The organism is Glycomyces arizonensis DSM 44726, from assembly GCF_000482705.1.
GTDB classification, from domain to species: domain Bacteria; phylum Actinomycetota; class Actinomycetes; order Mycobacteriales; family Micromonosporaceae; genus Glycomyces; species Glycomyces arizonensis.
The window spans coordinates 57,098-113,113 of sequence record NZ_AXWO01000015.1 but is presented as its reverse complement, the minus strand read 5'-3'; the positions used below and the strand labels follow the sequence as shown (position 1 = coordinate 113,113).

The 56,016-nt window shown below is 70.6% G+C and carries 51 protein-coding genes (2 of these 51 only partly in view); 28 read left to right on the top strand and 23 right to left on the bottom strand.

Annotated elements, in window-relative coordinates; translation table 11 throughout:
- A protein-coding gene (locus H613_RS26230) for a hypothetical protein (RefSeq protein WP_035737895.1) crosses the window boundary here: on the bottom strand, nucleotides 1-82 show its beginning. Its footprint begins 137 nt before the window's first position; 82 of the gene's 219 nt are visible here — the first part of the coding sequence; the start codon lies at nucleotides 80-82; its stop codon lies off the left edge, out of view.
- Between the two features lie 71 nt (nucleotides 83-153).
- Here H613_RS26230 and H613_RS0112295 point away from each other — a divergent pair, with 71 nt between their 5' ends.
- Nucleotides 154-1,062 carry a LysR family transcriptional regulator gene (locus H613_RS0112295; protein ID WP_026924029.1) on the top strand — a complete coding sequence of 303 codons (909 nt, stop codon included), beginning with the start codon at nucleotides 154-156 and terminating at the stop codon, nucleotides 1,060-1,062.
- Between the two features lie 43 nt (nucleotides 1,063-1,105).
- Here the strand turns inward: H613_RS0112295 and H613_RS0112290 are convergent, their stop codons facing one another.
- A complete protein-coding gene (locus H613_RS0112290) occupies nucleotides 1,106-1,492 on the bottom strand; it encodes a hypothetical protein (RefSeq protein WP_156925987.1) in 387 nt (128 codons plus the stop codon).
- Nucleotides 1,493-2,293: 801 nt separating this feature from the next.
- Between H613_RS0112290 and H613_RS26225 the strand changes: the two genes are divergently transcribed.
- From H613_RS26225 to H613_RS0112275, 3 genes are all read left to right on the top strand, one after another.
- Nucleotides 2,294-4,006 (top strand): FAD-dependent monooxygenase, encoded by a 1,713-nt coding sequence (locus tag H613_RS26225; RefSeq protein WP_026924027.1) that lies wholly within the window; start codon nucleotides 2,294-2,296, stop codon nucleotides 4,004-4,006.
- 51 nt (nucleotides 4,007-4,057) lie between these two features.
- Entirely contained in the window at nucleotides 4,058-5,008 is a 951-nt protein-coding gene (locus H613_RS0112280; RefSeq protein WP_026924026.1) for an SDR family NAD(P)-dependent oxidoreductase, read from the top strand.
- Nucleotides 5,009-5,100: 92 nt separating this feature from the next.
- The gene (locus H613_RS0112275; protein WP_026924025.1) at nucleotides 5,101-5,736 is read left to right on the top strand and encodes a 4a-hydroxytetrahydrobiopterin dehydratase; all 636 of its coding nucleotides are present in this window, start codon (nucleotides 5,101-5,103) and stop codon (nucleotides 5,734-5,736) included.
- Nucleotides 5,737-5,799: 63 nt separating this feature from the next.
- Here H613_RS0112275 and H613_RS26220 read toward each other — a convergent pair whose 3' ends face one another.
- Nucleotides 5,800-6,978: a serine hydrolase domain-containing protein gene (locus H613_RS26220; RefSeq protein WP_051393294.1), complete on the bottom strand. Its 1,179-nt coding sequence runs from the start codon at nucleotides 6,976-6,978 to the stop codon at nucleotides 5,800-5,802.
- Between the two features lie 132 nt (nucleotides 6,979-7,110).
- On the opposite strand from H613_RS26220, the gene H613_RS0112265 reads away from it, so the two are divergent.
- The 3 genes from H613_RS0112265 to H613_RS0112255 all read left to right on the top strand — a co-directional run bounded on the left by H613_RS0112265 (nucleotide 7,111) and on the right by H613_RS0112255 (nucleotide 10,083).
- Entirely contained in the window at nucleotides 7,111-7,809 is a 699-nt protein-coding gene (locus H613_RS0112265; RefSeq protein ID WP_156925986.1) for a GAP family protein, read from the top strand.
- Between the two features lie 458 nt (nucleotides 7,810-8,267).
- Nucleotides 8,268-9,341: a hypothetical protein gene (locus H613_RS0112260; RefSeq protein ID WP_156925985.1), complete on the top strand. Its 1,074-nt coding sequence runs from the start codon at nucleotides 8,268-8,270 to the stop codon at nucleotides 9,339-9,341.
- Nucleotides 9,342-9,843: 502 nt separating this feature from the next.
- Complete coding sequence (locus H613_RS0112255) at nucleotides 9,844-10,083, top strand: hypothetical protein (protein ID WP_026924022.1); 240 nt, start codon at nucleotides 9,844-9,846, stop codon at nucleotides 10,081-10,083.
- Between the two features lie 46 nt (nucleotides 10,084-10,129).
- Here H613_RS0112255 and H613_RS0112250 read toward each other — a convergent pair whose 3' ends face one another.
- Nucleotides 10,130-11,026 carry an alpha/beta fold hydrolase gene (locus H613_RS0112250; RefSeq protein WP_026924021.1) on the bottom strand — a complete coding sequence of 299 codons (897 nt, stop codon included), beginning with the start codon at nucleotides 11,024-11,026 and terminating at the stop codon, nucleotides 10,130-10,132.
- An 81-nt stretch (nucleotides 11,027-11,107) separates the two neighbouring features.
- Here H613_RS0112250 and H613_RS0112245 point away from each other — a divergent pair, with 81 nt between their 5' ends.
- The 9 genes from H613_RS0112245 (at nucleotide 11,108) to eccCb (ending at nucleotide 22,802) form a co-directional block, all read left to right on the top strand.
- Entirely contained in the window at nucleotides 11,108-11,767 is a 660-nt protein-coding gene (locus H613_RS0112245) for a TetR/AcrR family transcriptional regulator (protein ID WP_026924020.1), read from the top strand.
- Between the two features lie 808 nt (nucleotides 11,768-12,575).
- Entirely contained in the window at nucleotides 12,576-12,995 is a 420-nt protein-coding gene (locus H613_RS0112240) for an SRPBCC family protein (protein WP_026924019.1), read from the top strand.
- Between the two features lie 115 nt (nucleotides 12,996-13,110).
- Nucleotides 13,111-14,496 carry a tryptophanase gene (locus tag H613_RS0112235; protein WP_026924018.1) on the top strand — a complete coding sequence of 462 codons (1,386 nt, stop codon included), beginning with the start codon at nucleotides 13,111-13,113 and terminating at the stop codon, nucleotides 14,494-14,496.
- Nucleotides 14,497-14,603: 107 nt separating this feature from the next.
- Nucleotides 14,604-15,437, top strand: a complete 834-nt coding sequence (locus H613_RS0112230; protein ID WP_026924017.1) for an ABC transporter ATP-binding protein — start codon at nucleotides 14,604-14,606, stop codon at nucleotides 15,435-15,437.
- A complete protein-coding gene (locus H613_RS0112225; protein WP_026924016.1) occupies nucleotides 15,434-16,234 on the top strand; it encodes an ABC transporter permease in 801 nt (266 codons plus the stop codon). The genes H613_RS0112230 and H613_RS0112225 overlap by 4 nt, the downstream gene beginning before the upstream one ends.
- Entirely contained in the window at nucleotides 16,231-17,385 is a 1,155-nt protein-coding gene (locus H613_RS0112220) for a sensor histidine kinase (RefSeq protein ID WP_026924015.1), read from the top strand. The genes H613_RS0112225 and H613_RS0112220 overlap by 4 nt, the downstream gene beginning before the upstream one ends.
- A complete protein-coding gene (locus tag H613_RS0112215) occupies nucleotides 17,382-17,996 on the top strand; it encodes a response regulator (protein ID WP_026924014.1) in 615 nt (204 codons plus the stop codon). The genes H613_RS0112220 and H613_RS0112215 overlap by 4 nt, the downstream gene beginning before the upstream one ends.
- A gap of 64 nt (nucleotides 17,997-18,060) precedes the next feature.
- Nucleotides 18,061-18,438, top strand: coding sequence for a hypothetical protein (locus H613_RS31425; RefSeq protein WP_169731989.1), 378 nt, complete (start codon nucleotides 18,061-18,063; stop codon nucleotides 18,436-18,438).
- Entirely contained in the window at nucleotides 18,435-22,802 is a 4,368-nt protein-coding gene (gene eccCb, locus H613_RS26210; protein WP_035737881.1) for a type VII secretion protein EccCb, read from the top strand. Before H613_RS31425 ends, eccCb begins: the two co-directional genes overlap by 4 nt.
- A 17-nt stretch (nucleotides 22,803-22,819) precedes the next feature.
- On the opposite strand, the gene H613_RS0112200 is transcribed toward eccCb, so the two are convergent.
- A complete protein-coding gene (locus tag H613_RS0112200; RefSeq protein WP_026924013.1) occupies nucleotides 22,820-23,440 on the bottom strand; it encodes a hypothetical protein in 621 nt (206 codons plus the stop codon).
- Between the two features lie 139 nt (nucleotides 23,441-23,579).
- Here H613_RS0112200 and H613_RS0112195 point away from each other — a divergent pair, with 139 nt between their 5' ends.
- Entirely contained in the window at nucleotides 23,580-24,158 is a 579-nt protein-coding gene (locus H613_RS0112195) for a hypothetical protein (protein WP_026924012.1), read from the top strand.
- A 9-nt stretch (nucleotides 24,159-24,167) separates the two neighbouring features.
- Here the strand turns inward: H613_RS0112195 and H613_RS0112190 are convergent, their stop codons facing one another.
- Both H613_RS0112190 and H613_RS0112185 read right to left on the bottom strand, forming a co-directional pair.
- Nucleotides 24,168-25,133 (bottom strand): NAD(P)-dependent alcohol dehydrogenase, encoded by a 966-nt coding sequence (locus H613_RS0112190; RefSeq protein WP_026924011.1) that lies wholly within the window; start codon nucleotides 25,131-25,133, stop codon nucleotides 24,168-24,170.
- Between the two features lie 30 nt (nucleotides 25,134-25,163).
- A complete protein-coding gene (locus H613_RS0112185; RefSeq protein WP_156925984.1) occupies nucleotides 25,164-25,565 on the bottom strand; it encodes a YchJ family protein in 402 nt (133 codons plus the stop codon).
- A 143-nt stretch (nucleotides 25,566-25,708) separates the two neighbouring features.
- Between H613_RS0112185 and H613_RS29250 the strand changes: the two genes are divergently transcribed.
- Complete coding sequence (locus H613_RS29250) at nucleotides 25,709-28,732, top strand: AfsR/SARP family transcriptional regulator (protein ID WP_051393292.1); 3,024 nt, start codon at nucleotides 25,709-25,711, stop codon at nucleotides 28,730-28,732.
- On the opposite strand, the gene H613_RS30860 is transcribed toward H613_RS29250, so the two are convergent.
- Nucleotides 28,729-28,866 (bottom strand): hypothetical protein, encoded by a 138-nt coding sequence (locus H613_RS30860; RefSeq protein ID WP_156925983.1) that lies wholly within the window; start codon nucleotides 28,864-28,866, stop codon nucleotides 28,729-28,731. The genes H613_RS29250 and H613_RS30860 overlap by 4 nt on opposite strands.
- Nucleotides 28,867-28,974: 108 nt before the next feature.
- Nucleotides 28,975-29,376, bottom strand: a complete 402-nt coding sequence (locus H613_RS0112170) for a hypothetical protein (protein ID WP_026924009.1) — start codon at nucleotides 29,374-29,376, stop codon at nucleotides 28,975-28,977.
- A 181-nt stretch (nucleotides 29,377-29,557) separates the two neighbouring features.
- Here H613_RS0112170 and H613_RS0112165 point away from each other — a divergent pair, with 181 nt between their 5' ends.
- Nucleotides 29,558-30,559 carry an HD domain-containing protein gene (locus H613_RS0112165; protein ID WP_211234795.1) on the top strand — a complete coding sequence of 334 codons (1,002 nt, stop codon included), beginning with the start codon at nucleotides 29,558-29,560 and terminating at the stop codon, nucleotides 30,557-30,559.
- Here H613_RS0112165 and H613_RS26200 read toward each other — a convergent pair.
- On the bottom strand, nucleotides 30,520-31,947 hold the full coding sequence (locus H613_RS26200; protein ID WP_051393291.1) for an MFS transporter: 1,428 nt from the start codon (nucleotides 31,945-31,947) through the stop codon (nucleotides 30,520-30,522). The genes H613_RS0112165 and H613_RS26200 overlap by 40 nt on opposite strands.
- Nucleotides 31,948-32,049: 102 nt before the next feature.
- On the opposite strand from H613_RS26200, the gene H613_RS0112155 reads away from it, so the two are divergent.
- Nucleotides 32,050-33,018: an Lrp/AsnC family transcriptional regulator gene (locus H613_RS0112155; RefSeq protein ID WP_026924007.1), complete on the top strand. Its 969-nt coding sequence runs from the start codon at nucleotides 32,050-32,052 to the stop codon at nucleotides 33,016-33,018.
- A 438-nt stretch (nucleotides 33,019-33,456) separates the two neighbouring features.
- Here H613_RS0112155 and H613_RS26195 read toward each other — a convergent pair whose 3' ends face one another.
- A complete protein-coding gene (locus H613_RS26195; protein ID WP_051393290.1) occupies nucleotides 33,457-34,431 on the bottom strand; it encodes an AraC family transcriptional regulator in 975 nt (324 codons plus the stop codon).
- Between the two features lie 73 nt (nucleotides 34,432-34,504).
- On the opposite strand from H613_RS26195, the gene H613_RS0112145 reads away from it, so the two are divergent.
- Entirely contained in the window at nucleotides 34,505-35,527 is a 1,023-nt protein-coding gene (locus H613_RS0112145) for an SDR family NAD(P)-dependent oxidoreductase (protein ID WP_026924006.1), read from the top strand.
- Between the two features lie 56 nt (nucleotides 35,528-35,583).
- Here H613_RS0112145 and H613_RS0112140 read toward each other — a convergent pair whose 3' ends face one another.
- The 3 genes from H613_RS0112140 to H613_RS29245 all read right to left on the bottom strand — a co-directional run bounded on the left by H613_RS0112140 (nucleotide 35,584) and on the right by H613_RS29245 (nucleotide 38,684).
- Entirely contained in the window at nucleotides 35,584-36,711 is a 1,128-nt protein-coding gene (locus H613_RS0112140; protein WP_026924005.1) for a glutathione S-transferase family protein, read from the bottom strand.
- Nucleotides 36,712-36,824: 113 nt separating this feature from the next.
- Nucleotides 36,825-36,977, bottom strand: coding sequence for an AbfB domain-containing protein (locus tag H613_RS31700; RefSeq protein WP_211234794.1), 153 nt, complete (start codon nucleotides 36,975-36,977; stop codon nucleotides 36,825-36,827).
- A gap of 303 nt (nucleotides 36,978-37,280) precedes the next feature.
- Nucleotides 37,281-38,684: a family 43 glycosylhydrolase gene (locus H613_RS29245; protein WP_026924004.1), complete on the bottom strand. Its 1,404-nt coding sequence runs from the start codon at nucleotides 38,682-38,684 to the stop codon at nucleotides 37,281-37,283.
- A 417-nt stretch (nucleotides 38,685-39,101) separates the two neighbouring features.
- Between H613_RS29245 and H613_RS0112125 the strand changes: the two genes are divergently transcribed.
- A complete protein-coding gene (locus tag H613_RS0112125; RefSeq protein ID WP_026924003.1) occupies nucleotides 39,102-39,989 on the top strand; it encodes a glycoside hydrolase family 43 protein in 888 nt (295 codons plus the stop codon).
- A 17-nt stretch (nucleotides 39,990-40,006) separates the two neighbouring features.
- On the opposite strand, the gene H613_RS26185 is transcribed toward H613_RS0112125, so the two are convergent.
- Nucleotides 40,007-41,665: an MGH1-like glycoside hydrolase domain-containing protein gene (locus H613_RS26185; protein ID WP_051393289.1), complete on the bottom strand. Its 1,659-nt coding sequence runs from the start codon at nucleotides 41,663-41,665 to the stop codon at nucleotides 40,007-40,009.
- A gap of 66 nt (nucleotides 41,666-41,731) precedes the next feature.
- Nucleotides 41,732-43,045 (bottom strand): ABC transporter substrate-binding protein, encoded by a 1,314-nt coding sequence (locus H613_RS0112115; protein ID WP_169731988.1) that lies wholly within the window; start codon nucleotides 43,043-43,045, stop codon nucleotides 41,732-41,734.
- A 365-nt stretch (nucleotides 43,046-43,410) separates the two neighbouring features.
- Between H613_RS0112115 and H613_RS0112110 the strand changes: the two genes are divergently transcribed.
- Nucleotides 43,411-44,352: a carbohydrate ABC transporter permease gene (locus H613_RS0112110; RefSeq protein ID WP_026924001.1), complete on the top strand. Its 942-nt coding sequence runs from the start codon at nucleotides 43,411-43,413 to the stop codon at nucleotides 44,350-44,352.
- Nucleotides 44,342-45,244, top strand: a complete 903-nt coding sequence (locus tag H613_RS0112105; protein ID WP_026924000.1) for a carbohydrate ABC transporter permease — start codon at nucleotides 44,342-44,344, stop codon at nucleotides 45,242-45,244. Before H613_RS0112110 ends, H613_RS0112105 begins: the two co-directional genes overlap by 11 nt.
- Before the next feature lie 218 nt (nucleotides 45,245-45,462).
- Here the strand turns inward: H613_RS0112105 and H613_RS0112100 are convergent, their stop codons facing one another.
- Nucleotides 45,463-46,212 (bottom strand): hypothetical protein, encoded by a 750-nt coding sequence (locus H613_RS0112100; protein WP_026923999.1) that lies wholly within the window; start codon nucleotides 46,210-46,212, stop codon nucleotides 45,463-45,465.
- A 293-nt stretch (nucleotides 46,213-46,505) separates the two neighbouring features.
- Nucleotides 46,506-47,129, bottom strand: coding sequence for a class I SAM-dependent methyltransferase (locus tag H613_RS0112095; protein ID WP_035737877.1), 624 nt, complete (start codon nucleotides 47,127-47,129; stop codon nucleotides 46,506-46,508).
- Between the two features lie 512 nt (nucleotides 47,130-47,641).
- Here H613_RS0112095 and H613_RS0112090 point away from each other — a divergent pair.
- Together H613_RS0112090 and H613_RS26180 are read left to right on the top strand one after the other, a co-directional pair.
- The gene (locus tag H613_RS0112090) at nucleotides 47,642-49,342 is read left to right on the top strand and encodes a glucuronyl esterase domain-containing protein (RefSeq protein ID WP_026923997.1); all 1,701 of its coding nucleotides are present in this window, start codon (nucleotides 47,642-47,644) and stop codon (nucleotides 49,340-49,342) included.
- 218 nt (nucleotides 49,343-49,560) lie between these two features.
- Entirely contained in the window at nucleotides 49,561-50,778 is a 1,218-nt protein-coding gene (locus tag H613_RS26180; RefSeq protein WP_035737875.1) for an MFS transporter, read from the top strand.
- Nucleotides 50,779-50,782: 4 nt separating this feature from the next.
- On the opposite strand, the gene H613_RS0112080 is transcribed toward H613_RS26180, so the two are convergent.
- The 4 genes from H613_RS0112080 to H613_RS0112065 form a co-directional block, all read right to left on the bottom strand.
- Nucleotides 50,783-51,469 carry a CE1759 family FMN reductase gene (locus H613_RS0112080; protein WP_026923996.1) on the bottom strand — a complete coding sequence of 229 codons (687 nt, stop codon included), beginning with the start codon at nucleotides 51,467-51,469 and terminating at the stop codon, nucleotides 50,783-50,785.
- Nucleotides 51,466-51,939 (bottom strand): MarR family winged helix-turn-helix transcriptional regulator, encoded by a 474-nt coding sequence (locus H613_RS0112075; RefSeq protein WP_211234793.1) that lies wholly within the window; start codon nucleotides 51,937-51,939, stop codon nucleotides 51,466-51,468. Before H613_RS0112075 ends, H613_RS0112080 begins: the two co-directional genes overlap by 4 nt.
- Nucleotides 51,936-53,099 carry a CE1758 family FMN-dependent luciferase-like monooxygenase gene (locus H613_RS0112070; RefSeq protein WP_026923994.1) on the bottom strand — a complete coding sequence of 388 codons (1,164 nt, stop codon included), beginning with the start codon at nucleotides 53,097-53,099 and terminating at the stop codon, nucleotides 51,936-51,938. Before H613_RS0112070 ends, H613_RS0112075 begins: the two co-directional genes overlap by 4 nt.
- Before the next feature lie 107 nt (nucleotides 53,100-53,206).
- A complete protein-coding gene (locus tag H613_RS0112065; protein WP_156925982.1) occupies nucleotides 53,207-53,971 on the bottom strand; it encodes a hypothetical protein in 765 nt (254 codons plus the stop codon).
- A gap of 165 nt (nucleotides 53,972-54,136) precedes the next feature.
- Between H613_RS0112065 and H613_RS0112060 the strand changes: the two genes are divergently transcribed.
- Nucleotides 54,137-55,201 (top strand): hypothetical protein, encoded by a 1,065-nt coding sequence (locus H613_RS0112060; RefSeq protein WP_035737872.1) that lies wholly within the window; start codon nucleotides 54,137-54,139, stop codon nucleotides 55,199-55,201.
- 2 nt (nucleotides 55,202-55,203) lie between these two features.
- On the opposite strand, the gene H613_RS29240 is transcribed toward H613_RS0112060, so the two are convergent.
- A complete protein-coding gene (locus H613_RS29240; protein ID WP_051393288.1) occupies nucleotides 55,204-55,797 on the bottom strand; it encodes a class I SAM-dependent methyltransferase in 594 nt (197 codons plus the stop codon).
- Between the two features lie 92 nt (nucleotides 55,798-55,889).
- On the opposite strand from H613_RS29240, the gene H613_RS26170 reads away from it, so the two are divergent.
- A protein-coding gene (locus H613_RS26170) for a MarR family winged helix-turn-helix transcriptional regulator (protein ID WP_051393287.1) crosses the window boundary here: on the top strand, nucleotides 55,890-56,016 show its 5' portion. It continues 317 nt past the right edge of the window; only the first 127 of its 444 coding nucleotides appear in the window; it begins with the start codon at nucleotides 55,890-55,892; its stop codon lies off the right edge, out of view.

Sequence of the window (56,016 nt, the reverse complement as noted above, 5' to 3'; positions counted from 1 at the left end):
GCGACACCACGCTCAGGGCCTCGCTCATGCGCAGCTCGCACAGCGGGCAACGGTCTTCGAACGACTTCGCGGTAGTGGTCATACGCCAAGTCTCGGATTAGAATCATCCGAGAACAACGAATGTTTTCTCATCGTATCTGGTGATGTTTTCGAATGATCGATTCCAAGCTGCAAACGCTCCGCGTCCTGCGGACACACGGCACGGTCACCGCCGCCGCGCTGGCACTGCACCTCACGCCCTCGACGGTCTCGCACCAGCTCAAACAGCTCGCTCATGAGACCGGCCTCCGGCTGCTGGAGCCGAACGGCCGCCGGGTCCGGCTCACTGCGGCGGCGGAGCTCCTGCTCGAGCACGCCGACGTCATGTACGCGCAGTGGGAACGCGCCAAAGTGGATCTGGCCGCGCTCGACGCGGGGCAGCTGGGCAGTCTCCGCATGTGCGGTCTGGCGAGCACGCTCTCGGCCTTCATCGCCCCGGCCGCCAAGCGCCTCCGCGAGGCGAACCCGGGGGTGCGGCTGCACCTGGCCGCGGTCGAGTCGGACGAGGCCTTCCGAATGCTGGAGTCCGGCGACGCCGACATCGCCGTCATCAACCCGATCGACACCACGCCCCCGCCCAGCGACACGCGGTTCGAGCAGCACTTCCTGGTGGAGGATGTCGAGGACCTGCTCGTGCCCGCAGACCACCCCTTCGCCGAACGCGAGAGCGTGGCACTGGCCGAGGCCGCCGACGAGGAATGGATCAGCACACCCAACTGCGTCGACCAGGAGCAGCTGTTCCTCAGCGCCACCGCCGCCGCGGGATTCAGCCCGGACATCGCGCACCGGGCGGACGCCTCGTTCAGCGCCTCCGGCTTGGTGTGCACCGGTTTCGGGATCACCTTGTACTCCCGACTGGTCTCGATCCCGACCGGACACGCCGTGGTGCGCGTGCCGATCCACGGAAGCCCGGTGCCGACACGGCGCCTGTTCACCGCGGTGCGCCGCGGCAGCACCGAGCAGCCCGCCATCGCCCGCGGCCTTGCCGCGATCCGCGAGGAGGTCGCGCGCATCTACCCGTGATCCGCCCCCTGGCGGCGGTGTCGCGGCAGACCGAGAGACGGGCTCATGACCGCCGCCATAGGGCGGTCAGCAGCCTCCAGACCCGCATCGTCCACTTGTGACGCCAGCCGGTCGTCTCGACCAGGATCGAGACGGCGACGGTCGCGGCCGCGGGGATTGACCAGACGCCCGCCAGGCTGCTGATCCAGACGACCGGAACCGCGGCGAGCACGGCTGGAATCAGCCGAAGGTACCACCTCCGCCGACGCGCGCAGAGCGACAGTGGCAACCCCACGACCAGCGCATACGCGAGAGCAGACCCGATCCAGGCGAGAGGCCAGAAGAGGGGGCCGCCCGGATCGTTGAAGTAGATCGCAACGCCCAGGAAAGTGGCGAGGACGACCGTTGCGAAGACCGCGGGCCACACCAGCAGGCAGGCGGCCAGGAGCAACCAGGTGGCCGCCCTCGGTCCGCCGCGCCGGGCCGCGGGTCGCGGGGGGCTGTAGGAGAGGGGAGGGAGGTGCATGGGGGGTTCGCTGGGATGGGGAATTCCTGCTGCCACGGTTCTCGATTCCTCGGTCGCGCTGGGGTGGTCGCCGTTCCACGGGCCCGGAATGTGCGGCCTGTGCGCGAGCGAACCTTGATGGTGGTGGTGTAGCTGTGGGTGGATGCGGTTGCGTCTGCCGCCCGCTCCATGGAGCGGAAAATCCTGAAACTGAACATGTTCAACTCATGTTGCCGAGCCTATCACTTTGTTGACCAAGGCCAGTTGAACAAGTTCAATCATCGCTCCCGCCGATGAGGTCGTCGGAGAGGAGCGTGTCATCTCACCGCCTCGCCAGGGAGTGTGCGCACCGAATGGCCGCCGCGTTCGCCGCCATTGCGCCTTGTACCGCAAGGCGATCGATGATTCCGGTCGGTTTCGCATGATTCGCCCGCGTTCGTGTTGGCGGGCGGTCGGCACGGGCGGCGGGAAGCGGGTCCGCCTCGGGGAGGCCGGGCTCGGATCGTCGAGCGGGACCGGCCAGGCCGGACTCGCCTTGCCAGGAGCCGTGACCACATGGCCGGGAAATGATTGGACGGGGCGATGCTCGGGCTTGTAGCCTGCGGTGGACCGTGACACCGCCCGAGGAGGTGAGACCCATGAACGCTGTATCGACGTGGGTACTCCCCCACCCGTCGCGGTCGGGCGATTGACGTAGGTGTCGCCGGGAGTGCCTCGACAACAAGGCACTCCCGAAAGGCAACGCCTATGGACTCTTCGCAGTTCACCACCGAACCGTCGTCGAACGACACGGTCGAGCGCGACATTCCCGGCCTCCACGCCGAGCGCGCGCCGGACGTGTTCGACGTGATCATCGCCGGGTGCGGGCCGACCGGCGCGATGCTGGCCGCCGAGCTGCGGCTGCACGAGGTGCGGGTACTCGTCCTGGAACAGGAGACCGAGCCCGCCTCGTTCACCCGCATCGTCGGTCTGCACGTTCGCAGTCTCGAGCTGATGGCCATGCGCGGACTGCTGGATCGCATGCTCGAACACGGCAGGCGGCGTCCGGCGGGCGGGTTCTTCGCCGCCATCCCCAAACCCGCGCCCGAGCTGGATTCCGCGCACGCCTATCTGCTGGGCATCCCGCAGCCGATCGTCGTTCGACTGCTCGAAGCACATGCGATCGAGCTGGGTGCGCAGGTCCGGCACGGCCTGGCGCTAGCCGGTTTCGAGCGGGACGAGGAGGGTGTGACCGTCGAGCTGGCCGACGGCGAGCGGCTGCGCTCGCGCTATCTCGTCGGCTGCGACGGCGGGCGCAGCACGGTGCGCAAACTGCTCGGCGTCGGCTTTCACGGCGAGCCCTCGCGGACCGAGACGCTCATGGGCGAGATGGAAGCGGGTGCGCCGCCCGGGGAGATCGCCGCCAAGGTGGGCGAAATCGGAAAGACCCAGCGGCGGTTCCGGTTCCAGCCCTTCGGTGAAGGGGGCTACGGTGTCGTCGTCCCCGCCGCGGGAGTCGGCGATCGCGCCCGACCGCCCGCGCTCGAGGACTTCAAACGGCAGCTGCGCGCCGTCGCCGGAACCGATTTCGGCGTGCACTCCCCGCGCTGGTTGTCCCGCTTCGGGGATGCCACCCGGCTGGCCGAGCGCTACCGGGTCGGGCGGGTGCTGCTGGCCGGCGATGCGGCGCACGTCCATCCGCCCATCGGCGGACAGGGCCTCAATCTGGGTGTCCAGGACGCGTTCAACCTCGGCTGGAAACTGGCCGCGCAGGCCCGCGGCTGGGCGCCGGCGACGCTGCTGGACACCTACGAGGCCGAACGTCGCCCGGTCGCCGAGGACGTGCTGGACAACACCCGCGCCCAGATGGAGCTGTCGTCCGCCGAACCGGGCCCGCGGGCCGTGCGGAGGCTGCTCACCGAGCTGATGGACTTCGACGAGGTGAACCGCCATCTGATCGAGAAGATCACCGCGATCGACATCCGGTATGACCTCGGCGAAGCTTGCGAGCCGAGCAATGAGCACGGTGGCGAAGCTGGCGAGCCGAGCAATGAGCACGGTGGCGAAGCTGGCGAGCCGCGCAAGCAGCACGGTGGCGAAGCTGGCGAGCCGCGCAAGCAGCACGGTGGCGAAGCTGGCGAGCCGCGCAAGCAGCACGGTGGCGAAGCTGGCGAGCCGAGCAACCAACGCTGCGGCGCAGGCACCGACCTGCTCGGCCGCCGCCTGCGCGACATCGAGGTGCGACAGGGCCGCCTCTATGATCTGCTGCATCGCGGCCGCGGCCTGCTGCTGGACCGCACCGAACGCCTGAGCGTCGGCGGATGGTCGGACCGGGTTGATCGCCTTGCGGACCCCACTGCGGCGCTGGAGGTTCCGTGCGTCCTGCTGCGCCCCGACGGCCACGTCGCCTGGATCGGCGAGGATCAGCGGGACCTGGAGGACCACCTCTGCCGCTGGTTCGGCAGGCCCGCCGACTACTAGCCTGTACTGCGGGTTTGCCTTGGAGCGCACTCCAAGCCCTAGGTTCGGGGCATGACCACACCACAACGGAAGCTCAACTCCGGATTCGGACACGACACCACCGCCGCCGAAGTCCTCCAAGGCATCGACCTCACCGGGAAATTCGCCGTCGTCACCGGCGGCTACTCCGGCATCGGCCTGGAGACCACCAGTGCCCTCGCCGCGGCGGGAGCGGACGTCCTGGTCCCCGCACGCCGACCCGAGGTCGCCGAGGCCGCGCTCGACGGCGTCAAAGGCGTCGAGACCGCCGAACTCGACCTCGCCGACCTCGGCAGCGCGCGCGCCTTCGCCGACCGGTGCCTCACGGAGGGCAGGAGCATCGACGTCCTCATCAACAACGCCGGCGTCATGGCCTGCCCCGAGACCCGCACGGCCAACGGGTGGGAACTCCAGTTCGCCACCAACCACCTGGGGCACTACGCCCTGACCAACCGGCTGTGGCCGCTGCTGTCCGGCGGCGCCCGGGTGGTCACCGTGTCCTCGGGAGGCCACCGCGGCTCGCCGATCCGCTGGGACGACGTGCACTTCGAGCACGGCTACGACCGCTGGGACGCCTACAGCCAGTCCAAGACCGCCAACGTCCTCTTCACCGTCCAGCTCGACCGGCTCGGCCGGGCCGCGGGCGTGCGGGCCTTCACGCTCGACCCCGGCGCCATCCTCACTCCGCTCCAGCGCCACATGACCAAGGAGGAGCAGCGGGAACTGGGCTGGATCGACGAGGACGGCAACGCCGTCCCCGACTGGTTCAAGAGCCCGGCGCAGGGAGCGGCCACGCAGACCTGGGCCGCCACTTCGCCCCGGCTCGACGGCATGGGCGGGGTCTACCTGCAGGACTGCGATATCGCCGAGGTCGTCGACGAGGTCGACGCTCCCGGCGTTCGCCCCTACGCGATAGCCCCGTCCGAGGCCGAGCGCCTCTGGGGCTACTCGGCCGATCTCACCGGCGTCGACGCCTTCGGCTAGAGAGGCGAGAGGGCCGTGGTTCGTCGCCCGCGGCTGGCGTGGCGGAAGGCCGCGCCGCTGACGGGCTGTCGGCCGCGGCCTATCGTCGAGGCATGGAGCAGATCACTCATCTCGGGGTCGAGCAGATCGATCTGGCGGATTGGCGGTTGCTGCTGGGGGCGTTGCGCACTCGGTTCGCGACCGGTTCGTTCGGGGCGGGGGCGGCGTTCGTCGCGGCGGTGGGGCGGCTCGCCGATACGGCCGGTCATCATCCCGACGTCGACCTGCGTTCGGGGCATGTGCAGCTGGTGTTGCGCGGCCGCGGCGGTGTCACCGCACGAGAAATTCGGCTCGCCGAGCGGATCAGCGCGCTCGCCGCCGATCAGGGCCTGGATTCGTGCCCTGAGCGGCTGCAGGTGCTGGAGTTGGCCTTGGACACCCCCGAGTCGGGGGCCGTGCTGCCGTTCTGGAGCGCCGTCCTCGGCGGCGGCGCGGCAGACGGCGATGTCGTCGATCCGGCGGGGGTGCTCCCGCCGTTGTGGTTTCAGCGGACTGATTCGACCGCACCCGATCGGCAGCGCTTCCACCTCGACGTCACCGTCCCGCCGGAAGCCGCCGACCGGCGGGTCGCCGCGGCGCTCGCCGCGGGCGGACGCGTCGTCGACCAAGGGCGGGCCCCCGCCTTCATCGTCCTGGCCGATCCCGATGGCAACCGGGCCTGCATCTGCACCGAACTCGGCCGGGACTGAACTCCGCCGCTTCGACGGCCTCGGGGCCGAGCCGCATCGGCTCGGCCCCGTCCTTCCGTCGGCTCACTCGGTGGCGGTGCCGCACAAGGCGGCGGCGAGGAACTCGTGCAGCGCTTCGTCGAAGGCGTCGGAGTCGGTGTACCCGTGCTTGTCGCCGATGTTCCAGGCCACCGTGACCTGGCGTTCGCCGTCGATGGAGTGGAACGACGTCACTTCGTGTCCGAGGGCGTCGCCTTCGTGCCCGATGAAGACCTCGTCGGGGTCGCCGGGGCAGCCGAACCGCTGTCCGAACAGGCCGAGTCCGTACTGGAAGTCCGAGCCGGTGTCGACGAAGTCGGTGGCCTCGGCCAGTTGCCCTTCGGTCAGCAGGGTGCCGTCGGTGAGCGCGTCGTAGAAGTCGTTCATGTCGCCCATGGTGGAGACGATGCCGCCGGCGGCCCACATCTGCGTGCTGGACAGGGCCGTGGTGTCGAAGTACGGCTCGTCGCTCTCGCCGGTCGTGATGTACGGGACCAGGTGCGGACCGTGGATGCCGTTGCCGTGCTCGCCCGGGAAGTAGGTGCGGTCGAGGTCGGCGGGCTCGAAGATCCGCTCCTCGAGCTCGTGGCCGAGCGTGTTGCCGGTCAGCTCCTCGATGAGCAGGCCGAGGACCATGTAGTCGGCGTTGGAGTACGAATAGTCGGTGCCCGGCTCGAACAGGAGCGGGCCCTCTGTGGCGATGTCGATGAGTTCCTCGGGTTCGTAGTCGGTCCGGTAGCCCTCGCGGATGTCGGCGATGTCGCCCCGGGCCAGCGACGGGTAGAGGCTGGGCAGGAAGTCGGGCAGGCCGCTGGTGTGCGTGAGGAGCTGGCGGACCGTCGGGTCCTCCTCATAGGGCAGTAGTCCGGGAAGGTAGTCGCCGATCGGGTCGTCGAGGTCGACCGCGCCTTCGCCCTCGAGTTGGATGACGACGGCGGCGGTGAACGACTTGGTGGCGCTGCCGATGCGGACCCGGTCGTTCGCTCGGGCGTCGTCGGCTCCCGGGTCGAGGCTCCTGGGCCCGATCGCCTCGGACCAGGTCTCGTCGCCGTCGCGGACCTCGGCGAGCACGGAGTGGTCGGCCAGTCCCGCGAACTCGTCGAGCCTGGCTTCGAGGAGATCGGTGTCGAGGCCTTCGGAGGGACACGCCGCCGCGGCCGCGGTGCCGGTGGCGGCGACGAGGCCGAGCGTCAGGATGGTGGTGGTGAGTGCTGTTTTCCTCATGGCCCCAACACTATGAGTCGTGTCCGGGAATTGCGGTGCCTCTGTCTGTACAAAAGGGGGTGGGGTTGGCCTGACCATCGCACCGCGTCCGGGCCACTGGGACCGGGGAGGCGGCTTCGCGGGCGAATAGTCTTGCCGGACCCGGTGGATTGGAGCGGCGGTATGGATTTCGGATTGCTGGCGAGTCTGGCGGGCCTGGCGGTCCTGGATTCGCTGAACACGTCGACCATGCTGGCGGTGGTCGTGGTCGTGTTGACCGCCCGCCGCCCGGCGGCCACCGGTTGGGCTTATCTGGCGGGGGCGGTGCTGGCCTTCTACCTGGTGGCTGCGGGTCTGCTGCTCGGCGCCTCGGCGGCCGAGGACGCGCTGGCCGATTTCTCGATGTGGGCGCGCCGGGCGATCTTCGCGGTGCTGGCCCTGTTCCTCGTCCGGCTCGGTTGGCGGCGCCTGCGGACGCGCCCGAAGCGGCCCGCGGTGCGGCTGCCCTCATGGGTGAACCCGTGGAGTGCCGTCGGGCTCGGCGCCTTGACGACGGCGTTGGACCTGCCGAGCGCCTTCCCGTTGTTCTTCGCGGTGAGCCGGCTCGTCGACGTCCCGATCGGCACCGCGCAGGGCTTGGCGCTTCTCGCGGGCTATGCCGTCGTCTATGCGCTGCCCACGCTCGGCGTATTCGTGGTCGGGCTCAGGCTCAAGGACCGGATGCGGGACCGGCTGGAGCAGTTCGCGAGCGGCTACGGCAAGGGCGAGGTGGCGGCGAGCCGACCGATCGCCGCCTTGTACCTCGCCGCGGCGGCGGCCAGCGCCGCGATCGCCGTATTCGTCATCGGCTGACCGCCGCGGAGCGACGAGCGGCACCGGCACGAACACCCCGCGCGCTCGCGGTGGATTCCGGTCGGCCGAAGTGCGACGCCGCCGGATCCGCTGAGCACTTGCCCGTGCACCTGCCACCGACCGGGCCGCAATTGCGGAGAATCGAACCGGGAATCGGCTTGCGTCGCAATGCGCAACGCCGGCAACTTCCGAGCGGTGTTATCGATTCCGCTCTATTCCGTGCACTTCCGCAGCGGATCCGCCATACCACAGAATACATTAGACGTAGGTGAATGACATATCACTGCAAAACAGGATAGGACCGAGCAGGATATGACAACGATGCCGCATTACTGTCGGGTTGTCGTCAGGTCGCTATGCCCCGAGTGACCTCCTTGGTACTTTGTGGTCGATCATCCGACGGCTCCGCTGATCGCCGTCGATGCATCGATCAACCACTTGCCCAAAGGAGGTCAGCAATGACGAACAAACCGAGGAAATGGAAATGGGTGAGACGTGTGCTCACCCTCGCCACCGCGATGGCGGTGGCGCTGTCGGCCGGACTGGTCGCGCTCGGAGCCGCCCCCGCGGCGGCGGGCGGCCCCACCCTGGTGCCGCTCATCTCTTTCTACAGCGCGGCCAGGGGTGACTACTTCACCACGACCCAGTCGGTGTGGACCTGCCAGTACTACCACACCTGCTCGCAGGATCCCGACTACGACGTCGTCGGCATGCAGGGATTCGTCTACAACCCGGCGAACCCGCAGCCCGCCAGGACCGTGCCGCTCTACCACTGGTGGAACCCGACCCGCGGCGACAACTGGCTCACCACCGACCCGCGCTGGGCCGGGGAGGTCGGCGACCGCCAGTACTCGGGAGGCTGGTACGAGCTCTTCCGGATCGAAGGGTACGTGTCGACCCAGTACTCGTCCGTCTTCGGCGAGCTCCACAGCTACTGGAACCCGACGGTCGGGGACAACGCCGCGATCGGCACCTGGGAACGCGACCAGTCGGAGCCGTCCGGCTGGACGAGGTACCGCTTCGAGGGCTACCTGTTCCCCCCGTCGAGCAGGCCGAACCTCGAGTGCCTCACCGACGACACCCCCAGCTACCAGGACGATCCGAAATGGAATGCCCTCGGCAATTACGTGAACGACTGGGACGCACCGGCGAGCTTCCTCGACGGCGACGCGCTGAAGGTCGACGCGGATCCGAACAGCACGATCAGGATCGATTACTGGGGGACGCAGAAACCGGTGTTCGGCCACTCGGGCGACACCGCGCCCGGGATGCCGGCGCCGGGGCTTCCACCGTATTCCCTCATCGGCAGGGTCACCTCCGGCGCGATGTACGTCGAAGGGTGGGGCTGGGCCGAGGCCTACGAATGGTTCCCGGTGGTCGGCACGGTGGACACCGGTTCACCGTCGCCATCGCCGTGCCTGCTGTACGAGTCCCGAGGGGGCACGGGTCAGAAGTTCCAATTGAGCTTCAACGACTCGAACCTCGGCGACAACGGCGGGTACGCACCGGTGACGGTCACCCAGTGGTGGTGAGGTCGCATGGGCCGGGCCGGGATCCCGAATTCGGGGGTCTCGGCCCGGCCCGACTCCTCGTTCGCGGCGCGGCGAGCTCGATGCTCGACCGAGCGGGTGAATCTCCACCTCGGCGTCGAGGACGAAGCCGCGTTCGCATGACCCCTCCCGCGTGCGGCTGCCAGGATGGGGCGTGCCGCCGCGCGGCGCCGACAGCCCGGTCGGCCGATGTCATCCACGCATCACTCACGGAGCCCACCGATGGACTACTGCGTCAATTTCGACAGTGCCACCTCACCGGCGACCGTCAAGGACGCCATGGTCGAGCAGTGGGGCCTGCATTCGGCGGCCGTGTTCGCCGGCGCGGGCGCCGAGCTCGAACGCTACGACGGCCCCGAACTCGAGGTCGTCGTCCAGTCGGGACTCGCCTCGGGGTCCGGGTTCGGCACCGAGATGCAGGCCGGGATCGAGTTCGCGCTGCGATTTCGCCGACGAGCTGTCCGTCGCGGTCGAGCTGTGCCTGGTGCTCGGCACGCGGGCCGTCATCGGCGCCGGAGCGGCGGCGGCGCATTGCCTGCTCATCACCGAGGACGGGTGGCACGGACCGGCCGTGCTCGACGCCGACGCGCTGGCCCGCGGCGCGATCGTGCTCGACGCCGCGCTCGGGCCGGTTCGGACTCCGCGGCTTCATCTCGGGGAATGGGAGCGGCTCGACCTGCCGCCGCTGGGGTTCGCGCCGCTCCGGCGCGGACGGGACTGCTGAACCGCCCGGTGAGGAGCGGTTCGTCCGCGTCCGCCGACGCGAGGCCCTAACGGGGCTGCGGGCGCGCGGCGTCGGCGACGGCCCGGATCTCGTCGGCGTAGCGCGGCCACACGTCCCGCGGCAGGTCGTGGCCGACGCCCGGGACGATGACGAGCCGGGCCCCCGCGATGGCCCCGGCGAGGTCGCGCGCCGCGGAGATGCGAAGCAGCTGGTCGGCGTCGCCGTGCAGGACCACGGCCGGGATCCGCAGCCGCGCGAGGCCGCCGCCGTTCCAGTGCGCGCCGAGCTGGCGGCCCATGGCGCCCTGGTCCCGGACGGCGCACACGTCGTCCTTTTCGATGCGGGAGAGGGCCTCCGCCTCGTCGAACGGGAACCCCGGCGAGGCCAGCGCCCGGGAGACCGCCAGCGCCATGGCGATATCGCCTTCGCGGGTCTCGGGGAAGCGCAGGCGCGCCATCCGCGCGACGAAGCCGAAGTGTATGTACCGCAGCATTTTCGCCCGCCCCGCGTCGCTGGAGACCGCGGCGGAGGTGGCGAGGCTGCGCACTCGGCCGGGGTGGCGCAGGGCGATGCGCTGCGCGTTGAGGCCGCCGTTGGAGTGGCCGAACAGGTGGGCCGAGTCCCAGCCCATCGCGTCCATGACGGCCGCGGCGTCGTCGGCCACGTCCTCGCCGGTGTAGGCGGGGATGCTGCGGCGGAACAGCGCCGTCACCGGGCGGGCGGCGGCCGGGAAGTGCGTGGACTGGCCGGCGTCGCGGTTGTCGTAGGAGACGACGTGGAAGCCGCGTGCGATGAGTTCCTCGACCAGGCCCGTCGGCCACCAGAACCTGGTCACGGCGGACCCCATGACCAGCAGCAGCGGCTCGCCGCCGGTGCCGCCGAGGTCGTCGTAGGCGATGCGGACGTCGCCGTTGCGGGCGTAGCCGCTGGGAGACGGGCTCATGATTCCTCCTCTGAGTTTGCGAACGATGTTCCCGAAGTCTAGCCTTCGGGTACGGTGTTCGCAAATACTCGAGGAGGCGACATGACCGACGACACCGAACCGATCTGGCTGCGCGCCGAGCGCGCGGCCACCGGGCGCCCCGCCGAACGCAGCCGCGCCGAGATCACCGCCGCGGCCATCGCCGTCGCCGACCGGGGCGGCCTGGAGGCGGTGTCCATGCGCAACGTCGCGGACGAACTCGGCACCGGCGCGGCGTCCCTGTACCGCTACGTGAACGGCCGTGACGACCTGCTCGACCTCATGGTCGACGCGACCGCCGCCGAGCCCCGCCTCGAACCGCCCACCGGCGACCAGGTAGCGGACCTCACCGCGTTCGCCGAGGAGCTGCGCGCGACCATGGTGCGGCATCCATGGCTCCCCGAGCTGGTGCTGACCCGTCCCTCGCTCGGCCCCAACGCGGTGGCCGCCCTCGACCACGTCCTCGACGTCCTCGCCGACCACCCGGGAGACGGGCGCGCGAAGCTCGAGATCTTCGCGCTGCTCAACGCGGTCGTGGCGACCTTCGCGCTCAACGAACGCGCGGCCGCCGACCGCCCCGAGCAAGCCGTCGCCTACCTGCGCCACGTCGCCGCCACCGGTCGGCGGCCGCGCATCACCGCGCTGCTGGAGGATCTCGCCGCACCGGACGACCGCCACCGCGGCGACGCCTTGACCGCGATCCTGTCCGGGCTGCTCCGGTAAGCGGATCGATCGCCGGCTCAGTGATCGGCGCGGTCCAGGACGGTCAGTGATCTGAGGGTTCGCGCGGTGGCTCGCAGCCGGAGAGCGATCGGGGCAGGCCGAACCACGGCAGTACGCCGCTGTCGAACTTGACGACGGCGCTGATCCGGTCCCCCGCGAGAGTCAGGACGGCGAGGCCGGTAGACCGCCGGGGCCGCCCGGGGGTGTTCAGCCTGCATCGCCAAGGAACCCGTGGACTTCAGTCCATGGAGGAATTGGCGGTGATTGCCTGCTCACAGTCTCGCGAAGCGAGACTGTGAGTATCTGGCACACTGGTGACATTGCAGTACCCGCGAGTCATGAAGGCACGAAACCGACTTCGGTCGGCTGGCACGGTTTCCCTCGGCGTGAGCGGGCGTTGGAGAACGACGGCATTGCAATACGCAATGAGGGCAGCTGTCAACCGGCCCAACGGGGACTCATCACTCCCCAGTGTCGCCGATACGCCACAACCGGTGGCGGGCACGAGCGACAAGCCATCCCGCTTCAGCGGGTGGTAGTTGACGTACGTCGCGAAGGCCGGCTGGGCGTTGGCGCGCGTCGGAACGGCGGCGAGCGACCAGTCGAATGAGCATGGTCGAAGTGAGCGCGGCCGAGTGAGCACGCGGGCGGTACCCGGTGCGGGGCCGTGCCGCCCGCTGGATTCGGTCATGGCGGGCGGGGCTTCACCGGCGGCCCTCACGTCACTCGCGCATCGTTTCGCCGCGGGCGGGTACCCCCGCCCCCACGAGGCGCGCCTCCGGGGCGCCGCAGGAACGAGGAGCAGCCGATGGCCACGTACACGCACACCGAGGACGCCGAGGTCGCCGCCGACGACCTGTTCGGGTTCCTCGCCGAGCCGCGGAACCTGCCGCGGTACTTTCCGCGGATGACGGCCGCCGAGCCCGAGGGCGGCGAGGCGGTCCACGTCGAGGCGGAGGTCCACGGGGACCACGTCGAGGGCGACGCCTGGCTCCGCCCGGACGCCGCCGAGCGCCGCCTGGAGTGGGGCGCCGAGGGCCCCGACGACTACCACGGCGAGCTCCAGGTGGACGAGCTCGCGCCGGGCCGCAGCCGCATCACCGTCAGCCTCCACAGCGTGCGCGAGGCCGAGGGCGGCGAGGTGCAGGACGGCCTGGAACGGGCGATGACCGCGCTGGCCCAGGCGGCGGTCGAGGAGGAGCGGACGCGGGCCGAAGGGTACGGCTAGACCGGCTTGGGACGTCTCCGTGCTTCTGGGCCAACGGTTCCTGATGAGGCCGTTGATTCACAATCGACATTCCCGTACGCTTGGTGACGTTACCATCACTACCTGAGGGAGCCGCATGGCCAACTACATCGCTGAGCCGTTCAAGATCAAAGCGATGGAGCCGCTCCGCGTCACCACACCGGAGTACCGGCGAGAGCGCATCGAGGCGGCGGGTTACAACCCGTTCTCGCTTCGCGCGGAAGACGTCTACATCGACCTGCAGACCGACTCGGGCACCGGCGCCCTGAGCGACCGGCAGTGGGCGAGCCTGCTGATCGGCGACGAGTCGTACTCGGGCGGGCGCAGCTACTACAAACTCCTCGACACCGCCCGCGCCCTGTTCGGCGAGGACTACTACATCCAGCCGGTCCACCAGGGCCGCGCGGCCGAGAAGGTCCTCTTCCCGGCCCTCATCGAACCGGGGCAGCACGTCGTGTCGAACACGCTGTTCGACACCACCCGCGGCCACGTCGGGCTCGCGGGGGGCGTCCCGGTCGACCTGGTCACCGAGGCGGGGCGCCATCCGGCGGTCCCGGCCGACTTCAAGGGCGACATCGACATCCCCGCGCTGAAGGAGTTCATCGCCGCCAAGGGCGCCGACTCGATCGCGGCCGTCATGATCACCATCACGAACAACTCCCTCGGGGGACAACCGGTCGCGATCGCGAACATGCGCGAGGCGCGGCGCGTCGCCGACCGGCACGGCCTGCCGCTCCTGCTCGACGCCGCCCGGTTCGCCGAGAACGCCTACTTCGTCAAGCGGCGCGAACCCGAATTCGCCGACGCCTCCATCAGCGAGATCGTCCAGGAGACCTTCGCGCTCGCCGACGCGTTCACCATCAGCGCCAAGAAGGACGGCCTGGTCAACATCGGCGGGCTCCTCGGCGTGCGCGACCACCCCGCCCTCACCGCCGCCGTCAAGTCCTCGGTCGTGGCGATGGAGGGCTTTCTCACCTACGGCGGCCTGGCCGGACGCGACCTGGAGGCCCTCGCCGTCGGCCTCACCGAAGCCGTGGACGAGGACCTCCTGCGCTACCGGATCGGCCAGGTCCAATACCTCGGCGCGCGGCTGGAGGAGGCCGGGATCGTCCACCAGACCCCCGTCGGCGGGCACGGCGTCTTCGTCGACGCCGCCGCGTTCCTCCCCCACCTCGCGTGGCACGAGTTCCCCGGCCACGCACTCGCGATCGAGCTGTACGTCGAGGCGGGCATCCGCGCCGCCGACATCGGCTCCCTGCTGCTCGACCCCGACCCCGTGACCGGCGAGGCCCAGCGGGCGGTCGCGGAGTTCACCCGCCTGGCGATCCCGCGCCGGGTCTACACGCAGGCGCACCTCGACGTCGTGGCCGACGCGCTCATCGCGATCAAGGACCGGGCCGCCGACGTCCCCGGGTACGAGATCGTCGAGCAGGCCAAGGTGCTGCGCCACTTCACCGCGCGGCTGCGACCCATCACCCGATGAGGGCATCCGCCGCCCGAACCGGCGGCGGATGTCAACCGGTCGGTGGACACTCCGATTCGGCCGCGCGGTCGTCGCGGCCGCGTCCGAAGAGGACCAGGCTTGATCGCATGAACGATTCGGCCATCCGCGTCCGCGGCCTGCGCAAGACCTACGGGAGCACCACCGCGGTCGCCGGGCTCGACCTCGACGTCCGCAGAGGCGAGACCCTCGCCGTCCTCGGCCCCAACGGCGCCGGCAAGTCCACCACCGTGCAGATCCTCTCCGCCCAACTCCCCCGGGACGGCGGCGCCGTCACCGTGCTCGGCACCGATCCGGCAGGGGCCGACCGGCGCTTCCGCTCCCGGTTGGGCATCGTCTCCCAGACGGCGAACGACCTGCTCGAACTCACCGTGGCGGAGGTCGTCCGGCACTTCGCCGCCTACTACCCGCGCCCCCGCGACCCCGGGCGGGTGCTCGACGAGGTCGGCCTCGCCGGGCAGGCGAAGCAGAAGCTCCGCCAGCTCTCCGGCGGCCAGCGCCGCCGCGTCGACGTCGCCCTCGGCGTCGTCGGCAACCCCGAGCTGCTGTTCCTCGACGAGCCCACCACCGGCTTCGACCCCGAGGCGCGCAGGCGGTTCTGGGACCTCATCCGCTCCCTGGCCGCCGACGGCACCACCATCCTGCTCACCACCCACTACCTCGACGAGGCCGAGGCGCTGGCCGACCGCATCGCCGTCATCGCCGCGGGCCGCATCCGCGCCTCCGGCACCGTCGCCGACCTCGTCGACGACCGCGAGGTCACCGTCGCCTGGCGGGACGGCGCCAAGACCACCGACACGCCGACCGCCCTCATCGCCGAGCTGAGCGCGGCCCACGGCGGCGAGATCCCCGGGCTCACCGTCACCCGTCCGTCCCTCGAAGACGCCTATCTCCGCCTCACCGGACAGGAGACCGCGGCATGACCACCCCGAACGCACTGACCATCGGAGGCGCCCGCGGCGTCGTGGAGCTCAAGCAGTTCTTCCGCGAACGCGACTCCGTGGTCTTCACCTTCACCTTCCCCGCCGTGCTGCTGATGATGCTCGGCTCGGTCTTCGACGACGCCGGGGCCGCGGGCGTCAGCGGCGGCCAGGTCCTGACCGCCAGCTTCGCCGCCGCCGGGATCGTCTCCACCTCGTTCGTCAACCTCGGCAGCGCCCTGGCCGTGGAGCGCGACGACGGCACCCTGAAGCGCCTGCGCTCCCTGCCGATGCCGCCGGTCTCGTTCTTCCTCGGCAAGATCGTGCTCGTCGTCGTGGCCAGTTTCGCCGAGCTGGTGCTGCTGCTGGCCATCGGCGTGCTGATGTTCGACGTCGCCCTGCCGAGCGACCCGGCCGCCTGGCTGACGATGGCGTGGCTGTTCGCCCTCGGGATCACCTCCTGCTCGCTGCTGGGCATCGCCGCCTCCAGCCTGTCGCGCAGCGCCCGCAGCGCCGGAGCGGTGACGACGCTGCCCTACACCGTGCTGCTGTTCATCTCCGGCGTCTACGTCCCGCTCCAGACCGTGCCGGACTGGATGGCCGACGTCGGCGCGGTCTTCCCCGTCCGGTGGCTCGCGCAGGGATTCCGCGCCGCGCTCCTGCCCGAGCGCATGGCCGCCTACGAGCCGGCCGGCCACTGGGAGCTGGGCAAGGCGGCCGTGATCCTGGCACTGTGGTGTATTGGAGGATTGGTGCTGTGCCTGACGACCTTTCGCTGGCGGAGCCGCCTCACCCGATGAGGCAGCACGCCTGGTACGACAGCTTCCCGTACTGGGAGTGGTTCTTCGCGGTGTCCACCGCGATCGTCGCCGCGCTGGTCTGGGCCGGCTCGGCGTCGGTCGGCACGGCGATCGCGTCCTCGGCGTGGATGGCCGCCCTCGTGGTCTGGTACCTCGTGCTGGGTCGGCGGCTCATCCTCATCGACCTGAGCGTCACCGAGGTGGACGGCCGCCTCGCGCACCTCTACCGCCTCGGGGTGCTGGTGCTGTTCGTCGCGCTGGCGCTCACCGACCGCAACGGCTCCCTGACGTTGCTGGTCCCCATCGTCGCCCACCTGTTCTGGATCGTCCCGCTGTGGCCGTCCGTGCCGGTGCTGGTGGCGCTGAACCTCGTTCCGGCCCTGGTGGACGTGGTCGACGGCGAGCCGGTCGGGACGGTGCTGGAGACGCTGGCGGTCTGCGCCGCCACCGCGGCCCTCTCGGTCGCCCTCGGCGTGTTCATCGTCCGCGTCATCGACCAGAGCGTCGACCGCTTCGAGCTGATCGAGGAGCTCAAGGACAGCCGGGCCGAGGTCGAGCGCCTGTCCCACGAGGCCGGGGTCGCCGCCGAGCGGCGGCGCCTGGGCACCGAACTGCACGACACCGTCACCCAGGGGCTGAGCAGCATCATCATGCTGGTCCAGGCCGCACGCACGGCCGACGACGAGCGGCGGGAGGAGCACCTGGACCTGATCGAGCGGACCGCCCGCGCGAACCTGGCCGAGGCCCGCGCGATGGTGGAGGCGCTGGCGGTCGACGATGCCGGGGCGGTCCAGGCCGAGACCGCCCTCGCCGAGCTGGCCGAGGCGGCGGGCGCTTCGTTCGAGGTCGAAGGCGAGCCGCGGCACCTCGCTCCGGCGAAGGCGGTGGCGCTGGTGCGCGCCGTGCAGGAGGCGCTGCGCAATGTCGACAAGCACGCCGCGGGCGCCGATGTGCGGGTGCGGCTCGCCTACCGGGAGTCCGACGTGGCCGTGTCGGTCGCCGACGACGGCCCCGGCTTCGATCCCGGGGCGCCCTCCTCCGGCTTCGGGCTGCTCGGCGCCCGCAACCGGATGATCGGCCTCGGCGGAGCATTCGAAGTGGACACTTCCCCCGGCGCGGGGACGACGGTGCGGCTGGAGGTGCCCGCGTGATCCGGGTGATGCTGGTGGACGACCACCCGGTGGTGCGGTCGGGCCTGCGCGGCATGCTCGCGGGCGAGGCGGACATCGAGGTGGTCGGCGAGGCCGGTTCCGGCGACGAGGCGCGGACGACGGCGGCCGCGCTGGCGCCCGACGTCGTCCTCATGGACCTGCGCATGCCCGGCGGCGACGGCGTCACCGCCACCAGGCACTTGGCGCCCACCGCGAACGTGGTGGTGCTGACCACCTACGAGACCGACGCCGACATCGTCCGCGCCGTGGCGGCCGGGGCGGTCGGCTACCTGCTCAAGGACACGCCGGTCGCGGAGCTGGTGCGGGCGATCCGGGCCGCCGCACGCGGCGAGACGGTCCTGGCCCCGTCGGTGGCGGCGCGGCTGGTCGGCACGGTCCGCTCCCCGCGCGGCCACGGCCTGTCCGAGCGCGAACTCGAGGTGCTGCGCCTGGTGGCCGACGGCGCGTCGAACGCCGAGATCGGCAGGCGGCTGCACATCAGCGAGGCCACGGTGAAGACGCATCTGCTGCGCACCTACCAGAAGCTGGGCGTCAGCGACCGCACGGCGGCGGTGACCTCCGCGATCAGACGCGGCCTGCTCGACCTGTGACCGACGACCTGCCGCGCTTGCCGGATCGGTGATAATGGCATGCAGTCTCCCGGGAGGTGCCTTCATGCCAAGCGAAGTGACCATCACGATGACCGCGGCCGACGGGCAGTCGATGTCGCGCCTGGACCGCTGGTGCCAGGAGATCGAGACCGATCTGCGGTCGGTGCGCGGCGTGTCGGTGGAACCGGCCGCGGCCGAGGCCGCTCCGGGTACGAAATCCGGTGCCGCCCAGCAGATCGGGACGCTGATCGTCTCGGGGCTGCTGTCCGCGGCGGCGCTGAAGTCGATCGCCGACGTCGTGATCGCCGCTTTGCAGCGGTCGTCCGCCGGTTCGGTGACCGTGAAGCGGGGCGATCGCGAGGTCGTCATGGAGGGCCTGCCGCCGAAGGACGTCAAGCGGGCGGCCGCCGAGATCCTCAAGGTCCTCGAAGAGGACGCATGAGCAGGCGAGCGCTGCTGGTGGCGAACGACAGCTACCGCGACCCCGCGCTCAACGGGCTGATCTCCCCCGAGACGGACGCGGTGGAGCTCGCCGAGGTGCTCGGGGACCCGCAGATCGGCGGCTTCGCGATCGATGACGACGACGTCCTGGTCAACGAGTCCAAGACGACGGTCGAACGGGCCGTCGAGCGGCTCTTCGCCGAGGCCCGCCCGGACGACCTGGTGCTGCTGTACTTCTCGGGGCACGGCGTGCGGAGCCGCCGCCGCCGACTGCACTTCGCGGTCCCGAAGACGGAGGTCGGCTCGGCTCTGGCGTCGAGTTCGATCTCGGCCTCGTTCGTCAAGGAGTGCATGGCCGACAGCGACGCCGAGTCGATCGTGGTGCTCCTGGACTGCTGCTACTCGGGCCTGTTCGCGGAGGACGGCCTCAAGGCGGCTCCGGATCCGCACATCGGCAGGGAGCTCGAAGACCTGGCCTCGGGGCGCGGGGTCTTCATCCTCACCGCGACCGACGCGGTGCAGGAGGCGCTGGACGGCGACGTCGACCCCTCCGGTTCCCCGAGCCAGTCGGCGTTCACCTCCACGGTGGTGCAGGGCCTGCGCACCGGCAGGGCCGACGTCGGCGGCGACGGCCTGATCAGCACGGCGGACCTGTGGGAGTACGTCAGCCAGGAGATGCCGACCGACCGCCAGACGCCCACGCAGTTCGGGCGGCTCGAGGAGTCGATCCCCTTGGCGCGGGTGCGTTCGGGGGCTCCCCGCCTGCATCTGGAGACCGGCTCGCGGCTGTGCCTGGGCAGCCTCACCGGCGCGCTCGAGACGACCGCCGACCACGGGCTCCGGGCGACCTCTTGGAAGGGGTCGGGGCACCTCATCGTGCCGCTCGGCCAGGTCGTGGCGCGCGGCGAGCGCGGGGAGACCATGCCGGTGAGCCTGAGCAGCATGGGCGGCCACCTGCTGGCGGTGGGGAGGATGGGCAGCGGCAAGAGCACCCTGCTGCGCACCCTCGCGTGCTCGCTCGCACTGACGCACAGCCCGCACGAGCTCGAACTCGAGTTCCTCGAATCGGGCGCCAACAAGCTCGGTTCCCTGCGGAGACTACCGCACGTGCGGGGCGTGGTCGGCGACGACGAACCCGACGCGGCGATGGCCGTGCTGGAGCGGACCCAGGAGATCATCAAGCGGCGCAAGCGGCTGTTCCGCGAGTACGGCCTGGTCTCCCCCGAGCACTTCCGCAGCCGCCGGACGGCGCTTCCCGGCGGGCCCCATCCGGACCTGGTCGTCTTCATCGACCAGTGGTCCGACTTCACCGGCGCCATCCCGAAGTTCGCGGCCAAGGTGGAGGCCCTGGCGAACGTCGGCCGCGAGTTCGGCGTGCACCTGGCGGTGGCCACCCGCAGGCCCGACGACCTCGCGCAGCGGCTCCGCGAGCTGTTCGCCTCCTATGTCGAGCTGCGCCTCACCGACCCGGAGCACTCGCTGATCGACCCGGACCTGGCGCGGCGCCTGCCGGAGTCGGAACCGGGCTGGGCGCTGGCGGACCGCACGCGGTTCCGCGTGTCGCAGCCGTTCCTCAGCGACGACTCGGCCGGTGACCGGCCTTTCACGGACGGCGCTTCGGAGATCGTCGAGCTGGTCTCGCGGGGTTGGGCACAGGCCGAGCCGCAGACGTTCACGCCCGAGCCGGGCGCCGAGCGGACGGCCGCCGACGAGGACGATCCCGAACCGGAGCAGACCGATCCGCTCGATGCGACCGTCGGTCTCGGCGAGATCCTGGGCTTCGAGGTGGCGGCGTTCAACCCGGCCGTCGTTTGGCACGAGAAGCCGATCGAGGAGTACCTGAAGGTTCCGATCGGCATCGGCGAGAACGGTTCGGCCGTCCACATCGACTTCAAGGAGTCCGCCGTCGGCGGCATGGGCCCGCACGGCCTGCTCATCGGCGCCACCGGTTCGGGCAAGTCCGAGGTGCTGCGCACCATGGTCGCCTCCCTCGCCGCCACCCATTCGTCGGAGGAGCTCAACTTCGCCCTCGTCGACTTCAAGGGCGGCGCGACGTTCACGGCCTTGGACGACCTGCCGCACGTCTCGGCGGTCATCACGAACCTCGCCGACGAGATCGAGCTGGTCGACCGCATGCAGGACGCCCTGGAGGGCGAGCTGGTGCGCCGTCAGAAGGAGCTACGGCGCGCCGGGAACTTCACCAACCGGTGGGAGTACGAGCGGGCCCGGGCGGCGGGCCAGCCGCTCGACCCGATGCCGACGCTGATGATCATCGTCGACGAGTTCTCCGAGATGCTCGTGGCCAAGCCCGAGTTCATCGACCTGTTCCTCCAGATCGGCAGGCTCGGGCGCTCGCTGGGGGTGCACATGCTGCTGGCCTCGCAGCGCCTGGAGGAGGGCAGGCTCAGGGGCATGGACACGTTCCTGTCCTACCGGGTGGCGCTGCGCACCTTCTCCGCGCAGGAGTCGCGCACGGTCATCGGCTCCGGGGCGGCCTACGAGCTGCCGCGGCGGCCGGGCCACGGCTACCTCCAGGTGGGGATGGAGGACCCGGTGCGATTCCGCGGCGCCTACAGCAGCGGTGCGGTCGCCGATCGGGACGAATCACCGTCGTCGACGGGAAGCGAGCTGGACGTCCTGGTCTCGAATTCGGCCGGGATGGGACGCCCGGCCCGCCAGGTGTGGCTGCCGCCGCTGGCCGAGCCGCCGACGCTCGACCAGCTGCTCCCGCCGCTCAGGGCCGACCCGTACCGGGGTCTGACGCCGACTTTGAACTTCCCGCTCAACGGGAAGCTCAACGCCGTGTTCGGCGAGGAGGACCGCCCGTTCGAGCAGCGGCGCAGCCCGTTCGTCTTCGACCTCTCCGGCGCGCAGGGGAATGTCGCGATCGCCGGTGGGGCGCAGTCCGGCAAGTCGACGATGCTGCGGACGCTGATCGGCTCGCTCGCGCTGACACGCACCCCGAGGGAAGTGCAGTTCTACTGCCTGGACTTCGGCGGCGGCACGCTGCGAGGCATCAAAGACCTCCCGCATGTCGCGGGCGTCTTCGGCCGCCAAGAGCCCGAGGGAGTGCGGCGCACCGTCCAGGAGGTCACCGCCGTCCTGAACGAGCGCGAATCCTTCTTCGCCGCGCATCAGATCGACTCCATGGCGACCTACCGCCGCATGAAGGCCGACGGCCGCTTCGCCGAGGACCCCTACGGGGACGTCTTCCTGGTCGTCGACAACTGGATGACGCTGCGGGAGGACTACGAGCCGTTCGCCGAGCAACTTCGTGCGATCGGCAACCGGGGCCTGGCCTTCGGCGTCCACGTGATCGTCACGGCCACCCGCTGGGGCGATATCCGCATGAACATGCGCGACATGTTCGGGCTCAAGCTGGAGCTGAGGCTCTCTGACAGCGCGGAGTCCGAGATCGACCGGAGGGCGGCGGCGAACGTGCCGAAGAACCGCCCCGGCCGCGGCCTGTCGCCTAGCAAGCTGCACTTCCTCGCGGGCGTGCCGCGCATCGACGGCATCCGGGACGGCGACGACCTCGCCCCCGGCGTGGAGGACTTCGTCAAGAAGGTCAAGCAGGCGTGGCGCGGCGCGCCGTGCCCGCCGGTGCGGCTGCTGCCGCGCGAACTCAAGGCAGTGGACTTCCTCCAGGCGGTCGACCGCTCGAAGCCGGGCATCCCCATCGGCCTCGACGAGGCCGACCTCAAACCCGTCCATCTCGACTTCAACCGGGAGCCGCACATGCTGATCCTGGGCGACGCGGGATGTGGGAAGACGAACCTGCTGCGGCACATCGCGCGCCACATCCAAGCGACGTACACCTCGGAGGAGGCGAGGGTCATCATGGCCGACTACCGGCGCGGGATGCTCGAGGAGATCTCGAAGCCGACGCTGTTGGACTACGCGATGTCGGGCAAGCAGTTCGAGAGCTCGTGCAAGAACCTCAAGGGCCCGATCGAGAAGCGCCTGCCCGGCGACGACGTCTCACCCGCGCGGTTGCGGGACCGCTCGTGGTGGACCGGGCCGGACCTGTACCTCATCGTCGACGACTACGAGATGGTGGCCCAGCGGAACAACCCGATGACCATGCTGTCCGACCTCATTCCGCACGGCGTCGACATCGGCTTCCACATCATCATCGCCCGCCGCTGCTCCGGCGCGGCCCGCTCGATGATGGACCCGGTCATGGGCCAGATCAAGCAGTTCGAGAACCCCGGCCTGCTCATGAGCGGCGCCAGAGAAGAAGGGCCCATCTTCGGGAAGCTCCGCCCGAGCCCGCAGCCGCCGGGCCGCGGCACGCTGGTGCGCCGCGGGGACGGCGAGCAGCTGGTCCAGACCGCGCTGCTCCCGTCCAACGGCTCGGCCTGAGCGTCCGCGGCCCCGCCTCAGCCCAGTTGGTATTCGATGTCGTTGAGGGAGGCCACGATCTCGGTGAACTCCTCCCGGGAGAGCGCTCCTTTGTCGCTGCGCAGGACCACGGTCGGGAAGTCGGCGTCCACCGGGTCGTCGAGGGTGACGATCGCGACCGGCTCGTCCCATGAGTCGCTGACGTTGGTGTGCTCGGCGTAGTGCTGGACGAAGACCTGGGCCGGTCCCGCCCAGGTCGAGACCTCCTCGACGTCGACGGGTTCCGGGACGTCCTCGATCGTCCGGTAGACGCCGTGGTCGCCGTTGTTGATCTGCTGCGAGGCCTCCTCGACCACGCAGTCGGCCGCGAACGCCTCGATGGTCAGGTCGGCGCCGAACTCGTACCGGACGCCGCGGCAGTCGGGGTCGAAGCCGGTGGCGGGGTGCGCCGCGACCTCGTCGATGGCGAGGTCGCTGGGGACCGTCACCTCCACGGACACGTGCTCGCCGTCGATGGGGACGGCGTGGTCGGAGGAGGCGTGCCCGCTGAGCACGCCGAGGACCAGCAGGGCCACGAGCGCCAGGACGAGTGTGCCGCCGACGCCGATCGCGAGGCCGATGAGGAGGCCCCGCCGCGTCGAGGGCCGTCTCGCGCTCATGTCCGCTCCTCCTCGCCGGTGGGTCCTGTCAGGCATCGTAGGACGCCGCCGCCATGCGCCTGTGCCGCCACGTGCCTGTGCCGCCGCGCGCTGGTCCGGCGGTGCCATCATCGGAGGGAACGCCGACGAAGGGAGGGCCATGATCCGACGCCGCTTCCTCGCGTGCGCGCTCGGGGCGGTCCTGCCGATCGCGACCGGATGCGAGATCACCGTGTCGAGCGATGATGACGAGCTGGACCTGCCGAGCGGGGCCGAGGAGGTCGACGGCGTCGAGGTGTGGGACCTCAGGGACCGGCCGACCGCGGCCGAGGTCGGCATCACGGACGGCGACACCTCGGTCTTCGAGACCCGGCCCCCGCGCCCGGTGGAGCTGCGGCTGCACGGCGGCGCGGCGCTGCGGTTGCGGACCCGCTACATCGCCTTCAGCTCGATCCTCAGCGAGGACGGGGCGCCGGTCGGCGTCGATCTGAAGACGGGCACCATGCCGCTCGATGACACTGCGGACACCTATCGGTCGGCGCTCGAGCAGCTCGGTCTCCCCACGGACGGCGTGGACGGGTTCCGCCGCACCGCCGCCGAGGCGACGGGGTCGGAGCGGGTGCGGGCCGAACGCCTCGCGGACCGGTTCGGCGAGCTCGAACTCGGCGTCGTGGCGCGGTACAGCCCGCACTCGGCGACCGGCGTCGTGGCCGTCGGCGGCGGGTGGCTCGGCGAGTGAGCCCGGGCGCTATGGCGATAACGGCATCTCGACGGCGATCTTGCCCCGGTTGTCGCCGGAGGCGAGCCGCGCGAACGCCGCGGCCGCCTCCCCCAGGGGATAGACGCGGTCGATCACCGGGGCGGCGGCGCCGTCGACGATGAGGGCGGTGACCGCCTCCAGGTCGTCGCGCGACTGCGGCACCACCAGCACCTTGACGTGTTTCCCGGTGCGCCACCGGATCGGCGGTCCGGCGGCGAGCGTCGCGAGCAGCACGCGGGTGTGCCCGCCGACGACGAAGTAGGTGCCGCCGGGGCGCAGTGCCTGGTGCACGCGGTGCGGCGGGCGCTGCGCGACGAGGTCCACGACGCGGTCGTAGCGGTCGCGGTGGTCGGCCCAGTCCTGTTCCTCGAAGGCGATCGCGTCGTCGGCGCCGAGGTCGCGCAGGTAGTCCTTCTTGTCCGCGCGGTCGACGGCGGTCACGGTGGCGCCGAAGTGCTTGGCGAGGCCGACCACGAGCGCGCCGCCCGCTCCCCCGGCGCCGTTGACCAGCACGCGGTCGCCCGGCCGCAGGCCGCGCGTGGCGCGAAACGCGATGCAGCCGGCCTGCGGGATCACGGCGGCGTTCAGGAAGGACATCTCGGGCGGCTTGCGGGCCAGCAGGCGCGGCGGGGTCGCGACGTATTCGGCGAGGGCGCCGCGGTATCCGGCGAGTTCGCCGAACACCTCGTCGCCCGGCGCGTACTCAGTCACCGAGCGGCCCACCGCCGCCACGGTTCCGGCGACGTCCGATCCCGGCACGGGGTCGCGCGGGCGCCGCAGCCCGGCCAGGCGCGCGTAGAAGGGCTGTCCGACCAGGTGCTCGCGGTCGGATCCGTTGAGGGAGGCGGCGCGGACCTTGATCAGGACCTCGTCGTCCGCGGGGACCGGCTCGGGGAGTTCACCGACGGTGACGACGTCGGCCGTCCCGTATCGGTCTTGGATGACGGCTTTCATGAGGGGTGCTCCTGTCTGGCGGGGGTGGTTTCAGCGGTAGTGCCAGGCTCCTTCGATGCGGAGGAACTCGCTGGTCTCCTCCTGCACGCCGGGGCCTTCGGGGTCGCGGTAGTGCGCGCGGAAGGCCACGGTGCCGCTGGAGTGGAAGGCGGTGCCGCCACTCGTCTCGACGATCTCCAGTCCCGTCCAGCGTCGTTCGCCGGCGAGGTCGAGCCGGGCCGGTCGGGTGTCGGGGTGCCAGGTGCGCAGCAGGTAGGCCGTATCGCCGAGCGCGAACGCGCTGTAGCGCGAACGCATCAGGGCCTCGGCGGTCTCGGCCCCGGCCGTCCCGGCGTGCAGCCGCCCGCAGCAGGCGCCGTAGGTTCGTCCGCTGCCGCACGGGCAGTCGTGCACGGGAGCGCGCCGCGGGCGCCGGGAAGAACGTCGAGCCATAGCAGTGATTGTCCCCCGGGCACCGCGAAGAGCGCAGCCCGGCCGCGCGCTCCTCCCGATTCGGCGTCCCCCGCGGCACGCGCGGCTTCGATACGCTGATGGTTCTTGCCACCGGGGGAAACTCATCAGTGATACGAGGTCGCATGCAGTTTCGGATCCTCGGGCCGCTCGAGGTCCGCCACGAGGGCGCGCCGGTCCGCATCGCGGGCGCGAAGCAGACGGCGGCACTGGCGCTGCTGCTGCTCGAGGCGGGGAAGACGGTCCCGCTGCACCGGTTCGTCGACGCCCTGTGGGACGACGAGCCTCCCGGCAGCGCGCGGCGGCAGGTCCAGAACACCCTCGCCGCGCTGCGGCGGCGCCTGGCCGCGCTCGGCCGCGACCCGATCGAGCGGTCGGGCGAGTCCTACCGGATCGCCGCCGACGACCTCGACTGGCACCACTTCACCCGCGAGGTGGCCGAGGCCGGCGCCCACTGGGACGCGGGGAGGGCCGAACCGGCCCGCGAGCTCCTGGCCGGGGCGCTCGACCGCTGGCACGGCCCGGCCCTGGCCGGCTTGGACGGCGTCCTCATCGCCTCGGCCACGACGCGCCTGGACGAGGCGCGCCTGGCCGCGACCGAGCGGTTGATCGAGGTCGAACTCGCGCTCGGCCTGCGCGACACGGCGATCGAACGCGCTCGGGCGCTGCTGGCCGAGGAACCGTACCGGCAGCGCGCCGCCGGGCGGCTCATGCTCGCCCTGCACCAGAGCGGGCGCACCGCCGAGGCGCTGGAGACCTATGTCGGGCTGCGCGCCCGCCTGGACGAGGAGCTCGGGCTCGAACCCGAGACGGCGCTGCGGGAGCTGCACCTGCAGATCCTGCGCGGCGAGACGCCGCCGCCCCCTTCGCGCTCCCCGCGGCCGCCCGCGCCTCCCGTCCCGGCGCAGCTGCCCGCCGACGCCGTCCCGTTCACGGGGCGCGACGCGGAGCTGGCCGCGCTCGACGCGCTGCTCGACGAGACGGGCGCGGCGCTGGTGACCGGGGCGGGCGGGGTCGGCAAGACCGCTCTGGTGGTCCACTGGGGACATTTGCGGCGCGAGCGGTTCGGCGACGGCCAGCTGTACGTCAACCTGCGCGGCTACGACCTCGACCGACCGGTGCCGCCGATCGAGGCGCTGCACTCGATGCTCCGCGCGCTCGGCCTTCCCCGCGAAGGCATCCCGACGGACCTCGCCGACGCGGCGGCCCTGTACCGGTCGCTGCTGGCCGACCGGGACCTCCTGGTGATCCTGGACAACGCCCGCACCGCCGCGCAGCTCCGTCCCCTGCTGCCGGGCGGGAGGCGGACGGTGGCGATCGCGACCGGCCGCCACCTCCTGCCGGGACTGACCGCCTCGCACGGGGTGCGGACGGTCGACCTCGACGTGCTGCCGCTCGGCCGGGCGGTCGACCTCCTGGCGTCCATCGTCGACGACGAGCGGCTGGCCCGGGATCGGGCCTCGGGGCGGCGGATCGCCGAACTGTGCGGGCGGCACCCGCTGGCGCTGCGCGTGGCCGCCGCGAACCTGGCGGCGCGGCCGCACGACACGGCGGCCGCGTACGCCTCCGCGCTCGCCGAGGACGACCGGCGGCTCGCGCTGCTGTCGGTCGAGGACGACCCCGAGGCGGCGGTGGCGGCCGCGTTCGACCGCTCCTTCGCGGCGCTCAGCGACCGGGCGCGGACATTCGCGTGCCGGCTCGGCGTCCTCCCCGGCGAGGATTTCGCGGCCGACCTGCTGACCGAGGTCGGCGGCGCCGAGGAGCCGATCGAACGAGCGCTCGCGGAACTGGTGAACGGCCATCTGCTCGAACACCACCGGCCCGGCCGCTACCGGTTCCACGACCTGATGCGGCTGTATGTGGACCAGCGCCAGAAGGCGCTGCTGCGCGAGCAGGACCGCGCGCAGGTGGTCGACCGGTGCATCGAGTGGCATCACCTGCACCGCCGGACCGAGGAGTTCGCCAACGTCGTCGACGCCTGCCGCCGCTGGGCGGGGCACCCGAGGATCTGGCGGCTCACCGACGCGCTCCGCCCGCATGTCAACGGGAGTGAGAGCCTGGCGGTGCTGGACGAGCTGGGCCGAGCGGCACTGGCGGTCGTCGAGGAGCACCGCGATGTCGAGGGCATGGTGCGGATGCACGGCTTCCTCGGCGTCGTCGCGGGCGCCCGCACTGATTTCAAGACGAGCGAATCGCACACCCGCGCCGCGGTCGGGCTCATCGGCCGCCTGGAGAGCGGCGACGAGAGCGGGACCGTCCGGAGCATGCTGGCGGTCTCCCTCATGTCGCAGGGTCGCGAATACGAAGCGGAACCACTGCTGCGCGAGGCCCTCGCGGCCGCCGAGCGCACCGGGCACGCCCATCACCGGTACAACCGCGCCGGGAATCTCGGCGCCGTCCACCGCGTCCTGGGCCGGTACGCGGAGGCCGAGCGGGACTTCGCGTTCGCCAGAAGTGCCGATGAGGAGACCTCGCACAACTACCCCGTGCATCTGGGGCTGGCGCGGGTCTTCCACGACACCGGCCGCCTCGCCGAGGCGGAGGAGACGTTCGTCGTCGCGCTGCGCAAGGCCGTGGCGACCGGTTCGCGCCGCAAGCAGGCGATGGCCCACCTCGAACTCGGCAAGCTCTGCCTCGACCTGGGCGAACTCCGGCGCGCACGGCGGCATCTCCGCTCGGCACTCGATCTGGCCGAGAGCATCGAGGACCAGTGGGCGGTCCGCAACGCGCGCTGCGATCTCGGCTGGGCGAGGAGTCTGGAGGGCGATCCCCGCGGCGGGCTCGGCGAGGTGCTGGCGATGATCGACGAGGCCGAGTCCGTCGGCGGCATGCGCACCTTCACCGGGGCGCTGGTCGTCGCCGCCGAGGTCTGCATCGCGGCGGGTGACGCGCCCGCCGCCATCGCGCACGCCGACCGCGCCTGCGGGATCTTCGCCGAGCGCCGGGTGCCCCTGTGGCACGGCCGCGGTCTGGAGGCGGCGGCGCGCGGCCACCTGATGATCGGCGAGGTCGACGCCGCCAGGGCGAAGGCGAAGGAGGCGCTGGGCCTCTTCACCCACATCGGCGTGCCCGACGCGCCGCGAGTCGAGGAGCTGCTGGCGGGCCTTGACGGGGGAACGCGAGGCGTTCCCCCGCCAAGCCTGACCTAGAGCAGGTCGCACCATTCGGGCGGGCAGTACCCGTCGGGCTCGAAGCCGTCCGCCGCCGAGGCGGCCGAGGCCCCCGAGACCGCGAGGATCAGCCCGACGAACACCGCCGCCGTCAGTTTGCGCGCCTTATCCATCTTGCACACTCCATCACTCGATTCCGCCGGGACGGTGAGCCCCGGCTCCGCACCAGGATCCGCCCGTGAGGCATGCGTCCGGCACGATTCGTGCACGGACCGAATCCGCTAGCAGGCGTCGATCCAGTGGATGTCCCTGGCGCTGCCCTTGATCGGGACCGAGCCGCTCGTCGGCGTGTCGTCGCCGGGGTAGTGCAGGCAGACGTCGTACGTGGAGCCGTCTCTGCGGACCACGGTGTACTCGATGTGGTCGGCTCCGGGATAGTAGGTCCCGTTGTTGCGGATGGTGCCTCCGGCCAGCATCGGCCCGTAGGTGCCCCAGAGGTCGCCGTAGCTGCTGGCGATCAGCCCCTTCTGGTCGTCGTACACGCAGACTTCGCCGCGCGAGCAGGTGTCCTGGGTCGACAGCCCGCCGGCTCCGGCCGGGGAGGCGGCGACCGCCAGGGTGATCACCGCCGCGGGCACCGCCGCCGCGACACGCAGCGTCCGCCGCCATTTCGAGATGCTCATGAGCACTCCAATCCGAGTGGTTCGGTTGTTCTGCCCATGAATCTGAACCACGCGTGCACGGTAACGGCACGGTTACTGCACAGATGGCGGGGACGCCTCGCGTTCCCGGCTTCCCGGCGCCGGTGGTGTGCCATAGGGTGGATCGGTGAGTCGTCGTGTTGATCAGGGTCCGGTGCGGGGCTTGCCGGACGGCGTCGCGGGGCCCGTTCCCACCAATGTGGTGGGTCTGGGCGAGGTGTTCACCGATCCGCTGTGGCGGGTGCCGGTCCGCCTGTCTCCTGTGGAAGTGGACCTCTTGCGGACTGAGCCGGTGCGGCGACTGCATTTCGTGGCGCACGGCGGCGCTTCGGCCGTCAGCACGTTGCAGTCGTACTCCAGGCTCGAGCACACGCTCGGGGTGCTCTCGCTGGTGGCGCATTTCCGGGCCGAGGACGAGCTCCTCCGCGTCGCGGCGCTGCTGCACGACATCGGCCACCTGCCCCTGAGCCACACGCTGGAGGGCATCGCCGGGCTCGACCACCACCGGATCGGCGTGCGGCTGCTGCACGCCGATCCGCTCCGCGAGGTGCTGCGGCGGCACGGGATCAGGGCCGATGACGTCGCCGCGGTGCTGGACGGGCGGTCGCCGTTGACCGGTCGGGCCGGGCTGCTCAATCTCGACCATCTCGACTCCTTCGTGCGCAGTGGGCGCTCCGCCGGGCGGCTCGATGCCGATCCGGTCGCCCTGCTGGGCCGGCTCGGCATCGAGGGCGACGCGGTGACGGCCGACCGCGCGGCCGCCGAGGTCCTCGTCGGCCTCGTCCGCGCCGAGGCGCGGCTGCACACCTCGTGGGACAACGTGGGGCCGATCTCGGTGGTCCGGCGTCTGGGTCGCCGTCTGCTCGACGAGGAGGCCCTCGCCCCCGACCGGCTCGCGCGGATGACCGACCCGCAACTGTGGGCCGCGTTCGAGTCCTGTTCCGCCACAAGGGAGGAGAGCGCGATGGTCCGCTACGAGCCGCACCGGCTGCACGTCGCCGTCGCTGCGGATCGGTCTTCGGGGTGGGACTTCGCGCTGCGCAAGATCTACAGCTCCGCTCCGCTGGTGGACGGCGAGCCGATCGGGGCGGCCGCGCCCCATCTGGCCGCCGAGCTGCGCTCGCTTCAGCTGCTGCCCACCGAGTTCCGCGTCTGGTGGGACTGATTCCCGGCTTGGGAGGCGGGGGTCTTGGGCCGCCGGGAGATGAGGACGGCGGTGAGGACCGCTCCGGCCAGGCCGACCGCTCCGGCCGTGACCATGGTGCGGTTCAGGGCCGTCGCCACGGTGCCAGGCTCGGCGAAGGAGCCGCCCGCGAGGCCGTCGGTGAAGACGGTGCCCAAGGCGGCGATGCCGAGGGCCATGCCGATCTGGCGGGCGGTGTTGAGCGCCCCTGAGGCCATGCCGCCGCGCTCGGGCGGCACGGCCGACATGGCCGCGGCGTTGAGCACCGGCAGGCACAGGCCGACGCCGAGGCCGGTCACGGTGAGGCCGAGCGTGAGCGAGGTCCACGAGGAGTCGGCGTCCAGACCCGATTGCAGGAGGCCGCCCGCGCCTATGAGCGCCAGCCCCGCGCCGATGCTCGTCCACGGCGGGACCTTGTGGAGCGGGCGCGCGAGCGCCGCCGAGGTGACCAGCGCGGCCCCGCTCATCGGCAGCATCGCCAGGCCCGCGTCGACCGGGTCGAGCCCGAGGCTCCCTTGCAGCCAGAGGGAGGTGTAGATGGTGTACGCGAAGGCGGCGATCGACACCAGCAGCGCGGCCACCATGGCGCCGGTGAAGGCCGGGCGGGCGAACAGCCGCAGGTCGAGCATCGGGGCCCGGCGGCGGCGCTCGACGAGGACGAAGGCGATCAGGGCCACCGATCCGGCCAGTGCGGGCACCAGCGTGCCGCCGTCGGTCCAGCCGTGCTCCCCGGCGTGGATCAGCGCGTACGTGGTCAGCACCGCCCATGCGGTGAAGAGCGCCGCCCCGGCGGTGTCGAAGCGGCCCGCCCCGGCGTGCCGCGATTCACGCAGCACTTTGGCGCTCAAGGCGATCGCGATGACGCCGATCGGGATGTTGACCAGGAAGATCGCCTGCCAGCCGAAGTGGTCGGTGAGCAGGCCGCCCAGCACCGGGCCCGCCGCGGCGGCGGCGCCGTTGACCGCGCCCCACACCCCGAACGCCACCGCCCGGTCCTTGCCTCGGTAGGCGATGTTGAGCAGCGCCATGGCCGAGGCGAACATCGCCGCCGCGGCCGCGCCCTGGGCGGCGCGGGCGGCCACCAGGGCTCCCGCACTGGTCGCCAGCCCGCAGGAGAGCGAGGCCGCGGTGAACGCGGCGAGGCCCACCAGGTAGGTCCGCTTGAGCCCCCACCGGTCGGCGAGGCTGCCGATGGTGAGCAGCAGCGCCGCCAGGGCGAGGGCGTAGCCGTCGATCACCCATTGCAGGCCGGTGAAGTCGGCCTCCAGGTCCTCGCCCATGTCGGGCAGGGCGACGACCACGATGGTGACGTCGACCAGGAGCATGAACGCTCCGAGACAGACCGCCGTGAGCGGCCACCATTTGCGCATTCCGAATCTCCTTCCACGCCCTGCGAGCGTCCTCCAGCGGCGGCGGATGGCGCTACTGGAAGAAGATATTCGGAGGATATCGACATCTATTACGATCTGGTGATGGATTCCATCGATGAGGTCGACCGCAGCCTGATCGCGGCGCTCGAGATCGACGGCCGCGCCCCGTTCAACCGCATCGGCGAGGCCATCGGCGTCTCCGACCAGACCGCGGCCCGCCGCTACCGCAGGCTCCGCGCGGCCGGGGTCGTCAAGGTCGTCGGGCAGGTCGACCCGTGGCGGATCGGCGAGACCCGCTGGTACATCCGCATCCAGGCCACGCCCGACGCCGCCGCGCAGGTCGCCCGGGCCCTCGCCGACCGGCCGGACACGTTCTGGGTCCAGCTCGTCTCGGGCGGCGGCGAGATCAACTGCGTCGTCCAGGCGCGCAGCGACAGCCACCGCGATCAGTTGCTGCTGCACAAGCTGCCGCGCACCTCGCGCGTCATCGGGTTCAGCGCTCATGCCCTGCTGCACATGTACTTCGGCGGCGAGACGCAGTTCCCCGCGCTGGTCGAGGCGCTCGACGAGGAGCGGGCGGCGGCGCTGCGGGTGGAGGTCGACGGGGCGGCGGAGCCGGTGCCGTTCGACCCGGCCGACCGGCCGCTGGTCGCCGCGCTCAACCGGGACGGCCGCGCCGGGTACGGCGAGCTCGCCCGCGCCACGGGCTGGTCGGAGTCGACCTGCCGCCGCAGGCTCACCGAGCTGCGCCGCTCGGGCGCGCTCTACTTCGATGTCGACATCGATCCCGCGCCGCTGGGCTTCCTGACCCGCGCGGTGCTGTGGCTCCAGGTGCCGCCCTCGGAGCTGGCCGCGGTCGGGCAGTCCATAGCCGACCATCCGGAGGTCGCCTTCGTCGCCGCCACCACGGGGGCGACGAACCTGCTGGCCATGGTGATATGCCGCGACACCCACGCGCTGTACGACTACATCGACGGGCGCCTCGGTTCGATCCCGGCGATCCGGCATATCGAGACGAATCCCGTCATCCAGAGCCTCAAGGGCGCCGGTCAGGCGAGTCAGCGGGCATGAGAAAAGGCCCCGGTGAGACGAACCGGAACACCGATGGCCCTAAGAAATGCCGGTGACCTTCTTATGCCACTGCTTACCAACGGAAGGACCATTGCCCACGCCGTGCAACAAATTGGAGTATCGTCGAAAACAGTCCATTGTAGTACATGGTACGAACGCTCTCAAGCCTTCCTCCAGGGTCTGTTCGGGAACTCCCGGCGAGGCGGTATCCGAGTCCGTTTGTTCGCTCGCGGCGCCGATTTACGGCTCGCAAGCCCCTCGGCGAAGCTTGCGAGCCGTAAATCGGCGCCCCCGAGAATGCGGAGGGGCTCCCAGATACCGGTGTTGCATCTGGGAGCCCCGCAACGCAGCCTTCATACTGAGCGATCTCGGGTGGCGACGGGCGACGGGCGGGCCGAACGGGCCGGACAACGCCCGTTCTGATCCACGGGACAGACCCTAGGCGTCCGCATCGATCAGCGGGCGGTCCGCGTCCGCGGAGGCCGGGCGAGTCGACTCCCCCCGCATCCGCAGCCGGTAGCGCAGCGGCGACTCCCCCACCTCGCGTTTGAACGCGGTGCTGAAGGCGCTCTCCGAGCCGTAGCCGAGCTCGGACGCCAGCGACCCGACGCGGACGTCGGCGTCGCGCAGCGCCTGCTGCGCCAGCAGCATCCGCCACCGGTTGAGGTAGGTCAGCGGCGGCACCCCCGCCACGGTCCGGAAGCGCTCGGCGAACGAGGTCCGCGACATCGCCGCGGCCCGCGCCAGCGCCTCCAGGCCCCACGCCCTTCCCGGCTCGGCGTGCATGAGGCCGAGCGCCGGGCGCAGCCGCTCGTCGGTCAGCACCCGCAGCCAGCCGGGCGGCAGTTCGGCCTGGCCCGCATAGGCGCGCAGCACCTCGAGCAGCAGCAGCTGCCCGTACTGGCGGATCGCGAACGCCGAGCCCATCCGGCTCCCGGCCGCCTCCTCGAACAGCCGGTCGAGGAGGCCCTGGAGATGGTTCGCCTCCGCGGCCGAGGCCCGCACGTGCGCCACCGGCGGCAGCGCCCGCGACAGCAGGGCCCGACCGGCCGGGTTGAGCTCGGCGTGACCGCCGATGAGCACGGCGTCGGTGCGGCGGTCGGCGCCCTCGAACAGCTCGGCCGCGAACGCCTCATGCGGAACGACCTCGCGCCGCGGTCCGTCGCCCTCGCCGCCTTCGAGCTCCACTCGCGACCGGTTGTTCAGGATCGCGACGTCGCCCGGCCCGAGCTCCATCGGGGCGTCGAGGCCGTCGGCGGTCAGGCGGGCCCGGCCCGACACCAGCGCGAGGAACTTCATCGGGTCGTCGATGACGGCGCGCGACACCCACGGGCCCCGCACCGCGAACCCACCCGACACCACGCCGCGGACCTCGACCAGCTCCAGCACTTTCGACAGATGATCACCGACCATGCCCGTACTCTAGAGCAAGAAATACGGACTGGCAATTATTCTAAGTACGGCGATCCGGGCGCAGACTGGTGCCATGACACAGCAACAGCACCCAATCGGATCCGGATTCACCGCCGCCTCGACCACCGCGGAGGTCATCGCGGGCATCGACCTGACCGGCAAGAACGTCGTCGTCACCGGCGGCCACCGCGGGCTCGGCCTGGAGACCGCCCGCGCCCTGGCCGGGGCGGGCGCCTCGGTCACCGTGGCCGCCCGCAATCCCGACAGCGCCGCGGCCGAGCTGGCCGGGATCGAGCGCGTCGAGACGGGACAGTTGGACCTGCTCGACCCGGCCTCGATCGACGCCTTCGCCGCCCGGTACGTCGCCTCCGGGCGCCCGCTCCACATCCTCGTCAACAACGCCGGCATCATGGGCGGCGCCCTGGTCCGGGACGCCCGCGGCTACGAGTCGCAGTTCGCGATCAACCACCTGGGCCACTTTCAGCTGACGCTGGGCCTGCTGCCCGCGCTGCGCGCCGCGCACGGCGCCCGCGTCGTCACCATGACCTCCGGCGGCCACCGCCTGTCCGACATCCGGTGGGACGACCCGCACTTCGCCGAGGGCTACGACGACATGGGCATGCTCGGCTACGGCCAGTCCAAGACCGCCAACGTCCTGTTCGCCGTCGAGCTGGACCGGCGGTGGGCCGACGAGGGCATCCGCGGCTACGCCGTGCACCCGGGCATCGTCTCGTCCACGAGCCTGGGCCCGTGGCAGGCCGAGGGCGAGGAGCGGGCGCCCTGGCTGACCGACGAGCAGCTGCTGGCGATGGGGCTGATCGACGAGTCCGGCAACCCGGTCCTCGATCCCGAGCGCGAGTTGAAGACCCCGCAGCAGGGGGCGAGCACCAGCGTGTTCGCCGCGACGAGCCCGCTGCTGGTCGGCATCGGCGGCGTCTACCTCAAGGACAACGACGTCTCGCCGCTGGACGAGGCCGCGGGGAACCTCGACTTCGGCTCCGAGCACATCATGTCGTCCAATGTGGTGCCCCACGCCGTCGACCCGGAGTCGGCGCGGCGGCTGTGGGAGCTGAGCGAGCGGCTGATCGAGGCGTAGCAGCACCGCGGCGTTCGCGGGCCGGGGCGGCAGATGACGTCCCCGGCCCACGGGTGTCAGTGGAGCGGGTTCGCTCCCGGCGGGCGTTCGTCGGGGGCGATCGGGCCCGGGGCGGTGCCGTCGCCGAACGGGGTGCCGCCGAGCCGCTCGCGGCCGTGCTCGGTGAGCCAGTTCTCCAGAGCCGGTCCGGCGGGCACGATCTGCGTCGGGTTGAGGTCCTCGTGCACCACGTAGTAGTGGCGCTTGATCTGGTCGAAGTCCACAGTGTCGCCGAAGCCGGGCGTCTGGAACAGGTCCCGCGCGTAGCCCCACAGGTTCGGCATCTCGGTGAGCTTGTTCCGGTTGCACTTGAAGTGCCCGTGGTAGACCGGGTCGAACCGCACCAGCGTGGTGAACAGCCGGACGTCGGCCTCGGTGATCGTCTCGCCCATGAGATAGCGGCGGTCGGCCAGGCGCTCCTCCAGCCAGTCGAGCGCGGCGAACAGCCGCTCGTAGGCCCGTTCGTAGGCCCGCTGGGAACCGGCGAAGCCCGCCCGGTACACGCCGTTGTTGACCTCGGTGTAGACCCGCTCGATCACCGGGAGCATGTCGTCGGTCAGCCCGCCGGGGATCAGGTCCGGCGCCCCGTCCCGGTGGTAGGCGGCCCACTGGGTGGAGAGGTCGAAGGTCAGCTGCGGGTAGTCGTTGGTGACCACCGCTCCGGAGGGGACGTCCACCAGCGCGGGCACGGTGATGCCCCGCGGGTAGTCCGGGAAGCGCTCGAAGTAGTGCTCCTGCAGCCGCTCGGTGCCGAGCACCGGGTCGCGCCCGTCCTCACTGAGGTCGAACGTCCAGGACCGGACGTCGTGCACCGGCCCCGGCGTGGCCAGCGAGATGACGCCTTCGAGGCCGAGCAGGCGGCGGATGATGATCGAGCGGTGCGCCCACGGGCAGGCGCGGGCGGCCACGAGCCGGTACCGGTCGGGCTCGACCGGCCACGCCCGCGCGCCCTCGGTGAGGCCGGCCATCCGCGGGTCGCCGATCTTGGAGGGCGGTTCGGCCGGTGCGGACCGGACGGCCTCCACATCGGCCACGACGCGGTCCTCGATGTAGTTGGTGTCCCTGGTGAACTCCTCGCCGGAGACGTAGGCGCCCTTGGTGGAATGCTCGGTCCCGGCGGTCTGCTGCGCTCGCTGCTGTGCCATGGGCCCAGACTACGCAGTTTCGGGCGCCCCGGTGCCGCACCGAGACCGGTTCCAGGAGTGCCGGCGCCCGCCCGGTGGGAGTCCGGGCGGGCGCCGGCGGGAACCGAGGAAGGTCAGTTGGTGACGCGGAACGTGGCGTCGGCGCGTTCGGTGTCGGTGCCGATCGGGTCGATGCGCAGCTCGAAGGCGTAGTGGCGGAGGTGGCGGTCGGGGTGGTCGTGGGACTGGATGCGGTTGGTCTCGGTGCTCTGGCGGCGGTCGAGCACGCGGGACTCCGCGGCGGCGGTCAGGTCGAGGATCGAGCCGTGCCGCTTGCGTGCCGATCGTGGAGCGCAGGACCAGGCCGCCGTCGTTCCAATCGTTCCAGCGCAGGCCGTCGCCCGGGCCGGACAGGTAGATCCGCTCGCCGTCGGTGCCTTCGCCGATGAAGTGGGCCATCAGGTAGCCGGAGCGGCTCCGGGCGTAGGCGGCCCCGGCGGGAGGGCGGCGACGGCCGAGGTGCGGGCGGTCGCCGGGACGGTTCGCCGTGAGGGCATCGCGGTGCCTTTCTTCGAGTCGGGAGGCGGTCGTCAGAGGGGGTCGACGCCGTCGAGGGTCGGCACGACCGGCCTGATGGAGCCGTCGGCGTTGAAGTACAGGCGGTCGATCATGGTCTCGCGGTGGGTGCCGTCGCCGTCGGGGATCGCGAAGCGGTGGTAGGCGATGTACCACTCGTCGGTGCCGGGGACCTGGACGACCGAGTGGTGCCCGGTGCCCTTGATGCCCTGCGACAGGTCTTTTTGGAGGATCACGCCGGCGCGGCCGCTCCACGGCCCGGTGGGCGAGGAGCCGGTGGCGTAGGCGACCCGGTAGTCCTCGCTCCGCGTGTCGTTCTCCGACCACATGAAGTAGTAGGTGCCGCCGCGTTCGATCACGAAGCTGCCCTCGTTGTAGCCGCTCGGGTCGTAGGTGCGCACCTGTGAGGCGTCGAAGGAGGTCATGTCGTCGTTCAGCGGCACCTGGTGCGAGGCGCCCTGACCCCAGTACAGATAGGACCGCCCGTCGTCGTCGGTGAACACGGCCGGGTCGATCGCCTGGCCGCCGTAGGCGCCCGCGGAGACGAGCGGGTGGCCGAGGGCGTCGTGGAACGGGCCGGTGGGCGAGTCGGCGACGGCCACGCCCAGATGCTTGCTCGTGTCACCGCTGGCGCGCCCGGCCGAGAAGTAGAAGTAGTACCTGCCGTCCTTCTCGGCGATCGTGGGCGCCCAAGCGCTGTTGTCGGCCCAGGAGATGTCGGCGTCCACGTCGAGAACCACGCCGTGGTCGGTCCAGTGGACCAGGTCGGTGGAGGAGAACGCGTGGAACTGGGTGCCGGACCATCCGGCGAAGCCGTCCGTGGTCGGGTAGAGGTAATACGTGCCGTCGAAGACCGTGATGTTCGGGTCGGCGAACAAGCCGGGCAGGGCCGGATTGGACACGAGGCTCAGCTCCCACTGCTGGCTCTGGGCGCTGCCGCACGTCCGCTGCTCCAGCCGCGCGCCGTTGGCGGTCGAGCCGTCCCGCACGTCGAGGCACTTGCCGGAGTGGCGGGCGACGAGCTGGACGTAGCCGTCGCCGGTGTCCTGGAAGCGCCACTGCTGGTTCTCGCCGCTCGAACACGGCCACTGGATGATCTGGGCGCCGTCGTCGCCGGAGGCGCCGGTGACGTCGAGGCACTTGCCGGAGTGGCGGGCGGCGAGCTGGACGTAGCCGTTGCCGAGGTCGCGCAGGCGCCACAGCTGGTTCAGGCCGCCGTTGCAGTCGTATTGGCCGACTTCGGCCTCGTCGGCGGTGGACTGGCTGATCACGTCGGCGCATCTGCCCGAGTGCCGGTCGATCAGGTTGACCGACGCGCCGTCGGTCAGGTGGTGGTCGGCAGCGGCCGGTGCCGCGCCGACCAGTGCCAGCGTCAGGCCGAGGACGGCCGCGAGCGCCGCCAGGGAACCTCGTCTCATGGCGGTCTCCTTTCGTGGGGTACGGGTCTGGATTCGTGCTGCGGGAGTTGAGCCGAGGGAATGGTGATCGCTAACATCGGTACATTCGCGCGCGGCGGCGTCGGTTCGCCGGGCACCGTCGTCGGTCACCGCGCCGCGCGAGGGACGCGCGGCGATCAGCGCCGAGAACGGGGGCGTCACGGCACCCGTGCGAGGAGCGCGCCGCCGACATGCGTTCGTGTGATCGATAACAAGTCCAAGGGCTCGCGCCGTGCGGATGCATTGCGACACCGATGGGCCGAGGGAGTACACGAAGCATTGCCGCTCCTAGAGGGGATGTGTACGAATATCCGCCATACTATCCACAGATGAACACGAAAGTCAACATTTTCAATATATAAATACGCTTGCTCATGACGCAGCTATGGAGGCCGCCGCATGCCCGCCTTGGACGAGATCCAGATCCGCGACCCGTTCGTGCTCCACGTGCCAGAGGAAGGCCGCTTCCACCTGTTCGGCAGCACCGACCCGAACATCTGGCGCGGCCCCGCCACCGGCTTCGACACGTACTGGAGCACCGACCTCGCCGAGTGGCACGGCCCGATCCCGGCGTTCCGCCCCGAGGCGGACTTCTGGTCGCACACCCAGTACTGGGCCCCCGAGGTGCACCGCCACGGCGGCGCCTTCTACATGTTCGCGACCTTCACGGCCGAAGGGCGCCGCCGAGGGACGCAGGTGCTGCGCGCCGAGCGCGCCGAAGGCCCCTACGTCCCATGGTCGGACGGCCCGCTCACCCCGCCGGACTGGGAGTGCCTCGACGGCACGCTCTATGTTGGAGACGGCAATGGCGAGGACGGCACGCCCTACATGGTGTTCTGCCACGAGTGGAAGGACGTCGGCGACGGCGAGATCCGCGCGGTGCGGCTGACCCCGGACCTGCGCGGCACGGTCGGCGAGCCGCTGCTGCTCTTCACCGCCTCGGAGGCGCCGTGGTCGCGCCCGCTCGACCGGCCCGGCCCCACCGCGTACGTGACGGACGGGCCGTTCCTGCACCGCACCGCGGACGGCCGCCTGCTGATGCTCTGGTCGAGCATGGGCGAGGACGGCTACGCGCTCGGCGTCGCGACCTCCGAGAGCGGCGGCGTCCGCGGCCCGTGGCGGCAGGCGGACGCGGCGCTGTGGCCGAGGGACGGCGGGCACGGCATGCTCTTCACCGGCCCGGACGGACACCTGCTGCTCACGCTGCACCATCCGAACGAGACCCCCGAGGAGCGGGCCCAATTCATCGAGGTCGAGGAGGTCCCCGGCGGCCTCGCGCTGCGCTGAGCCGAGCCAGAGCGGAGTCAGGCGGCCGGCGGCACGAACACCGCCGCCGACCGGCCGGCGACCCGGCCACCGGCGTCGAGTTCGACCCGCTCGTCGGCGGCCACCGACAGCGCGAGCAGTGCGGGTTCGAGTCCCACCCGGTGAATCTCGAGCTCGCCGCTCACGGTCACCGGGCTCATGCCGACGACCGCCCGCGGCTCCCCCGCCCCGTCCGCCTCGATACGCCACCCGCGCGGGAAGGCGTACCGCAGCTCGCCGTCGCGGTGGACCTCGACGCGCTCGTCGTCGGCGGCGAGCTCGTAATCGGCGCCGCCGACGCGCCGCGCGTAGGCGGTCGCCGCCGCGGCGGCGCCGCGGTCGAGCCGCGTCGGCGGCAGCCCGGTGAACCACACCCCGCCGCCCGGCCGCGGCAGGACGCCGAAGCCGCGCTCCACCGCGTCGAGGAACCACAGGATCGACGGCGAGTACACCGAGGTGAACCCGGCGGCGCCGGACCACGGATCGAGGCACTGCGGGAAGCGGTCGGCGATCGTCATCGCGGCCAGGACCGGCGCGGTGGCCACGGCGAGCTCGGCCACGTGTCCGTGGTGTTCGAACGCCTGCGGCGCGCGCAGCAGCGTGAGGAGGTTGACCGGCCCGCCCCAGGAGTTGCGCGAGGCGTCGGCGTCGAACCGCGGATCGTCCAGCGCCAGTGAGGTGAAGCCGTAGTGGGAGAGGAACTTGCGGGTGTTCATGAGGTAGGCGCGCAGCGCCCGCTCGAAGAACGCTCCGTCGCCGATCTCGCACGCCAGGACCCGCAGCAGCACGTCGGACTGGATCCGGACGTGCTCGCCGGAGCGGTCGCGGTCGTAGAAGGTCCCGTCGGCCTCGTCGAAGCACTGGGCGTACAACGCCTCGGTCGAGGCGGCCGCCTTGCGCCGCCACGGTTCGCCGTCCTCGCCGAGCTCCTCGGCGATCCGCGCGAGGTAGGCCCGCTGGCAGGCGACGTTGGCGGTGAGGTCGGGTGCCACGTACGGCAGGATCGGCGAATCGGGGTCGCACCGCCGGGCGTCGCCCCTGAAGGCGCGCTCGGGCGCGAACCAGAACCGCGGCGAGAGGTCGTGGCCGGTGTCGAAGGCGCAGAACGCCTCGACGCCACCGGTGCCGCGCGTGTCGCGGTACCGCGCGAGCCAGTCGTCGTAGCGGGCCATCGCGCGGTACATCGTGTCCAGGAAGGACCTGTCCGGGCCGGTGAGCCGGTAGTGGTGCCACACCGTGCGAGCGAGCGGCGTGACGATCTGGATCTGGCTGAATCCGGGCCCTGAGTCGGTGACCTTGTACGGGATCATGCCGTCGTCCCGTTGGTGCTCGGCGAACAGCAGGTGGGTGTCGCGGGCGATGCCGGGCGCGAAGCGGGCGAGCGCCTCGGCGTTGACGGTGCCGGTGCTCTCGATCCAGGCGCCCGCGTAGACGCCGCCCTCGTTGAGGACCGGGGCGCCGCCGCCGAGCGGGCGCACGCACTGCGCGAGTTCGGCGAGCGCCCGGTGCCAGCGCTCCTCGATCGGCCCGCCGACGGCGGCGAAGCCGACGCCTTGGGCGGCGAGCTCGGTGCCGAGGCCCGTGCCGCCGAGACCCGCTCGCGAGACCGGATCGCCCGCGCGGAGCCGGGACAGGGCCTTCTCGATCGCCTTCGTCATGGTCCTCCTGGTGCGAATGGAGGCGGGCCCGGTGCGCGGCCCGCCTCCACGACTATGCGGGCAGGGTCACTCTTCGAGCGCGGCCCCGAGTTCCTCCATCCATTGGGCCGCGGCGTCGTCGGTCGACATGCGTCCGAACAGGACTTCTGCCTCCATGCGCTGCGACAGCTCGTTCATGATCGAGCCGCCCGCGGGCTGCGGCGGGGCCACTACGCCCTCGTCGAAGACGCGGCCGACGTAATCGGCGGCGGTCTGGGCGGGCCCCTCCAGCAGCGGCGAGACGACCGCGAGCGTGTCGGGGTTGAACGGCACGCCGCGGGTGTCGAGGATGAGCTCGGCCGCGGCCGGTTCGTGCAGGAACCAGTCGACGAGCATGGCCGCCGCCTCGGGGTGCTCGGTGGCGGCGTTGACCGACCAGTACGCCGAGGGCAGCAGCGCGATGCCCGACAGGTCGGTGTCGGTGGGCGGCAGCATCATCTGGACGTTGCCCGCGGCGCTGTAGGCGGTCATGAGGTTGGTGTACCCGAAGGTGATCGCGGCCTGGCCGATGGTGAACGGCTGCTGGTCGGGCGGGAGCTGCCAGTTCGAGGTGACGACCGACGGGTCGGGCAGGCCGCCGTTCTCGTTGAGCCGCTGCTCGATCTCGTACCAGCTGGCGATCTGGTCGGCGTCGACGCCGAGCTTGCCGTCCCAGTCGTACATGCCGACCTCGCTCACCTGGGCGGCGTAGGTCCCCATGATGTCCTGAATGCGCAGGTCGATGCCGTAGATCGGGTTGCCGGCGTCGTTGGTGAGGCCGGCGCCGCCGATCTGTCCGGCGACGTCGACGAGGTCGTCCCACGTCCAGCCCTCTTCGGGGAGGGGGACGCCGGCCTGCTCGAAGATGTCGGCGTTGATGAACGCGGCGGTCGCGTTGCCGCCGGTCGGCAGGCCGTACAGGGTGTCGTCGACGATGGCGCTGGTGAGTGAGAAGTCGGGGTAGGCCGAGGAGTCGAGCTGCTCGCTCACGGTCGAGAGGTCGAGCAGGGCGCCGAGGTCGCCGTACTCCTGCGGCTTGGCGCCGCCGAGCGCGAAGACGTCGGGGGCGGTGCCGCCGCCTCCGGCGAAGTCGGTGGCGAGCCGGTTGAAGAGGTCGTCGGGGGCGCCCACGGGCGTCTCGACGACGGTGATGTTGGGGTACTCCGCTTCGAACAGGTCGATGACCTCGCCGAAGAGGCGGGCGCGGTCGTCGTCGCCCCACCAGGAGATCTCGAGCTCGATCGCTTCATCGGGGTCGTATTCGCCTCCCGCTCCGCCGCCCGAGCCGGAGCATCCGGCGAGGGCGAGCATTGCGGCGGCTACGGATCCGATGGCGGCACGCGAACGTGTACTACGCGTCATTGCGCCTCGTTTCGTGGTCGTCGGTGGCGGGGAGGCCACCGTGTTGCCATTGATCCGGACGCGCGAGGGGTCGTCCGAGGCGGTCGCCGGAGAGACTGGGCCGGGGCAGCCGAAAGTTGCAACCGCTTTCCGAAAAATTATCATCGCAGGCGCCGACTGTCAACGCCTCCCGAAAGCGAAGCGCTCCCATCACCGCAGGTGACAAGGCATGTCGGATCGATGGAACTTTCTGAGAGGTTCCGATAATTTTCGGCCCGACACGATTGACGAGCCGCATGGCGGCGGTCATAATCAACGCAGTCGTGCAACCGCTTTCCCCGTCCCGGCGCCCCGTCCCCCGCGGTCACGAAAGGCTAGGAGTCCTCATGAGCAGTCTCGGTGAGCTGCGCACTATGGCCGCGAAACGACGCAAGGGCGGCCCGCGCGTCAAGGAGCGGTACCCCGACAACAAGGCGGCGTACCTCTTCCTCCTGCCCTGGATCATCGGCCTGCTCGGCCTCACGGTCGGGCCGATGATCGCCTCGCTCTACCTGTCGTTCACCGAGTACAACCTCTTCCAGCCTCCCCAGTGGATCGGCCTGGACAACTTCACCGCCATGTTCGGCGACGAGCGGTTCTGGAACTCCTTCCGCGTCACCGTCGTCTACGTGCTCGTCGGCGTGCCCGTCCAGCTCGTCCTCGCCCTCGGGCTGGCGATGCTGCTCGACAAGGGACTGCGGGGCCTGCCGTTCTACCGCTCGGTGTTCTACCTGCCGAGCCTCATGGGCGGGTCGGTCGCCATCGCGATCCTGTGGCGCCAGGTGTTCGGCAAGGACGGCCTCGTCAACGGCGTGCTCGCCTGGTTCGGCTTCGACGGGCCCGGCTGGATCGGCCACCCCGACTTCGCGCTCGGCACGCTCATCGTCCTGAACGTGTGGACGTTCGGCTCCCCCATGGTCATCTTCCTCGCCGGGCTCCGGCAGATCCCCGAGATGTTCTACGAGGCCGCCTCGATCGACGGCGCCGGGCGCGTCCGGCAGTTCTTCTCGGTCACGCTGCCGCTGTTGACCCCGATCGTCTTCTTCAACCTCGTCCTGCAGATCATCTTCGCCTTCCAGGCGTTCACGCAGGCGTACGTCGTCTCGGGCGGCACCGGCGGGCCCGCCGACTCGACGATGTTCTACACGCTCCTGCTCTACAAGGAGGCGTTCACCGAGCTCGACATGGGTTACGCGTCGGCCATGGCGTGGTTCCTCGTGGTCGTGGTCGCCGCCTTCACCGCGATCAACTTCTGGCTCTCGAAGTACTGGGTGTTCTATGACGACTGAAACCGAAACCCTCGTCCGCCCGGCCCCCGCGCCGCCGGGGAAGCGCCGCCGCCCGGGGACCGCGCTGCGGCGGCTGCGATCGATCGGCAAGCACACCATGCTCGCCGCGCTGTCGCTGGTGATGATCTACCCGCTGATCTGGCTGCTCGTCTCCAGCTTCAAGCCCAACAGCGAGATCTTCCGGGACCTCAGCGTCTTCACGACCGACCTGACGGCCGAGAACTACGCCAACGGCTGGAACGACCTCCAGTTCCCCTTCAGCGTGTTCATCGTCAACTCCTCGATCATCGCCCTCGGCGCGATCGTGGGGAACCTGGTCTCGTGCTCGCTGGCGGCGTACGCCTTCGCCCGCTTGAAGTTCCGCGGCCGCAACCTGATGTTCGCGATCATGCTCGGCTCGATCATGCTCCCGTTCCAGGTGCTGATGGTGCCGCAGTTCCTGATCTTCAAGGAACTCGGCTGGCTGAACACGATCCTGCCGCTCGTCGCGCCGAAGTTCCTGGCCACCGACGCGTTCTTCGTGTTCCTGATGGTGCAGTTCATCCGCAGTCTGCCGAAGGAGATCTTCGAGGCCGCGCGCATCGACGGCGCCGGGCACTTCCGCTCCTACCTCCAGATCACGCTGCCGCTCATCGTCCCGGCGCTCGCGACGACCGCGATCTTCACGTTCATCTGGACGTGGGGCGACTTCTTCGGGCCGCTGGTCTACCTGCGACTGCCCGAGACGTGGCCGGTGTCGGTGGCGCTCAAGGGCTACCTCGACGCGCAGTCGAGTTCGGACTACGGGTCGATGTTCGCCATGAGCGTGGTCTCCCTGCTGCCGATGTTCCTCGTGTTCCTCTTCGGACAGCGGTTCCTCATCAAGGGCGTGGCGACGACCGGCATCAAGTGAGCGGCGGCCGGTTCGTGCGGTGGGGCATCGAAGAACCGGTCGGGGTCGCCGTGCCGGTGTCGCCCGACCACGGGAGACGGCGTGGTGGTCGATCGTCGCGGGGAGTGCGCCGAGAGGGTCTCGATGCCCTGCCGTTTCAGGCTTGAGGCAACGAGACCCTCTCCGCCGGTCACGGCCTGGATGAGGAATCGATCATCCGGGCGTTCGGCGCCGCGGCCCTAAACGGCGACGGGCACCTCCAACGGGACGGGTGTGTTGAGCAGGAGCCCGTCGGGTTCGGACTGGACGAACTGCTGGAGCGAGTCCTCATCGAACGCGCTGAGCAGGCTCGGATCGATTTTCTGGGAGTGGCCGGTGATCCAGCTGTCGGGGCGGCCGTCGTTGCCCGCGTACCCCTCGATCGTGGCCGGCCATACCGCGCCCCGCATCATCAGCGCGGCCATGGTTGGCGTTCTGGGGAAGATGAGGTCGACCTCGGCGGTGCACATCATGCCCCGGCGGGTGAGCCAGCCGTACTCGCCGGGGTCGAGCATGATCTTGAAACTGTCGGAGAAGGTCTTCTCCTTCGACCACTCCATGCCGAAACTGGCGGTGATGGAGGCCGTGAACAGGCCCATGACGCTCGCCGATACCGATGCCGACACCGAGAAGTTCGTCTTGGTGCCGACCTTGTCGGTCCACCCCAGTTCCTTCTCCGCGGGTTTGCTCGTCTGGTTGATGAACCCCGCGCCGACCGGATGCTGCGGCCCGAAGGAGTAGGTGAGCCTGCGAGGCCGGATCAGGATGGAATCGAGGTAGTTTTTCTCCGCCAGCTTCTCTATGATCCGGGTGCCTTCTTCTGTGGACACCCGGCTACAGGTGGCTTCCAGGTTGCGGGGGTCGTTACCGGATTCGCGGAGGATTTTGTCGACTTTGTGGTTGTCCGGTTCCTTGGTGGTGATCTTGTCCAGATCCAGGCTCTGGTCCATGCGTTCGGCTCCCTTGGGATCGTTGCTTGGTATGGCTCACCAGCGTATGAAGCGCTGCCGCGCCTCGCCCCGAGACGAGCGAACACGTGGTGTCCTCAATCGGACACTGCCGATAGGCGCGAATCCCGGCGCGGGGCGTGGGCGTCCATGCCGTCTTGAGAACTCGGCCCGTGCGCGGCGGTGAGCGTGCCGAGCCGCCGACGCGACCGCTGGGCGGTCCCGACCGCCAGATCGGCCCGGCCCGGGGGACGAACCGGTCCCTGCCATCGGTGACGGCAAGTGCCTCAGCAGCGCTAGGGCTTGCGGGCGGCGAGGCGCTCGATCATGCCGCGCTTGAACCGGTCGTGCTCTTCAATGTTGAGTCCGGCGGCCTCGACGTGCCGGATCGGGCGGCGCCGGAAGTGCTCCCCGGCGAACGGCACCGAGCCGATCTCGGCCGCCCGCTGGAGCGCGCGCAGCCACAGCGAGGTCGACTCGACGTGGTCGGCCAGGAGCAGCACCCCGCCGGGGCGCAGCACGCGCGCCATCTCGGCCACGGCCTTCGCCTCGTCGGGCACGCAGCACAGCGAGAAGGTGCACACGACGGTGTCGAAGGAGGAGTCGCCGAAGTCCAGGCGCTGGGCGTCGCCGAGGCGCAGGTCCGCGTCGAGGCCGAGCGAGGCGGCGCGGCTCTTGGCGCGTTCGAGCATGCGCGGGCTCAACTCGATGCCGGTGAGGTCGGCGCCGTCCGGATAGTGCTCCAGGTTGAGGCCGGTGCCGACGGCGACCTCCAGGACGCGCCCGCGCGCCCGTCCGGCGATCCACTCCCGGGTGCCGTCGAAGAGCCTGCGCTCGGCCCATGTCATCGACCGGTCGTAGTCCTCGGCGTGCCGGTCCCACCAGTGGCGGAGGTCGTCCAGTGTTCTGATTCGCGGCATGGGAGGAGTCCTTTCACAGGCGGCGGTTCCGGTTTCGACAGTAGTACGTCCGGCGCCGCGATAGCGCTTGCTTATCGATAACGGTCTATGTATACTGTGGGGACCCTCACTGAAACTTTCATCGGAAATTTCGGTACGAGTGGTCCGAACATTGACGCCGGCACATGCGGAGACTCCGCGCCAGGCCTCCTTCACCGTCGATGATGGACTGCCCCTGGCCAGACAAGGACCTCGCCATGGCGTCATCGACCATGCCCCGACACCGGCGCGACACCGGAGCGCTCCTCACGACTCCACTCGCCGCGCCGCTCACGTAGCGCCGAGCCCGGCGCCTCCCCCTGCGCCGACGATGCCCCGCCGCGTCCCCTCGCGGCGGCGACCGCAGAGCACCCACGACCCCGGGCGGTGTTGCCGATCCGCTGACCGTCATTCATCCGCACTCACACTCACACCCAGATATTGATAAACGTCGATATATATCGACGGATCATCCCTAACCGAAAGGAACCCGAATGAACATCAGTTTGGGCCGATCCAGAATCCGCATGGCGCTCGTCGTCCTGGCGGCGCTGGCGGTCGCAGCGGTGATGCTGGTACCGCACCTCTCGACCGCCCAGGCCGCCACCGGTGACGAGGCCTCCACCCTCGCGTTCGAGGCGAACTCCGAGTTCGACGGCGCCGACTGCAACGTTTCACTCCCCGGCTCGACGCCCTCCAGCTCCCTGCTCCCCGACCCGTTCACCAGGGCGGACGGCACCCGCATCACCTCCAAGAGCCAGTGGGAGTGCCGCCGGGCGGAGATCAAGGAGCTGGCCGAGCGCAGCGTCTACGGCGACAAGCCCGCCCCGCCCGACAGCGTCACGGGGTCGGTGACCTCCTCCAGCATCACCGTGAACGTGAGCGACAACGGTCGGAGCACCAGCTTCTCGGCCTCGGTCTCGCTCCCCAGCGGCTCGGGGCCCTTCCCGGCCGTCATCGTCTACGGCGGCTTCGGCGCGGACACCAACACCATCAAGTCCGCGGGCGCGGCCGTCATCAACTACGACCCCAACTCGGTCGGCGCCGAGGGCACGTCCCGCAATAACAAGCAGGGCGCGTTCTACGACATCTACGGCTCGTCCAGCAGCACCGGGATCCTCATGGCGCAGGCGTGGGGCGTCAGCCGCATCATCGACGTCATCGAGCAGTCCGGCGGGAACATCCTGACCGACGGCACCGGCGTCACCGGCTGCTCCCGCTACGGCAAGGGCGCCTTCGTGGCCGGCGCGTTCGACCAGCGCATCGACCTGACGATGCCGATCGAGTCCGGCACCGGCGGCGTGCCCGCCCTCCGATCGATCGCGCAGGAGAGCGGCTCCCAGCCGCTGAGCAGTGCCTACAACGAGCAGCCGTGGCTGGGCGACGCGTTCAGCTCCTACACGGGCAATCCGAGCGGGCTGCCGGTCGACACCCACGAGATCGTGGGCATGATCGCGCCGCGCGGGCTGTTCATCATGGAGAACCCGCACGTCGACTGGCTGGGCGCCAGGTCCGGCAGCGTGGCCGCGCTGGGCGGCGCCGAGATCTACAAGGCGCTCGGCGTGGAGGACAACATCTCCTACTGGTCCGACGTCCAGAACGGCACGCACTGCGCCACCAGGTCCGAGTGGAACCAGCCGCTCCGCCAGAGCATCCAGGCGTTCCTGCTCGATTCGGGCCAGGGCCCCGGCGTGTTCCGAGTCGCGAGCAGCAAGTCGGGCAACCTCTCGCAGTGGAGGAACTGGTCGACGCCGACCCTGAGCGGCGACCTGCCGGACGACGGCACCACTCCCCCGGACGACGACACGACCCCGCCCGATGACGACACGACGCCTCCGGACGACGACACCACGCCGCCGGACGATGACGACGACACCACCCCGCCGCCCACCGGCGACGCGGACTGCACGGCCGTCATCGACGTGGTCAACGACTGGGGCTCGGGCTGGCAGGGCAACGTGCTCATCACCGGCGGCAGCGGCGGCGTCAGCGGCTGGACGCTGACATGGACATGGCCCTCGGGCCAGTCGATCAACAGCTCCTGGAACGCCGACGTCAGTTCCAGCGGCTCATCGGTGACGGCAGGCGACGTCGGCTGGAACGCCGACATCGCGGCCGGGCAGACGATCAACGCCTGGGGCTTCGTCGCCTCGGGCTCCAGCACCTCACCGCAGGTCACCTGCACCGCCGCCTGACCCGGCAGTGCACTCCCGGCGGCCGCCCGCCGAAGACCCGGTGCGTCTTCGGCGGGCGGCCTCATGCATCGCATCGACTCGTTCGATTTATAACTTGTATTACATATTACCTATAGGGAAGACTGTTGCCGTCGCGGCGGAGCATTCGGCTTGGCACTCATGTCACATATCACCTTCGCTGGAACGACCGCACCGGTGCGTGCTGCTACGTTCGCCCGGTGACGGCAGAGCGCGGCGAAACGATCCAATGGCGCTCACTGCTCGTCCCCATCTACGGCCCCACCATCCTGATCTCGATCGGCATGGGCGCCGTCCTCCCGCTCATCGCCCTCTCGGCGCTCGACCTCGGCGCCTCCGTCGCGCAGGCCGCCGTGGTGGTCGGCCTCATCGGCGTCGGCCAACTCGCCGGTGACCTGCCCGCCGGGGCGCTGGCCCACCGGTTCGGCGAGAAGCCGGTCCTCCTGGCGGCGTGCGTCGTCGAGGCCGCGGCGATGCTCGTGGCCTCGCAGACCGGCTCGCTGGCGGTCCTGTCGACCGCGATGTTCGTCTCCGGCCTGTCGACGGCGGTGTTCGGCCTGGCGAGGCACGCCTACCTGACCGAGGCGGTCGCCGCGCACTTCCGCGCCCGGGCGCTCTCGACGCTGGGCGGCACGTTCCGGATCGGCTCGTTCATCGGCCCGTTCGTCGGGGCGCTGCTGGTGGACCAGTTCTCGATCGGCGCGACCTACGCGTTCGCCGCGTGCATGAGCCTGTCGGGCGGGCTGCTCAGCCTCACCCTGCCGAGCCTGCCCGGCGTCGCCCCGATATCCCCTGTGGACAACGTCGAGCGCCCGCCCGGCCTGTGGTCGGTGCTCGCGCGCCACCGCAGGGTGCTGCTGACCCTCGGCGTCGGCGTGCTCCTCATCTCGGCCGCGCGCGCCACGCGCCAGAGCATCGTGCCGCTGTGGGCCGAGTCCCAGGGCCTGGACGCCTCGACCGTCAGCGTCATCTTCGGCATCTCGGCGGGCGTCGACATGCTGCTGTTCTACCCCGGCGGCGCGATCATGGACCGCTTCGGGCGCCTGTGGGTGGCGCTCCCGGCCATGGTCGTGATCGGCGCCGGGTTCCTGGTGCTGCCGCTGACGGCCTCGGCGGTCGCGATCGGCCTGGTCGCCTGCCTGATGGGCCTGGGCAACGGCATCTCCTCGGGCATCGTGCTCACGCTCGGCGCCGACGTCGCCCCCGAGGAGGGGCGACGCCAGTTCCTCGGCGGCTGGCGGCTGTGCGCCGACATCGGCAACGTCGCCGGTCCCGGCCTGATCAGCCTGATCACGCTCGCGTTCCCGCTGGCCGCCGCCGCGGTGAGCCTCGGCGCGATCGCCTGGTTCGGCGCCGGGTGGCTCGCCAAGTGGGTGCCCGCCTACGCCCCCACGAGGCGGCGCGTCAAGGCGGGCTGACCCGTCACTGCTCGGTGCGCGGTGCCGAGCCCCCGGCGGCCAGGCGCATGAGGTCGGTGCTCAGGTCGATGTCGAGCTCGGTGCCCCCGGCGCTGCCGTATTCGTGCTGGTAGCTCTTCCACGACTCGTCCTTGACCTTGTCGGCGAAGCGGCTCTCCAACAGCAGCAGCAGCTCGACGGCGGCGCGGTCGACGCGCTGGCCCAAGTCCTTGTCCTGCCAGTCCTCGCTGGCGGCGAACACCGAGGTGGGCGCCGTCAACGTGCGCAGGTAGGCGAACAGCGAGCGCATCTGCTCGTCGACGACGAGCGCGTGCCGCGCGGTGCCCGCGGTGGCGGCGAGCACCACCGGCTTGGCGATCAAGAGGTCGTTGTCCAGCACGTGGAAGAACGAGCTGAACAGGCCGCTCGGGGCGGCCTTGTAGACCGGGGCGCTGGCGACGAGGCCGTCGGCGGCGCCGAGCACCTCGATCGCCCGCGTCATCTTCGGGCCCATGAGCTGGGAGACGATCGCGGTGGTGATCTCGGAGGCGAGTTCGCGCAGGTCGATCACGTCGATCGCCACGCGTTCGCCGCGCTCGCCCGCCAGTGCGGCGACGCGGCCCGCGATCCGGTCGGCCAGCATGCGCGTGGACGACGGGTCGCTGGTGCCGCCGCTGACGACGGCGAGCCGGAACTCCTGCGGATCGGTCATGTCGCTGCCTCCTCGATCTCGCGGTGAACGGTGCTGCCCGCGAGTTTGCTCGTGAGCGCCTCCAGTTGGCGCATCTCGTCTTCGGTGAGCGCGGCGCCGACCTCGCGCGTGACGTCGGCCGCGTGGCGCCTGCCGGTGCGGCGCTGCTGCTCGCGCCCGGCCTCGGTGAGCGCGAGGCGGACGCCGCGGCCGTCGGCCGGGTCGGGGGCGCGCTCGACCAGCCCCCGGTCGGCGAGCCGCTCGACCAGCCGCGACAGTGCGGGCTGGCTGAGCAGGACGCTCCGGTTCAATTCGCCGAGCCGGATCGGCCCCTCGTGCTTGGACAGGGTGTAGAGCACGTCGTACTCGCGCATCGACACCTCGTCCCAGATCGGGGCGGCGGCGAAGCGCTTCATGAGCACCGCGTGGGCGGTCAGGAGCGCTTCCCACGAGTCGTTGGCCAGGTGGCCTCTGGTGCGGGCGGTCATCATTCCTCGCTCGTGTCCTGGTAGGGCGTGGCACCGGCGGTGTTGTCGCCCTGGTTGGCGTTCGGCTTCGGCTGGCGGACGGGCCCGTCGCCGTACTTGGCCTCCACCAGGCCCGCGTGCGTGGGCGCGTCGGCCGAGTCCGGGTCGCGGCGCGAGGCGAGTTCCTTGCGCAGGACCGGGACGACCTCCTCGCCGAGCAGGTCGAGCTGGTTGAGGACGGTCTTGAGCGGCAGGCCCGCGTGGTCCATGAGGAACAGCTGGCGCTGGTAGTCGCCGAACGTGTCGTGGAAGGTGAGGGTCTTCTCGATCACCTCCTGCGGGCTGCCGACGGTCAGCGGCGTCATCGTGCTGAAGTCCTCCAGCGTCGGGCCGTGGCCGTAGACGGGGGCCTCGTCGAAGTACGGGCGGAACTCCCGGTAGGCGTCCTGCGAGCGCTTGGCGATGTAGGCCTGGCCGCCGAGGCCGACGATCGCCTGCTTCTTGGTGCCGTGGCCGTAGTGCGCGAACCGCTGGCGGTAGAACTCGATCAGGCGCAGCGAGTGCGAGGAGGGCCAGAAGATGTGGTTGGCGAAGAAGCCGTTGCCGTAGAACGCGGCCTGCTCGGCGACCTCCGGCGTGCGGATGGAGCCGTGCCAGACGAACGGCGGCACGTCGTCCAGCGGGCGCGGCGTCGAGGTGAAGCCCTGGAGCGGGGTGCGGAACTCGCCCTCCCAGTCCACGACGTCCTCGCGCCACAGCCGGTGGAGCAGGTTGTAGTGCTCCAGCGCGAGCGGCAGGCCCTGGCGGAGGTCCTGGCCGAACCACGGGTAGACCGGCGCGGTGTTGCCGCGGCCGAGCATGAGGTCCATCCGGCCCTTGGACAGGTGCTGGAGCATCGCGTACTCCTCGGCGATGCGCACCGGGTCGTTCGTGGTGATGAGCGTGGTCGCGGTGGTCAAAATCAGCCGCTCGGTGAGGGCGGCGATGTGGGCCAGCAGCGTGGTCGGCGAGGAGGAGAAGAACGGCGGGTTGTGGTGCTCGCCGATGGCGAAGACGTCGAGGCCGACCTCTTCGGTCTTGCGCGCGATCTGGACGATCGCGTCGATCCGCTCCGCCTCGGTCGGCGTCTCGCCCGAGACCGGGTCGCGCGTGATGTCGCTGACCGAGAAGATTCCGAACTGCATCATGTCTCCTGTTCGCTCGCCTCAGGCGAGCCGATGTTCATGCGTTTGCATCTACCTCAACGGCGGCCTTCCCAGAGGTATTCCCGGCATGCGAGACGAGACGCGGATCACCCGCCGGGAATGACGCCACCCGGTCCGATCTCGGTCTGGAGAAGGTCGGCGCCTGCCGGTATCTCCTCCGACCGGAGATTGAAGTGGTGCACCGAGGTGCCGGGCGGTACAGGTATCGAGCTGTTGCCGTCCGCGCCGTCGACCACGTGGTCCTCCCCGCCGACGCCGCCGACGATGGCGCCGTCCGCATCGCGGAAGACGACATCGGGCCTGGTCCCCGTTGCGCCGTCGAACTCGGACTCGATCCGGTAGACGATCCGCTGCCCCTGTGGGAAGAGCAGCGGTTCGACCTCGACGACGGTGAACCGCTCGGGAAGAGTCGGGGGACCGGACGACTCGGATGACGCCTCTTCGACGGTCAGTTCGAGTTCGGCGTCGGCCCAGGCCGTGTCCGCATCGGTGAGTATGCCGCCGATCAGGGCGTCACTGCCCGGAGGGATGTCATGGGACCTGAACGAGTCCACCAAGGTCTCTCCGCTGTCCGCGGTGACCTCGAACAGAAGGTTCGCGAACGCTGTGGGACTCGGATTGCGCACGACCGCACCGACCGTCAGCCGCTCCCAGCCGTTCAGTTCGATGAGTCCGAAGCCGTACTCGAGGATCTCGATATCGGCCCCTTCGACCTCCGTGTGCGGGCCTACGCCGTTGCTTCCGCTATCGCTCGCCGCGAAGATTCCCACCTCCGCCACTCGCCGCTCCGCGCCCGAGACACCGGCCAGCGCGGCCACGAGCAGCGCGGTCGCGGCGACCGCGGCGATCACGAACGGCGGCCTCGGCAGCGCCTCCATCCTCACGGTCAAGCGCTCGGCACGGACCCGCAGCGCGGCCGAGTCGAAGGAGGGGAGGCGGCGCTGAGCCATGGGAGTCCTTTATGCAGGGGTACTAGGGTGGTCCGCAGACCACAGTACGGAATCCGGGAGTGATCGGTGCGCGACCCCCACCAGGCACCACGGCAGGAGATCCATCTCCCGCTCTACGAGCCCGCCCCTCCTCCACCGCTGCGGGCCCGGCGCCGCGTGTCGAATCTCGGCCTGGTTCTCATCGCCGTGTTCGCCTTGGCCGCCGCGGCCCTGACGTGGTTCCCCACCCAGAGCTCCTCCGCCGAGGAGGCGGTCCGCTCCTTCCTGGAAGACGTCCGCGCGGGCGATGTCGACGCGGCGCTCGAACGGCTCGAGAACCCTCCGGGGAGCCCGTTCCTGGTTCCCGAGGCGCTGGACTCGGCCTGGGAGATCGTCGAGGTCGCCCAGGTCGGCTACAAACGCGAGAAGGACGGCGAACGCAGCGCCAGCGTGTACGCCGAGATCCGCGCCGACGACGGCACGCGCCTGGCGTACCGCTACAGAGTGGAGTTCGACTCCGGGGAACCGCTCATCGACAACCGCCTCATCAGCAGGTCCTACACGGAAGCCGCCCTTGAGGTGAACGGCGTGGCAGGACCGGCCGAGAGCCTCTACCTGCTGCCGGGCGTGTACCACTTCTACGAGTCCGTTCCGCCAGAGATCGACATGCACCTCCCGCCGATGCTGGTCCTCGGGAACCACTTCGTCGAACTCGGCGGCGAGCGGACGATCGACTACCTGCCCGAGCCCAGGCTCGAGTTCACCGCAGAGGGCGAGGCGGCCGTCAACGAAGCGCTGCGCGTCTACCTCGACAGGTGCATGATCAGCCCCAGCGAGAGCTGTCCGTTCTATCTGCCGAACAGCGTGCCGTTCGTCGATGCCGATCGCTCCGAGCCGTGGCGGGTCACCGAGTACCCGGAGGTGGCGCCGGTGAGCTGGCTGGGGCAAGGGAGCCTGCGCCTCAGCACACTCGCTGAGGGCTCGGTCGAGTTCGACCTCGTCCCCGCGGACTCGGACGGCGCCGAGCCGATCACCGCGAGCTGCACGTTCGGAGCGGACGGCCTGATCCTGAGCATCGATCCGGATACCGGAGCCTTCACGGTGAAGCGGGAAATCACCATGACCACGCCCTGCGAATGGCTGACCGAATGACGCTATGAGCGTTGGGTCCCTGTCGTCGCGGTGGCCTCGAACCGCTGGCTGCGCATGAGCCGGCCTAGACCGACGTGGAACGGGCCGCGGCTGACGTCGTCGAGCCGCGATTGTCCTGCGATGGCGTCGTACGGCGCGTGCTCGAAGTCGTAGATCAGGAGTCGGCCGCCGGGCCGCAGCACGCGGGCGATCTCGGCGGCGCCCGCGGCCGGGTCCTCCCAGTGGTGGGCGCTGAACGAGGCGACGACCAGGTCGAAGCGCTCCGCTTCGAACGGGAGCTCGGCGACGTCGGCGAGCCGCACCGCCGCCCGTTCGCCCAGGTTGCGCTTCGCGTGCGCGACCATGTCGGCCGAGAGGTCGACGCCGGTGAGTTCGAGGTCGGGGCGGAAGCGGTGGAGCTCGACCAGCATCACGCCGGGGCCCGTGCCGATGTCGAGCACGGCCCCCGATCGGGGGGCGGAGCGGGCGACGTCCTTGGCGATTCGTCGGTAGGCCAGGCGCCTGAAGCTCTTGGAGAGGAAGTTGTACCACCCGCTGGCTCGGCCGTCGATGGTCCCGTGCCCGTGTCCGTGGTGATGGTGGTTGTGGCGTGGCATGCGGATCTCCAATAGTTGTAGCTTGCAACTCTCTGTCTAGTCTAAAATAAATAGTTGCTTTGCACAACTCAGCGGTGGCGAAAGGAGCGTCGTTGGACACGCACCGGCTGCACCACCTGCTCACAGACCTGCTCCGCACGACCGGGCTCGTCCTCATGGACCGCGCGGTGCCCGGGCACCCGGCCTCGCTGTCGCAGCTGTTCGCGCTCCACGAGCTCG

Coding starts and splice junctions, on each gene's coding strand:
- H613_RS0112295 (WP_026924029.1), top strand. CDS start 154: ATGATCGATTCCAAGCTGCAAACGCTCCGCGTCCTGCGGACACACGGC.
- H613_RS26225 (WP_026924027.1), top strand. CDS start 2,294: ATGGACTCTTCGCAGTTCACCACCGAACCGTCGTCGAACGACACGGTC.
- H613_RS0112280 (WP_026924026.1), top strand. CDS start 4,058: ATGACCACACCACAACGGAAGCTCAACTCCGGATTCGGACACGACACC.
- H613_RS0112275 (WP_026924025.1), top strand. CDS start 5,101: ATGGAGCAGATCACTCATCTCGGGGTCGAGCAGATCGATCTGGCGGAT.
- H613_RS26220 (WP_051393294.1), bottom strand. CDS start 6,978: ATGAGGAAAACAGCACTCACCACCACCATCCTGACGCTCGGCCTCGTC.
- H613_RS0112260 (WP_156925985.1), top strand. CDS start 8,268: ATGACGAACAAACCGAGGAAATGGAAATGGGTGAGACGTGTGCTCACC.
- H613_RS0112250 (WP_026924021.1), bottom strand. CDS start 11,026: ATGAGCCCGTCTCCCAGCGGCTACGCCCGCAACGGCGACGTCCGCATC.
- H613_RS0112245 (WP_026924020.1), top strand. CDS start 11,108: ATGACCGACGACACCGAACCGATCTGGCTGCGCGCCGAGCGCGCGGCC.
- H613_RS0112240 (WP_026924019.1), top strand. CDS start 12,576: ATGGCCACGTACACGCACACCGAGGACGCCGAGGTCGCCGCCGACGAC.
- H613_RS0112235 (WP_026924018.1), top strand. CDS start 13,111: ATGGCCAACTACATCGCTGAGCCGTTCAAGATCAAAGCGATGGAGCCG.
- H613_RS0112230 (WP_026924017.1), top strand. CDS start 14,604: ATGAACGATTCGGCCATCCGCGTCCGCGGCCTGCGCAAGACCTACGGG.
- H613_RS0112225 (WP_026924016.1), top strand. CDS start 15,434: ATGACCACCCCGAACGCACTGACCATCGGAGGCGCCCGCGGCGTCGTG.
- H613_RS0112220 (WP_026924015.1), top strand. CDS start 16,231: ATGAGGCAGCACGCCTGGTACGACAGCTTCCCGTACTGGGAGTGGTTC.
- H613_RS31425 (WP_169731989.1), top strand. CDS start 18,061: ATGCCAAGCGAAGTGACCATCACGATGACCGCGGCCGACGGGCAGTCG.
- eccCb (WP_035737881.1), top strand. CDS start 18,435: ATGAGCAGGCGAGCGCTGCTGGTGGCGAACGACAGCTACCGCGACCCC.
- H613_RS0112200 (WP_026924013.1), bottom strand. CDS start 23,440: ATGAGCGCGAGACGGCCCTCGACGCGGCGGGGCCTCCTCATCGGCCTC.
- H613_RS0112195 (WP_026924012.1), top strand. CDS start 23,580: ATGATCCGACGCCGCTTCCTCGCGTGCGCGCTCGGGGCGGTCCTGCCG.
- H613_RS0112190 (WP_026924011.1), bottom strand. CDS start 25,133: ATGAAAGCCGTCATCCAAGACCGATACGGGACGGCCGACGTCGTCACC.
- H613_RS0112185 (WP_156925984.1), bottom strand. CDS start 25,565: ATGGCTCGACGTTCTTCCCGGCGCCCGCGGCGCGCTCCCGTGCACGAC.
- H613_RS29250 (WP_051393292.1), top strand. CDS start 25,709: ATGCAGTTTCGGATCCTCGGGCCGCTCGAGGTCCGCCACGAGGGCGCG.
- H613_RS30860 (WP_156925983.1), bottom strand. CDS start 28,866: ATGGATAAGGCGCGCAAACTGACGGCGGCGGTGTTCGTCGGGCTGATC.
- H613_RS0112170 (WP_026924009.1), bottom strand. CDS start 29,376: ATGAGCATCTCGAAATGGCGGCGGACGCTGCGTGTCGCGGCGGCGGTG.
- H613_RS26200 (WP_051393291.1), bottom strand. CDS start 31,947: ATGCGCAAATGGTGGCCGCTCACGGCGGTCTGTCTCGGAGCGTTCATG.
- H613_RS0112155 (WP_026924007.1), top strand. CDS start 32,050: ATGGATTCCATCGATGAGGTCGACCGCAGCCTGATCGCGGCGCTCGAG.
- H613_RS26195 (WP_051393290.1), bottom strand. CDS start 34,431: ATGGTCGGTGATCATCTGTCGAAAGTGCTGGAGCTGGTCGAGGTCCGC.
- H613_RS0112145 (WP_026924006.1), top strand. CDS start 34,505: ATGACACAGCAACAGCACCCAATCGGATCCGGATTCACCGCCGCCTCG.
- H613_RS0112140 (WP_026924005.1), bottom strand. CDS start 36,711: ATGGCACAGCAGCGAGCGCAGCAGACCGCCGGGACCGAGCATTCCACC.
- H613_RS29245 (WP_026924004.1), bottom strand. CDS start 38,684: ATGAGACGAGGTTCCCTGGCGGCGCTCGCGGCCGTCCTCGGCCTGACG.
- H613_RS0112125 (WP_026924003.1), top strand. CDS start 39,102: ATGCCCGCCTTGGACGAGATCCAGATCCGCGACCCGTTCGTGCTCCAC.
- H613_RS26185 (WP_051393289.1), bottom strand. CDS start 41,665: ATGACGAAGGCGATCGAGAAGGCCCTGTCCCGGCTCCGCGCGGGCGAT.
- H613_RS0112115 (WP_169731988.1), bottom strand. CDS start 43,045: ATGACGCGTAGTACACGTTCGCGTGCCGCCATCGGATCCGTAGCCGCC.
- H613_RS0112110 (WP_026924001.1), top strand. CDS start 43,411: ATGAGCAGTCTCGGTGAGCTGCGCACTATGGCCGCGAAACGACGCAAG.
- H613_RS0112105 (WP_026924000.1), top strand. CDS start 44,342: ATGACGACTGAAACCGAAACCCTCGTCCGCCCGGCCCCCGCGCCGCCG.
- H613_RS0112100 (WP_026923999.1), bottom strand. CDS start 46,212: ATGGACCAGAGCCTGGATCTGGACAAGATCACCACCAAGGAACCGGAC.
- H613_RS0112095 (WP_035737877.1), bottom strand. CDS start 47,129: ATGCCGCGAATCAGAACACTGGACGACCTCCGCCACTGGTGGGACCGG.
- H613_RS0112090 (WP_026923997.1), top strand. CDS start 47,642: ATGAACATCAGTTTGGGCCGATCCAGAATCCGCATGGCGCTCGTCGTC.
- H613_RS0112080 (WP_026923996.1), bottom strand. CDS start 51,469: ATGACCGATCCGCAGGAGTTCCGGCTCGCCGTCGTCAGCGGCGGCACC.
- H613_RS0112075 (WP_211234793.1), bottom strand. CDS start 51,939: ATGATGACCGCCCGCACCAGAGGCCACCTGGCCAACGACTCGTGGGAA.
- H613_RS0112070 (WP_026923994.1), bottom strand. CDS start 53,099: ATGCAGTTCGGAATCTTCTCGGTCAGCGACATCACGCGCGACCCGGTC.
- H613_RS29240 (WP_051393288.1), bottom strand. CDS start 55,797: ATGCCACGCCACAACCACCATCACCACGGACACGGGCACGGGACCATC.